General features: G+C 71.8%; 49 protein-coding genes, 1 pseudogene and 1 riboswitch (1 of these 51 cut by a window edge). Of the genes and pseudogenes, 18 read left to right on the top strand and 32 right to left on the bottom strand.

Annotated features, from left to right (window positions below; genetic code table 11):
* Positions 1–464: the 3' end of an N-acetylmuramoyl-L-alanine amidase gene (locus tag ACFYZ3_RS38035; RefSeq protein ID WP_388527876.1), read on the top strand. 1,456 nt of this gene lie to the left of the window's left edge; 464 of the gene's 1,920 nt are visible here — the last part of the coding sequence; the start codon falls outside the window, past its left edge; the stop codon is at positions 462–464.
* Between the two features lie 21 nt (positions 465–485).
* Here the strand turns inward: ACFYZ3_RS38035 and ACFYZ3_RS38030 are convergent, their stop codons facing one another.
* The 6 genes from ACFYZ3_RS38030 to ACFYZ3_RS38005 all read right to left on the bottom strand — a co-directional run bounded on the left by ACFYZ3_RS38030 (position 486) and on the right by ACFYZ3_RS38005 (position 5,422).
* Positions 486–983 carry a hypothetical protein gene (locus tag ACFYZ3_RS38030; protein ID WP_003971896.1) on the bottom strand — a complete coding sequence of 166 codons (498 nt, stop codon included), beginning with the start codon at positions 981–983 and terminating at the stop codon, positions 486–488.
* A 58-nt stretch (positions 984–1,041) separates the two neighbouring features.
* Positions 1,042–1,644, bottom strand: coding sequence for a CGNR zinc finger domain-containing protein (locus tag ACFYZ3_RS38025; protein WP_388527873.1), 603 nt, complete (start codon positions 1,642–1,644; stop codon positions 1,042–1,044).
* A 36-nt stretch (positions 1,645–1,680) separates the two neighbouring features.
* On the bottom strand, positions 1,681–2,583 hold the full coding sequence (locus ACFYZ3_RS38020; RefSeq protein ID WP_388527870.1) for a universal stress protein: 903 nt from the start codon (positions 2,581–2,583) through the stop codon (positions 1,681–1,683).
* A gap of 85 nt (positions 2,584–2,668) precedes the next feature.
* Positions 2,669–2,911 (bottom strand): DUF397 domain-containing protein, encoded by a 243-nt coding sequence (locus ACFYZ3_RS38015; protein WP_030182473.1) that lies wholly within the window; start codon positions 2,909–2,911, stop codon positions 2,669–2,671.
* A 103-nt stretch (positions 2,912–3,014) separates the two neighbouring features.
* Positions 3,015–3,854 carry an alpha/beta fold hydrolase gene (locus tag ACFYZ3_RS38010; RefSeq protein ID WP_388527867.1) on the bottom strand — a complete coding sequence of 280 codons (840 nt, stop codon included), beginning with the start codon at positions 3,852–3,854 and terminating at the stop codon, positions 3,015–3,017.
* 50 nt (positions 3,855–3,904) lie between these two features.
* A complete protein-coding gene (locus ACFYZ3_RS38005) occupies positions 3,905–5,422 on the bottom strand; it encodes an acyl-CoA synthetase (protein ID WP_388527864.1) in 1,518 nt (505 codons plus the stop codon).
* Positions 5,423–5,595: 173 nt separating this feature from the next.
* On the opposite strand from ACFYZ3_RS38005, the gene ACFYZ3_RS38000 reads away from it, so the two are divergent.
* Positions 5,596–7,371 (top strand): serine hydrolase, encoded by a 1,776-nt coding sequence (locus ACFYZ3_RS38000; protein ID WP_388527862.1) that lies wholly within the window; start codon positions 5,596–5,598, stop codon positions 7,369–7,371.
* On the opposite strand, the gene ACFYZ3_RS37995 is transcribed toward ACFYZ3_RS38000, so the two are convergent.
* Genes ACFYZ3_RS37995 through ACFYZ3_RS37980 form a run of 4 tightly spaced genes read right to left on the bottom strand, consistent with a single transcriptional unit; the run spans position 7,368 to position 12,583 of the window.
* Entirely contained in the window at positions 7,368–8,945 is a 1,578-nt protein-coding gene (locus ACFYZ3_RS37995; RefSeq protein WP_388527859.1) for a phytoene desaturase family protein, read from the bottom strand. The two genes, ACFYZ3_RS38000 and ACFYZ3_RS37995, sit on opposite strands and share 4 nt — an antisense overlap.
* A gap of 58 nt (positions 8,946–9,003) precedes the next feature.
* Positions 9,004–11,241 (bottom strand): tetratricopeptide repeat protein, encoded by a 2,238-nt coding sequence (locus ACFYZ3_RS37990; protein WP_388527856.1) that lies wholly within the window; start codon positions 11,239–11,241, stop codon positions 9,004–9,006.
* A 21-nt stretch (positions 11,242–11,262) separates the two neighbouring features.
* Positions 11,263–12,165 (bottom strand): oxygenase MpaB family protein, encoded by a 903-nt coding sequence (locus ACFYZ3_RS37985; RefSeq protein ID WP_388527853.1) that lies wholly within the window; start codon positions 12,163–12,165, stop codon positions 11,263–11,265.
* A gap of 40 nt (positions 12,166–12,205) precedes the next feature.
* A complete protein-coding gene (locus ACFYZ3_RS37980) occupies positions 12,206–12,583 on the bottom strand; it encodes a four-helix bundle copper-binding protein (RefSeq protein WP_388527850.1) in 378 nt (125 codons plus the stop codon).
* Positions 12,584–12,742: 159 nt separating this feature from the next.
* On the opposite strand from ACFYZ3_RS37980, the gene ACFYZ3_RS37975 reads away from it, so the two are divergent.
* Together ACFYZ3_RS37975 and ACFYZ3_RS37970 are read left to right on the top strand one after the other, a co-directional pair.
* Positions 12,743–13,102, top strand: a complete 360-nt coding sequence (locus ACFYZ3_RS37975) for a DUF6479 family protein (RefSeq protein WP_356864642.1) — start codon at positions 12,743–12,745, stop codon at positions 13,100–13,102.
* Positions 13,103–13,180: 78 nt separating this feature from the next.
* Positions 13,181–14,845 carry a cytochrome bc complex cytochrome b subunit gene (locus ACFYZ3_RS37970; RefSeq protein WP_388527846.1) on the top strand — a complete coding sequence of 555 codons (1,665 nt, stop codon included), beginning with the start codon at positions 13,181–13,183 and terminating at the stop codon, positions 14,843–14,845.
* On the opposite strand, the gene ACFYZ3_RS37965 is transcribed toward ACFYZ3_RS37970, so the two are convergent.
* The 6 genes from ACFYZ3_RS37965 to ACFYZ3_RS37940 form a co-directional block, all read right to left on the bottom strand.
* Positions 14,821–15,231: a cytochrome c oxidase subunit 4 gene (locus tag ACFYZ3_RS37965; RefSeq protein ID WP_356864644.1), complete on the bottom strand. Its 411-nt coding sequence runs from the start codon at positions 15,229–15,231 to the stop codon at positions 14,821–14,823. The two genes, ACFYZ3_RS37970 and ACFYZ3_RS37965, sit on opposite strands and share 25 nt — an antisense overlap.
* The gene (gene ctaD / locus ACFYZ3_RS37960; protein WP_388527843.1) at positions 15,228–16,949 is read right to left on the bottom strand and encodes a cytochrome c oxidase subunit I; all 1,722 of its coding nucleotides are present in this window, start codon (positions 16,947–16,949) and stop codon (positions 15,228–15,230) included. Before ctaD ends, ACFYZ3_RS37965 begins: the two co-directional genes overlap by 4 nt.
* A 97-nt stretch (positions 16,950–17,046) precedes the next feature.
* On the bottom strand, positions 17,047–19,851 hold the full coding sequence (locus ACFYZ3_RS37955; RefSeq protein ID WP_388527840.1) for a hypothetical protein: 2,805 nt from the start codon (positions 19,849–19,851) through the stop codon (positions 17,047–17,049).
* A gap of 107 nt (positions 19,852–19,958) precedes the next feature.
* Entirely contained in the window at positions 19,959–20,603 is a 645-nt protein-coding gene (locus tag ACFYZ3_RS37950) for a hypothetical protein (RefSeq protein ID WP_388527837.1), read from the bottom strand.
* Complete coding sequence (locus tag ACFYZ3_RS37945; protein WP_388527878.1) at positions 20,600–22,081, bottom strand: ATP-binding protein; 1,482 nt, start codon at positions 22,079–22,081, stop codon at positions 20,600–20,602. The genes ACFYZ3_RS37950 and ACFYZ3_RS37945 overlap by 4 nt, the downstream gene beginning before the upstream one ends.
* Before the next feature lie 26 nt (positions 22,082–22,107).
* A complete protein-coding gene (locus tag ACFYZ3_RS37940) occupies positions 22,108–22,797 on the bottom strand; it encodes a response regulator transcription factor (protein ID WP_003971915.1) in 690 nt (229 codons plus the stop codon).
* 113 nt (positions 22,798–22,910) lie between these two features.
* Between ACFYZ3_RS37940 and ACFYZ3_RS37935 the strand changes: the two genes are divergently transcribed.
* Together ACFYZ3_RS37935 and ACFYZ3_RS37930 are read left to right on the top strand one after the other, a co-directional pair.
* Complete coding sequence (locus tag ACFYZ3_RS37935) at positions 22,911–23,843, top strand: DUF3152 domain-containing protein (protein ID WP_388527834.1); 933 nt, start codon at positions 22,911–22,913, stop codon at positions 23,841–23,843.
* 158 nt (positions 23,844–24,001) lie between these two features.
* Positions 24,002–25,582 carry a carbohydrate-binding protein gene (locus tag ACFYZ3_RS37930; protein ID WP_388527831.1) on the top strand — a complete coding sequence of 527 codons (1,581 nt, stop codon included), beginning with the start codon at positions 24,002–24,004 and terminating at the stop codon, positions 25,580–25,582.
* A gap of 3 nt (positions 25,583–25,585) precedes the next feature.
* Here ACFYZ3_RS37930 and ACFYZ3_RS37925 read toward each other — a convergent pair whose 3' ends face one another.
* From ACFYZ3_RS37925 to ACFYZ3_RS37915, 3 genes are all read right to left on the bottom strand, one after another.
* Positions 25,586–26,611, bottom strand: coding sequence for an SPFH domain-containing protein (locus ACFYZ3_RS37925; RefSeq protein WP_388527829.1), 1,026 nt, complete (start codon positions 26,609–26,611; stop codon positions 25,586–25,588).
* A 2-nt stretch (positions 26,612–26,613) separates the two neighbouring features.
* Complete coding sequence (locus ACFYZ3_RS37920) at positions 26,614–27,045, bottom strand: NfeD family protein (protein ID WP_388527826.1); 432 nt, start codon at positions 27,043–27,045, stop codon at positions 26,614–26,616.
* Positions 27,046–27,176: 131 nt separating this feature from the next.
* Positions 27,177–27,905: a lytic polysaccharide monooxygenase gene (locus tag ACFYZ3_RS37915; RefSeq protein ID WP_388527823.1), complete on the bottom strand. Its 729-nt coding sequence runs from the start codon at positions 27,903–27,905 to the stop codon at positions 27,177–27,179.
* Between the two features lie 310 nt (positions 27,906–28,215).
* Between ACFYZ3_RS37915 and ACFYZ3_RS37910 the strand changes: the two genes are divergently transcribed.
* Positions 28,216–28,671, top strand: a complete 456-nt coding sequence (locus tag ACFYZ3_RS37910) for a DoxX family protein (RefSeq protein WP_388527820.1) — start codon at positions 28,216–28,218, stop codon at positions 28,669–28,671.
* Between the two features lie 69 nt (positions 28,672–28,740).
* On the opposite strand, the gene ACFYZ3_RS37905 is transcribed toward ACFYZ3_RS37910, so the two are convergent.
* Entirely contained in the window at positions 28,741–29,862 is a 1,122-nt protein-coding gene (locus tag ACFYZ3_RS37905) for an FAD-dependent oxidoreductase (RefSeq protein ID WP_388527817.1), read from the bottom strand.
* A gap of 148 nt (positions 29,863–30,010) precedes the next feature.
* Between ACFYZ3_RS37905 and ACFYZ3_RS37900 the strand changes: the two genes are divergently transcribed.
* The 4 genes from ACFYZ3_RS37900 (at position 30,011) to ACFYZ3_RS37885 (ending at position 35,327) form a co-directional block, all read left to right on the top strand.
* Positions 30,011–30,721 (top strand): TetR/AcrR family transcriptional regulator, encoded by a 711-nt coding sequence (locus ACFYZ3_RS37900; protein ID WP_388527814.1) that lies wholly within the window; start codon positions 30,011–30,013, stop codon positions 30,719–30,721.
* Positions 30,722–31,065: 344 nt separating this feature from the next.
* Positions 31,066–32,235 carry a type III polyketide synthase gene (locus ACFYZ3_RS37895; protein ID WP_388527811.1) on the top strand — a complete coding sequence of 390 codons (1,170 nt, stop codon included), beginning with the start codon at positions 31,066–31,068 and terminating at the stop codon, positions 32,233–32,235.
* Positions 32,236–32,416: 181 nt separating this feature from the next.
* Positions 32,417–34,576, top strand: a complete 2,160-nt coding sequence (locus tag ACFYZ3_RS37890) for a SpoIIE family protein phosphatase (RefSeq protein ID WP_388527808.1) — start codon at positions 32,417–32,419, stop codon at positions 34,574–34,576.
* A 124-nt stretch (positions 34,577–34,700) separates the two neighbouring features.
* A complete protein-coding gene (locus ACFYZ3_RS37885; RefSeq protein ID WP_388527805.1) occupies positions 34,701–35,327 on the top strand; it encodes a histidine phosphatase family protein in 627 nt (208 codons plus the stop codon).
* A 48-nt stretch (positions 35,328–35,375) separates the two neighbouring features.
* On the opposite strand, the gene ACFYZ3_RS37880 is transcribed toward ACFYZ3_RS37885, so the two are convergent.
* The 3 genes from ACFYZ3_RS37880 to ACFYZ3_RS37870 all read right to left on the bottom strand — a co-directional run bounded on the left by ACFYZ3_RS37880 (position 35,376) and on the right by ACFYZ3_RS37870 (position 38,366).
* A complete protein-coding gene (locus tag ACFYZ3_RS37880) occupies positions 35,376–36,413 on the bottom strand; it encodes an ABC transporter substrate-binding protein (protein ID WP_388527801.1) in 1,038 nt (345 codons plus the stop codon).
* A gap of 73 nt (positions 36,414–36,486) precedes the next feature.
* Positions 36,487–37,260, bottom strand: a complete 774-nt coding sequence (locus ACFYZ3_RS37875; protein ID WP_388527798.1) for an ABC transporter ATP-binding protein — start codon at positions 37,258–37,260, stop codon at positions 36,487–36,489.
* On the bottom strand, positions 37,260–38,366 hold the full coding sequence (locus tag ACFYZ3_RS37870; protein ID WP_388527795.1) for a FecCD family ABC transporter permease: 1,107 nt from the start codon (positions 38,364–38,366) through the stop codon (positions 37,260–37,262). Before ACFYZ3_RS37870 ends, ACFYZ3_RS37875 begins: the two co-directional genes overlap by 1 nt.
* A 100-nt stretch (positions 38,367–38,466) precedes the next feature.
* Positions 38,467–38,608: riboswitch (cobalamin riboswitch) on the bottom strand.
* A gap of 123 nt (positions 38,609–38,731) precedes the next feature.
* Here ACFYZ3_RS37870 and ACFYZ3_RS37865 point away from each other — a divergent pair.
* A complete protein-coding gene (locus ACFYZ3_RS37865) occupies positions 38,732–39,343 on the top strand; it encodes a GrpB family protein (protein WP_388527792.1) in 612 nt (203 codons plus the stop codon).
* 154 nt (positions 39,344–39,497) lie between these two features.
* On the opposite strand, the gene ACFYZ3_RS37860 is transcribed toward ACFYZ3_RS37865, so the two are convergent.
* The 3 genes from ACFYZ3_RS37860 to ACFYZ3_RS37850 all read right to left on the bottom strand — a co-directional run bounded on the left by ACFYZ3_RS37860 (position 39,498) and on the right by ACFYZ3_RS37850 (position 41,859).
* Positions 39,498–39,950, bottom strand: a complete 453-nt coding sequence (locus ACFYZ3_RS37860) for a hypothetical protein (RefSeq protein WP_388527789.1) — start codon at positions 39,948–39,950, stop codon at positions 39,498–39,500.
* Between the two features lie 226 nt (positions 39,951–40,176).
* Complete coding sequence (locus tag ACFYZ3_RS37855; protein WP_388527786.1) at positions 40,177–41,127, bottom strand: Dyp-type peroxidase; 951 nt, start codon at positions 41,125–41,127, stop codon at positions 40,177–40,179.
* Between the two features lie 141 nt (positions 41,128–41,268).
* The gene (locus ACFYZ3_RS37850; RefSeq protein ID WP_388527782.1) at positions 41,269–41,859 is read right to left on the bottom strand and encodes a sigma factor-like helix-turn-helix DNA-binding protein; all 591 of its coding nucleotides are present in this window, start codon (positions 41,857–41,859) and stop codon (positions 41,269–41,271) included.
* Between the two features lie 382 nt (positions 41,860–42,241).
* Here ACFYZ3_RS37850 and ACFYZ3_RS37845 point away from each other — a divergent pair, with 382 nt between their 5' ends.
* Complete coding sequence (locus tag ACFYZ3_RS37845; RefSeq protein ID WP_388527779.1) at positions 42,242–42,988, top strand: SDR family oxidoreductase; 747 nt, start codon at positions 42,242–42,244, stop codon at positions 42,986–42,988.
* Between the two features lie 48 nt (positions 42,989–43,036).
* Here the strand turns inward: ACFYZ3_RS37845 and ACFYZ3_RS37840 are convergent, their stop codons facing one another.
* Positions 43,037–43,924, bottom strand: coding sequence for an aromatic prenyltransferase (locus ACFYZ3_RS37840; protein WP_388527776.1), 888 nt, complete (start codon positions 43,922–43,924; stop codon positions 43,037–43,039).
* Between the two features lie 602 nt (positions 43,925–44,526).
* Here ACFYZ3_RS37840 and ACFYZ3_RS37835 point away from each other — a divergent pair.
* Entirely contained in the window at positions 44,527–46,533 is a 2,007-nt protein-coding gene (locus ACFYZ3_RS37835; protein WP_388527773.1) for an NAD-binding lipoprotein, read from the top strand.
* A gap of 31 nt (positions 46,534–46,564) precedes the next feature.
* Here ACFYZ3_RS37835 and ACFYZ3_RS37830 read toward each other — a convergent pair whose 3' ends face one another.
* Positions 46,565–46,786 carry a hypothetical protein gene (locus ACFYZ3_RS37830; RefSeq protein WP_231909024.1) on the bottom strand — a complete coding sequence of 74 codons (222 nt, stop codon included), beginning with the start codon at positions 46,784–46,786 and terminating at the stop codon, positions 46,565–46,567.
* Between the two features lie 372 nt (positions 46,787–47,158).
* On the opposite strand from ACFYZ3_RS37830, the gene ACFYZ3_RS37825 reads away from it, so the two are divergent.
* Together ACFYZ3_RS37825 and ACFYZ3_RS37820 are read left to right on the top strand one after the other, a co-directional pair.
* Positions 47,159–47,512 (top strand): antibiotic biosynthesis monooxygenase family protein, encoded by a 354-nt coding sequence (locus ACFYZ3_RS37825; protein ID WP_388527769.1) that lies wholly within the window; start codon positions 47,159–47,161, stop codon positions 47,510–47,512.
* Positions 47,513–47,695: 183 nt separating this feature from the next.
* Entirely contained in the window at positions 47,696–49,624 is a 1,929-nt protein-coding gene (locus ACFYZ3_RS37820; RefSeq protein WP_388527766.1) for an N-acetylmuramoyl-L-alanine amidase, read from the top strand.
* On the opposite strand, the gene ACFYZ3_RS37815 is transcribed toward ACFYZ3_RS37820, so the two are convergent.
* From ACFYZ3_RS37815 to ACFYZ3_RS37805, 3 genes are all read right to left on the bottom strand, one after another.
* A complete protein-coding gene (locus ACFYZ3_RS37815) occupies positions 49,578–49,991 on the bottom strand; it encodes a hypothetical protein (RefSeq protein WP_388527763.1) in 414 nt (137 codons plus the stop codon). The two genes, ACFYZ3_RS37820 and ACFYZ3_RS37815, sit on opposite strands and share 47 nt — an antisense overlap.
* A complete protein-coding gene (locus ACFYZ3_RS37810) occupies positions 49,988–50,458 on the bottom strand; it encodes an SsgA family sporulation/cell division regulator (RefSeq protein WP_388527760.1) in 471 nt (156 codons plus the stop codon). The genes ACFYZ3_RS37815 and ACFYZ3_RS37810 overlap by 4 nt, the downstream gene beginning before the upstream one ends.
* 276 nt (positions 50,459–50,734) lie before the next feature.
* A complete protein-coding gene (locus tag ACFYZ3_RS37805; protein ID WP_388527757.1) occupies positions 50,735–53,458 on the bottom strand; it encodes an ATP-binding protein in 2,724 nt (907 codons plus the stop codon).
* A gap of 588 nt (positions 53,459–54,046) precedes the next feature.
* Between ACFYZ3_RS37805 and ACFYZ3_RS37800 the strand changes: the two genes are divergently transcribed.
* Complete coding sequence (locus ACFYZ3_RS37800) at positions 54,047–54,478, top strand: VOC family protein (protein WP_388527754.1); 432 nt, start codon at positions 54,047–54,049, stop codon at positions 54,476–54,478.
* A gap of 319 nt (positions 54,479–54,797) precedes the next feature.
* Here the strand turns inward: ACFYZ3_RS37800 and ACFYZ3_RS37795 are convergent, their stop codons facing one another.
* Entirely contained in the window at positions 54,798–55,865 is a 1,068-nt protein-coding gene (locus ACFYZ3_RS37795) for a ferritin-like protein (RefSeq protein WP_388527751.1), read from the bottom strand.
* Positions 55,866–56,209: 344 nt separating this feature from the next.
* Between ACFYZ3_RS37795 and ACFYZ3_RS37790 the strand changes: the two are divergent.
* Positions 56,210–56,314 (top strand): annotated as a pseudogene (locus ACFYZ3_RS37790) (ketol-acid reductoisomerase); the annotation flags it as partial.

Raw genomic sequence — 56,314 nt, 5'->3', positions numbered from 1 at the left:
CCCCCACGACCGGGGTGAACGACCTGTCCTCCCGGGTCTCCACGGGCCAGCAGTACGCGGTGGCCGACCGGTGGGGCGACTGGACGGCCATCTGGTACCTGGGGCAGAAGGCCTGGTTCCACGACCCCGCGAAGAGCCCGGCCGCGGTACCCGCGTCGGGACGCGTGATCACTCCGAAGAAGGGCCTCGCGAGCGTCCCGGTGTACGGGCGCGCGTATCCGGAGAAGGCCGCCTACCCGGCGGACGTGCCCGCCCAGGCGGTGTCGCCGCTGCCGTACACCCTGCCCGCGGGGCAGAAGTACGTGGTCGGTGAGAAGGTGCCCGGCGAGTACTACTACGCGGTCACCTTCGACGAGGCCTCCCACCGGGTGGTGACCGGAAAGGACCAGTACTACGAGATCCAGTACGGTCACCGGGTCGCGTACGTGCGCGCCGCCGACGTGACGGTCTCCACGGCCCGGTAGACCGCTGCCGGGAGCCGGGTCTCAGCCCTGCTGGAAAAGCTCCGCCGGGAGCGGCTTCAGCAGGGCGTACAGATCGTCGGTGATGGGGCGGTCCCAGGCGGCGATGGTCACCAGGACGCCGTCGCTGCGGTCGAACTGGACGCAGGAGATCCGGCTCTCGGAGAGCTTGAGGCGGCGCACGATGAGCAGGTTGTCGCCCTGCATCACGGGGACGTCCTCGGCGCCGACGACCGTGATCTCCTCGTCGTTCTCCAGCGCGAGCAGCAGCTGGGCCACCTCGAAGGGGATCTCTCCCTCGGGGACCTCGCGGGCCGGTGAGCCGTCCGGGAGATTGCCGATGATCATCGCGGGGCCGCGGCCGCCGAACAGGTCGTAGCGCAGGAAGACGCCCTGACAGCTGCCGTCGGGCGCGGGCAGCAGACCGGCGCCGAGATTGCCGGGCCAGTCGCCCGGGTCCATGGCCAGTACGTCGAAGTCGGGCCCGGCGGGCGTGGCGCTGCGGCGGCGGAGGAACGACATGCCGCCATGGTACGTGGCCGGGGGCCGGGAACGGCGTGCGGGCGGCGGCCCGGCCGGGCTACGCGGTGCGCCGCTGCCGGTCCTGGTGGCGGGCCACCCTGGCCCGGTTACCGCAGGAGGGCTTGCACCACTCCTGACGCGGGTGCTCCTTGAGGAAGTAGCGCACGCAGCGCGGCGCGTGGCAGGCCCGCAGCCGCTGCCGGTCGGGCCCCGCGAGGAAGCCGATCACGGCCTGTGCGAGGGCGGCGGCCAGGTCGGTCCGCACGCCCTGCGCGGGTGCGGCGCGTACGACGGGCCGGGTGTCGTCGTCCCACGCCAGGACGGGGACCGTGGGGGTGCGGGCGGCGGCCTCGTTCAGGCGCCGCAGGGCCTCGGGCACGGGCAGCAGCCGGGCGGCGTCGGCGGGGCTCGGCTCAGCGGGGCGCACGGCGCGGGCGAAGAGGGCGCGGGCGGCGGCCCGTACCTCGCGTACGGCGGCCAGGGTGGACGCGTCGGCCTCGAAGACCGCGGCGTCCGGCACCGCGCCGGGGTGTGCCCCGACCCAGGCGGTGAGTCCGGCCGGGTCGGCCAGTTCGTCGGCGACGCCGCCGTGCCCGTCGTGCCGGACGGTCAGCGCCAGGTCGAGCGCGATCCGGGTGTCCCTGCTGGGCGAGTCCTGCATGCGGCCGATGATAGGCACGCCGGGCACGGCGGGGTGTCACTCCTGCGGGGGAGCGGGCGGCACCACCGCGATCGGGGCAGCCGCGTGCAGCAGCACGGCGTGGGTGACCGAGCCCATCATCCGGGCGGGGACCAGCAGGCGCCGGCGGTGCCGGCCGACGACGACCAGGTCGGCGTCCCTGGAGGACGCGACCAGGTTTCCGGCGGCGTCGCCGGGGACGACGTGGGTGTCGGCCCGGACGTCGGGGTGGCGTCCCCGGTAGGGGGCGAGCAGGCCGTCGGTCAGGACCCGTGTCTCGCTCTCGACGGAGACCTCGTCGATCACCAGCGGCATCATCTGACCCGCGGCGGCCCAGGTCTGCACCGGCCAGGGGTAGGCCGCGACCACCTGGAGGCGGGCGCCGCGCAGCTCGGCCTCGGTGAAGGCGAAGGACAGGGTGGCCTCGTCGGCGCTGTCCACGTGCAGGCCGACCACGACCCGGGGGCCGGGTTCGGCCGGTGCCTCGCCGTGGACCTCGCGTCCGGGCCGGGGCACCACGACGACCGGGCACTCCGCGTCGCGGGCGGCGGCCATCCCGTTGGAGCCCAGCAGCAGGCCGGCGAAGCCGCCCCGGCCCCGGGAGCCGAGGACGAGCAGCTGGGCGTCCGTGCCCAGTTCCGGCAGCAGGGCGCCCGGGACGCCTTCCATGCCCACGTACTCCGTCGGCACGGCGAAGGCCCGTCCCTGAAGGTGCGCCCGTGCCTGGTCGAGCGCGGGGTCCTCGGCGGTGTCCGGCGGGCCCGCGACCAGGACGTCGGTCTGGGCCCAGGCGGCGTACTGGCGCACGTGCACCACCCGCAGGGGTGCCCCGCGCCGGTGGGCGGCGTCGAGCGCCCAGTCCAGGGCGCGCAGGCCGTCGTCCGAACCGTCGACCGCCGCGATGACCGGCAGGGTGCTCATGGGTCCTCACCTCCGGAGTACGGACTTCCCCCCCCGGCGGCGGACCGAACACCCCGGTTCGGCCGGTCGGCGCACCCGCGGTGCCCTACGTGAGGTCGAACTCCCCTTCCCGCGCTCCCGACACGAACGCACCCCATTCCGCCGGGGTGAAGATCAGGGAGGGGCTCTGCGGGCTGCCGCTGTTCCGCATGGCGATGAATCCCTCGACAAAGGCGATCTGGACATCCCCCAGGCCTCGGCTGCTGGACTGCCACTGCGCGTTGCTGAGATCCAGCTCCGGCTTGTCCCAGCCCATGAGCGGGCGCTGGTGGGTGGTGCTCTCGGCCACGTCCGTGCTCCTCCCGGTTTCGTCGTCCGCGGTCAGCCTAGCGACCGGGTCCGACCGCCGACAGGCCACGAGAGGGGCGCCTTGCGAAGAGAGGTGAAGGAGATCAGTTCGGGCCGAGGAACGCGGCGATCCGGTGGGTGAACCAGCGCGGATCGTCCAGCCACGGGTAGTGCCCCGCGCCGGGCTGGACGGCGACCTCGGCGTGCGGGAAGACGTCGGCGCAGCGGCGCGCCAGCTCCGGGCTGGGGCCGCCGTCGCGTTCACCGGCGAGGACGAGCACCGGGGCGGGGCAGCGGGCGAGCGCGGCCCTGGTGGCGGGCGGGTCGAAGGCGTCCGGGGAGAGGAAGACGTCGCCCGCCTCGTCGTTGCTCTCCCTGTCGGCGAGCGCGTCGTGTTCGCGGGCCGTGTCGTCCCAGCGGCCGAAGAAGAAGGGGACGAACACGGGATCGAACTCGCCGGTCCCGGCGAGCCAGGCGCGGAAGGGACCGATGGCCTGCTCGAACCAGGGCTCGTCCGCGCGCAGGAGCGCCGCGCGGAGCCGGTCCTCGGCCGTCGGCCGCATGTCCAGTGCCCAGGGGCTGGCGGTGACCAGGACGAGCCGGGACACCCGTTCCGGGTGGCGGGCGGCGTACAGCATCGCGAGGCTGCCCCCGGCCGAGTGCGCCAGGAGGTCCATCCGGTCGAGGCCGAGGTGCTCACGCAGTGCCTCGACGTCGTCCACGACCCGGTCGCAGCGGTACGTAGCCGGGTCTTGCGGAACGGCGGAGTCGCCGGTGCCGCGCAGGTCGAGGAGGATCAGCCGGCGGTGGGCCGCGAGGCCGCCGAGGTCGCCGAGGTAGGTGGAGGCGCGCATGGGTCCGCCCGGCAGGACGACCAGCGGGTCCCCCTCGCCCCGTACGTGGAAGGCGAGGCGGGTCCCGTCGTACGCGGTGAAGGTCTGCATGGCGCCGATCCTCACCGGTCGCCGCCGCGCCCCGCAACGCGGTTGCCGGGTCAGGAGTCGGCGAAGCGGTCCCGCAGTTCCCTCTTGAGGATCTTCCCGCTGGCGTTGCGCGGCAGGGCGTCCACGAACAGGACGCGTTTGGGTGCCTTGAACGCGGTGAGTCTTTCGCGCGTGTGGGCGATCAGCTCGTCCTCGGTGACCTCCGAGCGAGGGACGACGACGGCCGTGACGGCCTCGATCCACCGTTCGTCGGGCAGGGCGATCACGGCTGCCTCGGCGACGGCGTCGTGCGTGTAGAGGGCGTCCTCGACCTGGCGGGAGGCGACCAGCACGCCACCGGAGTTGATGACGTCCTTCACCCGGTCGACGATGGTGTAGTAGCCGTCCGCGTCCCGGACGGCGAGGTCGCCGGAGTGGAACCAGCCGTCGCGGAAGGCGGCCTCGGTCTCCTCGGGCCGGTCCCAGTAGCCGTCGCACAGTTGCGGGGAGCGGTAGACGACTTCGCCGGGCGTGCCGTCGGGGACGTCCTTGCCGTCCTCGTCGACCACACGGGCGTCGACGAAGAGGACGGGGCGGCCGCAGGAGTCCATGCGGCCCTCGTGCTCGTCCGGGCCGAGCACGGTGGCGAGGGGGCCGATCTCGCTCTGGCCGAAGCAGTTGTAGAAGGCCAGGTGCGGCAGGCGTGCGCGCAGTCGCTCCAGGACGGGCACCGGCATGATCGACGCGCCGTAGTAGGCCTTACGCAGGCCGGTCAGGTCGCGGGTGGCGAAGTCGGCGCGGTTCGCGAGGCCGATCCACACGGTGGGCGGTGCGAACAGGCTGTCCACGCGGCCCGCTTCGATCAGGTCGAAGAGCCGGTCGCCGTCGGGTGCGTCCAGGATGACGTTGGTCGCGCCGACGGCGAGGTAGGGCAGCAGGAAGACGTGCGTCTGGGCCGAGTGGTAGAGCGGGAGCGCGTGCACCGGGCGGTCTCCGGCGCCGAGGTCCAGCGCGGTGATGGCGCTCAGGTACTCGTGCACCAGCGCCCGGTGGGTCATCATCGCGCCCTTGGGCAGCGCGGTGGTGCCCGAGGTGTACAGGAGCTGCACCAGGTCCTCGGCGCCCGGTCCGGGGCCGTCGTACGGGGGTGTCGCCGCGAGGCGGGCCAGGAGCGAGTCGTCGGTGTCGCGCAGCGGCAGGGTGCGGACCCGGCCGGGGAGCCGGGCGGCGAGGCCGGGGTCGGTCAGGACCAGGGTGCTGCCGGACTGGCCGACGATGTGGGCGAGGTCGTCGCCGGTGAGGTTCTGGTTGGCCGGGACGTGCACCAGGCCCGCGCGGGCGCAGGCCAGGAACGCGATCAGGTAGGCGTCGGAGTTGTGGCCGTAGGCGGCGACCCGGTCGCCCGGGGACAGTCCCTCGCCCAGCAGGACGCCGGCCGCGCGGGAGACCGCGGTGTCGAGTTCGGCGTACGTCCAGGAACGGTCGCGGTACTCCACCGCGACGCGTGCCGGGGTGCGTCGGGCGCTGCGGCGCAGCACCCCGTCAACAGTGCTGCCGGTGCTGCCGGTGCTGCCGTGTCCGGGCGTCATGACCTGATCCTGGGCCGGTCTCGGGGACGGGTCAAGCGGTGTGCGCCGGTCCGCCGGCTCCTCGTGCCCGCTTGGTCCGCCCCATTGACACGGCCCGCCGCTGACAGGAAAGTTTCACTCCGCACGGTGATCCGGGAAAGATACTTTCAGCTTCGGTGGCGGGAGGCTCTTCGATGGCCGGTCGGGCGACGAACGGTTTCAGTCGGCGTCAACTGGGCGCCGGTGCCCTGGCCCTGGGGGGTGCCCTGGCCATCGCCCCGTTCGCGGCCGGGCCGGCCGAGGCCGCCTCCGACCGGGGCCGCCGGCCCACCCTGCGGCGTGGCTCCGCCGAACGCGCCGGGCTTCTCCCCGGCCATCTGCGCCAGCTCGTCACCGACGCCGAGGCGTTCCTCGGCCCGTCCCCCGAGCACCCGTGGTACGCGGGCGCCGTGCTGCTCGCCGGCCGGGGCGGCACGGTGGCGCTGCACGAACCGATCGGCATGGCGGTGCGCTACCGGGCCTACGACGAGGCGACGGACACCGGCGTCGAGTTCCCGCCGGGCGAGCGGATCCCGATGGCCCGGGACACGGTGTTCGACCTCGCGTCGATCTCCAAGCTGTTCACCTCGATCCTCGCCGTGCAGCAACTGGAGCGGGGCGCGCTGGAGCTGGCGGCGCCGGTCGCCTCGTACCTGCCGGACTTCGGCCGGGCGGGCAAGCAGGACATGACGATCCGTCATCTGCTGACCCACACGTCGGGCTTCCGGGCGTGGATCCCGCTGTACAGCGCGCCCACGTACGAGGAGAAGGTCCAACTCGTCTACGACGAGGCACCCGTCAGCGCACCCGGCACGGCGTACCTGTACTCGGACCTCAACATGATCTCGCTCCAGCTGGTACTGGAGGAGGTCACGGGCCGCACCCTGGACGTCCTGCTGCGCGAGGAGATCACGAAGCCGCTCGGTCTCACCCGCACCCGCTACAACCCGCCCGCCTCCTGGCGTCCCGGGATCGCGGCCACCGAGGACGCCCGCAAGCCCTGGTCCGGTCTGGACCGGGGGCTGGTGTGGGGCGAGGTGCACGACGAGAACGCCTTCAGCCTGGGCGGCGTCGCCGGTCACGCGGGGGTGTTCTCCTGCGCGTGGGACCTCGCGGTCCTCGGTCGCACCCTGCTCAACGGCGGGTCCTACGGGCGGGCGCGGATCCTGCGGCCGGAGTCCGTGGAGCTGATGTTCACGGACTTCAACACCGACTTCCCGGGCGACGAGCACGGCCTGGGCTTCGAGCTGTACCAGCACTGGTACATGGGCGCGATGGCCACGCCGCGCACGGCCGGGCACACCGGTTTCACGGGCACCTCGCTGGTGCTCGACCCGACGACCGACTCCTTCCTCGTAGTCCTCGGCAATTCAGTCCACCCGGTGCGCAGTTGGCGTTCCGGTTCGGCTCCCCGCGTGGCGGCGGGCACCAACTTGGCGCGGGCGGTGCCGGTCCGGCCGGCACACGGGCGCACGGCGTGGTTCTCGGGGACGGCCGGTTCCGCCACTTCCACGCTCACGCTGCCCGCCCTGGACACGTCGGCCGGGCGGGCCCGACTGCGCTGCGCGCTGTGGTGGGACATCGAGCCCGGCTCGGACGTGCTGGTCCTGGAGGCCTCGACCGACGGCGGCGCGGGATGGCGGCCGGTCCCCTTCACCACCACGCGCCGCGGCGAGGCGCCCCTGGACCATCCGGCGGGCTCGGCCACCGGCTGGTCGGGACGCGTCTGGCACCGGCTGAGCGCCGGCCTCCCGGCCGCCCGCGGGCTCACCCTGCGCTGGCGGTACACGACCGACCGGCTGTACGTGGGCCGCGGGGCGTACGTCGACGGGCTGCGCGTGGAGGGGGCCGGCGACGTCCTGTTCCACGACGCGCGCCCGGCGGACGCGGCGCGCGTCGTGGCCGAGGGATGGACGGCGTCGGCGGACTAGCCAGGGGTCCTGTCCCGTTCCAGCACCGCCATCGCCGCGTTGTGCCCCGGCACCCCGCTCACCCCTCCCCCGCGCACGGCGCCCGCGCCGCACAGCAGGACGCCTGCCCGGGCGGTCTCCACGCCCCAGTGGCCGGTGCCCTCCTGGGCGTGGGGCCAGGACAGCTCGCGGTGGAAGATGTTCCCGCCGGGCAGGCGCAGGTCGCGTTCCAGGTCGAGGGGCGACCTGGCCTCGATGCAGGGCCGGCCGTCGGCGTCGGTCGCCAGGCAGTCGGCGAGGGGCTCGGCCAGGTGGGCGTCGAGCTGGGCGAGGGTCGACTTGAGCAGTTCCTCGCGCACCGCGTCGTTGTCCCGGGCGAAGAGGCGGGCGGGCGTGTGCAGGCCGAACAGGGTGAGGGTGTGCATGCCCTTCGCGGCCGGGCCGGGTCCGAGGATGGTGGGGTCGGTCAGCGAGTGGCAGTAGATCTCGGAGGGCGGGGCGGCGGGCAGTTCGCCGGCGGCCGCCCGGGCGTGCGCGGCGGCCAGTTGCTCGTAGCCCTCGGCGATGTGGAAGGTCCCGGCGAAGGCCTCGCGCGGGTCGGTGTCCGGGTCGCGCAGCCGCGGCAGCCTGGTCAGCAGCATGTTCACCTTGAGCTGGGCGCCCTCGGCCGGTGCGGGCGGGGCGTCCCCCGTGAGCACCGCCAGTTCGTGCGGGGAGGCGTTCACCAGGACGTGGCGGGCGGCGGCGACGCCCTCGCCGTCGGCCGAGCGGAAGGTGACCTCGGCCGTGCGACCGTCCGCGTCGATCCGCACCGCCTCGTGGCCGGTGGCGAGCACGGCACCCGCGGCGCGCGCGGCGTCGGCCAGCGCGTCGGTGAGGGCGCCCATGCCGCCGACGGGTACGTCCCAGGCGCCGGTGCCGCCGCCGATGACGTGGTAGAGGAAGCATCGGTTCTGGGCCAGGGAGGGGTCGTGGGCGTCGGCGAAGGTGCCGATCAGCGCGTCGGTGAGGGCCACGCCCCGCACCAGGTCGTCGGCGAAGTGCTCCTCGATCGCGAGGCCGACCGGTTCCTCGAACAGGGCCCGCCAGGCCGTCTCGTCGTCGACCCGGCGGCGCAGTTCGTCCCGGGTGGGCAGCGGTTCGGTGAGGGTCGGAAAGACCCGCTGGGCCACGTGGCCGGTCATGGCGTAGAAGCGCTGCCAGGCGGCGTACTCCCGCTGCGAGCCGGTGAGCCGCGCGAACGACTCGCGGGTGCGGCGCTCGCCTCCGCCGACGAGGAGCCCGGTGGGCCGCCCGGCGCGCTCGACGGGCGTGTACGAGGAGACGGTGCGCGCACGCACCCGGAAGTCCAGGCCGAGGTCCCGCACGATCTTCTTGGGCAGCAGGCTGACCAGGTACGAGTAGCGCGACAGCCGTGCGTCGACCCCGGCGAACGGCTCCGTGGACACGGCCGCTCCGCCGGTGTGGTCCAGCCGTTCGAGGACCAGCACGGAGCGACCGGCCCGGGCCAGGTAGGCGGCGGCGACCAGGCCGTTGTGGCCGCCGCCGACGATGACGGCGTCGTAGGTGCGGGTGGTGCTGGGCGGGGGCGTCATGGCTCTTGGTAACACGGCCCGATCGGGGGCGGCCAGCCCGCCGCCGCGCCGTCCCCGGTCAGCGGGCGGCCACCGAGCGCAGCGCCGCGACCCGGCGGTACAGCTCCGCGGCCTCGGCCGCGCGGCCCAGCTGTTCCAGGCAGTGGGCCTCGTCGTCACGGGCGACGAGGGTGTCGGGCCGGTCGGGGCCCAGGACCCGTTCACGGGCGGCGGCGACCAGACGGTACTCGGTGAGGGCGGCGGCCCAGCGGCCCAGCCAGCCCAGGGCGACGGCGACCTCTCGATGGCTGACCAGGGTGTCGGGATGGTCGGGGCCCAGGACCCGTCCGCGGGCCGCGCACACCGCGCGGGCCTCGTCCAGCGCCTCCGCCCAGCGGCCCAGCCTGCCCAGGTTGACGCCCCGGCCGTGCCGGGCGCGCAGCGTCTCGGGGTGATCGGCGCCCTGGGCGCGGGCGCGGTCGGCGATCAGTTCCTCGTACGCGCTCAGCGCTTCGGCGCAGCGGCCGAGGCGGCCGAGGGCGACGCCGGTCTCGTACCGGGCGGCGAAGGTGTCGGGGTGGTCGGGGCCGAGGGCTCGCGCGCGGGCGGCGGCGACCTCGCGGTAGGTCGCCAGAGCCTCCTGCCAGCGGCCGAGCCGCCCGAGTTCGTAGGCCACCTCGTAGCGGGTGACGAGGGTGTCGGGGTGGCCGGGGCCGAGGACGCGGGCCCGGGCCGCGGCCACCTCGCGGGCCATCCGGTGGGCGTCCTCGGTGCGGCCGAGCCGGCCGAGGTTGAAGGCCAGGTTGTGCCGGCAGCGCAGGGTGTCGGGATGGTCGGCGCCCATGGTGCGCTCACGGGCGGTCAGTACCGACGTGTACACCTGGTGGGCGTCGGCGTGGCGGCCCAGCCGGCCCAGGGTGTAGGCCATCTCCTGGCGGACGGCGAGGGTGTCGGCGTGGTCGGCGCCCAGCGTTCTGATCCGGGCCTGGGCCACCCCCTTGTAGGCGCGCAGCGCGTCGGCGGCCCGGCCGGTGCGCCCGAGCGTGAAGGCGGCCTCGTAGCGGCTGGCGAGCGTGTCGGGGTGGTCGGGACCGAGCAGGCGCTCGCGTTCGGCGGCGACCGCGCGGTGCACCCGGCCCGCCTCCTCCCAGCGGCCGAGGCGGCCCAGGCCCAGCGCCGCGTTGTGGCGCTCGGCCAGCTCCGCGGCGGCCCCGGTCGCCGGGTCGGGCCACTCGTCCGGGGCGGGCCCGACGGTCCGTTCGCCGTCGGGCCCCTCGCCGGTGGGCCGCGGGATCCACTCGCCCGACAGGCCCGCCCCCGGGTCCGGAGGCGTGGCGCGCAGGCCGGTGCCGGTCGCCTTGTGACCGGTGGTCATGCCGCGGGTCCAGGAGGGCAGCCCGGCGCGGCCCGCGACCGGCCGCGACGTCCGCGGCCGGGGTGCCGCGAGGGCCGGCACCCGGGCCGGTGCGGTGCGTCCGGCGGCGATCCGGCGGCCCAGCTCACCGGCGTCCTCCGGGCGCTGCTCGGGCCGTTTGGCCAGCAGGTCCAGGATGATCCGGTCCAGGTATCGGGGCAGTTCGGCGCGGTGGGTGCGGGGCGGTTCCGGCTCGGTGTCGCGGTGGCCGACGAGGATCGCCCAGGCGTCGTCGAGGTCGAAGGGCGGGACGCCGGTGGCGATCTCGTAGAGCACGCAGCCCAGGGAGTACAGGTCGCTGCGCAGGTCGACCTCGTCTCCGCCGATCTGCTCCGGCGACATGTAGTGCGGGGTGCCCATCGCGATGCCGGTGCCGGTCAGCCGGGCGGTGAAGCCCGCGTCGTGACCGAGCCGGGCGATGCCGAAGTCGCAGATCTTCACGGTGCCGTCGGCGGTCCGCACGATGTTCGCGGGCTTGAGGTCGCGGTGCACGATGCCCTGCTCGTGGGTGTAGGCGAGCGCGGAGGCGACCTGTTCGGCGATGTCGACGACGTCCGCGACGGGCAGCGGATGGCCCTTGCTGTCCTCCAGGAGCCGGCTCAGGTCGTGTCCCTCCAGCAGCTCCATGACGAGGAAGAGCACGCCGTCCCACTCGCCGAAGTCGTGGACGACGGTCACCCCGCGGTGCTGGAGCGCGGCGGCCACCCGGGCCTCGCGCCGGAATCTCTCGCGCAGGACGCGGGTGAAGGAGTGGTCGTGCTGCGTGCCCAGTGGTTTGAGGCACTTGACGGCTATGCGGCGGCCCAGTGACTCGTCCCGCGCCCGCCACACCTCGCCCATGCCGCCGCGCCCGATCCTCTCGAGCAGCCGGTACCTGCCCTGGATCAGCGTGCTGTCCCCCATGACTTCGCCCGCCCCCGTGGTTCAGTCCGCCGCGCCCTCCCCTGGCCGGTCCAGTATGGCCGCTTGTCGTCCGATTTTGTATGGCGCCGGGCGCACCTCCGGGCCGAGCCGCGCCATGGCGCGCAGGATGTGTTTGGGCGGCAGCTGCCAGCGCAGACGTGCGGGGACGTGGCGCAGCAGGGTGCCCGTGGCGCGCAGCCGGCGGGTGACGGTGGCGGGCGGGGGTGCGGGTCTGCCGTAGAGCTCGTGCGCGTACGGCGGTAGGGAGTCGTACGCAAGACGGGCGACCCGCCGCCACAGCAGCTCGCGGGCCGGGACCAGGAGGGGGTGCGTGGGCGGGCGGAGCAGGAAGTCGTCCACCTCGTGCGCGTCCGCTCCCGCGGCCAGTTCGGGCCGTACCCGCGCGAAGTAGGCGGCCAGCTCGGCCCGGTTCGCGGGTACGGCGGCGGGGTCGAGGCCGACGAGACGGGCGCTGTGCCGGTGTTCGGCGAGGTAGCGGTCGGCGTGGGCGTCGGTGAGCGGGAATCCGGAGCGGCGCAGGACGTGCAGGTAGGAGCCGATCTCGGCGCAGTGCACCCACAGCAGCAGGGCGGGTTCGTCGACGCCGTAGCGCTCGCCCGTGTCGGGGTCGGTGGCGCCGAGCATGCTGTGGATCTTCCTGACCCGGGCCCCGGCCCGCTCGGCGGCCTCGGTGGTGCCGTACGTCGTGGTGCCGACGAAGCCCGCGGTGCGCATCAGCCGACCCCACGCGTCGCGCCGGAAGTCGCTGTTCTGCATCACGCCGCGCACCGCGCGCGGATGCAGGGCCTGGAGGTAGAGGGCGCGGATGCCGGCCACCCACATCATCGGGTCGCCGTGCGCCTGCCAGGTCACGGAGTCCGGGCCGAACAGTCCCGGGTCGCCGTCGGTCCGTGTCGCCGCCATACGGGCAGGCTAACGCGGCGCGGGACCCGTTCCCAGGGCCTCAGCGCAGGGTGGCCAGGAACTCTCCGCAGGCGCGGGCGCAGTCGCGGCAGGCCTGGGCGCTCTCCTCGGCGCCCTGGTGTTCGTCGAACACGTGCGCACTCTCCAGGCACACCTGGCGGCACCACTCCAGCTGGGCGCGGATGGCGGCCTCGTCCACCTGGTTCTGCTCGGAGAGCACCCGGCAGGTCGCGTCGCAGACCTCCGCGCACATGATGCCCCTGCGCCGCACGAGTTCCTGGTTCTCGGTCCCGTCCGGGTCCACGAGGCTCGCCCGCAGGGCGCAGGCCCGGGCGCACTCGGTGCACGCCTGTGCGCACGCGAAGCGGTCCTCGAGGAAGCGGAACAGTTCCTGCTGGGAAGTCGTCGTCGATGTCACACCGAGCGGGTTGCCGCCGGCCGCGGCGCCAAACGGCCGGACCCGGTGTTTCCAAGGGTTCCGGGCTGTTGCCGATCGGAAAGGCCCGCTCTTCGCGGACGCGGGCGTCGCGGTCGCGACCAGCAGGTTGGCCGCGCGGGCCGGGGGTACCCGCGCTCCATGACCAACGCATGGATGGACCTGGCCGCGGGCGGCTCCGGCGCGCTCGCCGTCTGGCTGATCGTCGCGGCCGTCGTGGTGGTGGCCGTGCTGATCGGCGCGTTCGCCTTCGGCAGTCGGCAAAAGCGCCGGGAGCCGCCGCCGCCTCGTCCCGAGGAGCAGCCCCGCATGCCCGACGACGGTCCCGTCCACGAGGAGCGGGAGCGCAGGGAGCCCGACGAGATGCCGCGGAGCGACGAACGCACGCTGCCGCACGAGATGGGGCACCAGGGCAGCCGTACCGCCTCCGACCAGAAGCGGCCCCGCTGGGACGAGGGCAGCAGCGGCTCCTTCGGCAGCGGCGGGCCCGGCGGACGCTGACTGACCCGTCAAGCCGAAGGGTGACCGTACCGGGCCGGTGCGTAGTTTCCGGCACGGGCGGTGGGGAACCCATGCGCCGTGCTGTTGCAGAGGAGAAGGGCCCGCGCCGGTGCGCGGGCCCGCCACGCGGCCGAACACACCGTCAACTGGGCCGACGGAAGGCTCCCCGTCTCCGAGGGCGGGGGGCTGCTGCGCAAGGCCTTCCCCGAGCACTGGTCGTTCCTGCTGGGCGAGATCGCCCTGTACAGCTTCGTCGTGCTGCTGCTGACCGGGGTGTGGCTGACGCTGTTCTTCAAGCCCTCGATGACGGAGGTCGTCTACGACGGCTCGTACCAGCCCCTGCTGGGGGTGAGCATGTCGGAGGCCTACCGCTCGACGGTGGACATCAGCTTCGACGTGCGCGGCGGGCTGCTGATCCGGCAGGTCCACCACTGGGCGGCGCTGGTGTTCCTTTCGGCCATCGGAGTGCACCTGCTGCGGATTTTCTTCACCGGGGCGTTCCGCCGACCGCGTGAGATCAACTGGCTGATCGGCGTCACGCTGTTCGTGCTGGCGCTCGCCGAGGGCTTCGCCGGCTACTCGCTCCCGGACGACCTGCTGTCCGGGACGGGGCTGCGCATCGCGCAGGGGATCATGCTGTCCATCCCGGTGGTGGGGACGTACGTCAGCATGTTCGTGTTCGGCGGCGAGTATCCCGGCGACGACATCGTCCCGCGGCTGTATTCGGTGCACATCCTGCTGCTCCCGGCGCTGCTGGTCGCGCTGGTCACCCTCCATCTGATCCTGGTGTTCTACCTGAAGCACACCCAGTGGTCGGGCCGCGGGCGCACCAACCGCAACGCGGTGGGCAAGCCGATGTTCCCGCAGTTCATGACGAACTCCACGGGCCTGTTCTTCATGGTCTTCGGCCTCCTGACGGTGCTCGCCGCGGTGGCCGAGGTCAACCCGATCTGGACGTACGGCCCCTACCGCCCCGACATCGTCTCCACGGGCTCGCAACCGGACTGGTACGTCGGCTTCCTGGAGGGCTCGCTGCGGCTGATGCCGCCGTTCGAGACGGCGGTGGCGGGCCACACCGTCATGTGGAACGTGCTGGTGCCGGCGGTCCTGCTGCCGGGCGCCCTGTTCGCGGTGCTGTACGCCTACCCGTTCTTCGAGCGCTGGGTGACGGGCGACCACGAGGAGCACCACCTGTGCGACCGGCCCCGGGACAAGCCGGTGCGCACCGGGCTGGGCGTCGCCGCGATCGTCTTCTACGCGGTGCTGCTCCTGGCGGGCGGCAACGACATCCTCGCCCACACGTTCCACATCTCGCTGAACCTGCTCACGTGGATCTTCCGCGTCAGTCTGGTGGTGGCGCCGCCACTGGCCTTCGCCGTGACCAAGCGCGTCTGCCTGGCGCTGCAGGAGCACGACCGCGAGCGGCTGACCGAGGGCGAGGAGACGGGCGAGGTGCACCAGACCCTGGCGGGCGGCTACGCCGAGAGCCACGGCCCCCTCGACGCCGAGGAGCGTTACGTGCTGCGGGCCCGCAGGCAGCCCGAGCCGCTCGCGCCGTCCGCGGCGGAGGGCGACGCTCCGCACGTGGGGCGGCTGCGGGCGACGCTCAGCGAGTGGTACTACGGCGACCGGGTCGACGTCGAGGACGCGGAGCCGGAGCGGGACTCGGTGGCCGAGGCGGAAACGGTGGCGTCGGCGGAAGCGGTGGAAGGGGACGCCTACTCGGGCGATCCGGAGCGCTGAACGCCCCGGTCGGCGTACTGGAAGACCAGTCCGCAGACCCCCATGGCGAGCAGACCGAAGCCGATCAGCGCCAGCCACAGGCCGAAGACGATGCCGAACGCGAGCACCACGGCGGCCAGCGCGATCGTGATCGGCCAGGCGCTGCGCGGCGGGAAGAAGTCGAGCGGCCCCGCGGTGTCCACGACCTCGCCCTCGCCGCGGTCCTGCGCCCGCAGCCCGCGCCTGCGGTACTGCACGCGCAGGAAGAACGCGACGAGCGAGGCCATGAGGAAGGCGATGACGAGGGCGGCGGTGCCGGCGGGCTCACGGGACCACCAGCCGTAGAGGGCCGCCTCGGCGCCGAAGAAGACCGCCACTCCGGTGAACAGACGGGATTCGGTCCTCACTGCACATGCCTCTGATCGTGTCGGGTGACGTCGGGGTGGTGGAGGTCGAACGCCGGGGACTCGGAGCGGATCCGGGGCAGGGACGTGAAGTTGTGGCGCGGCGGCGGGCTGCTGGTGGCCCATTCGAGGGAACGGCCGTAGCCCCAGGGGTCGTCCCGCTCGACCTTCTCGCCGTACTGGTGGGTGCGCCACACGTTGTAGAGGAACGGCAGTGTGGACAGCCCGAGCAGGAAGGCGCCGATGGAGCTGATGGTGTTCAGCGTGGTGAAGCCGTCCGCGGCCAGGTAGTCGGCGTAGCGGCGCGGCATGCCCTGCTCGCCGAGCCAGTGCTGGACGAGAAAGGTGGTCTGGAAGCCGACGAAGAGGGTCCAGAAGTGGATCTTGCCGAGACGTTCGTCGAGCAGTTTGCCGGTGAACTTCGGCCACCAGAAGTAGAAGCCGGCGAACATCGCGAAGACGACCGTTCCGAACAGCACGTAGTGCAGGTGGGCGACGATGAAGTACGAGTCCGTCAGATGGAAGTCGAGCGGCGGGGAGGCGATGAGGACGCCGCTCATGCCGCCGAGCAGGAACGTCACCAGGAAGCCGCACGCCCACAGCATGGGTGTCTCGAAGGAGAGCGAGCCGCGGATCATCGTGCCGATCCAGTTGAAGAACTTCACCCCGGTCGGCACCGCGATGAGGAACGACATGAGGGAGAAGAACGGGAGCAGCACGGCACCGGTGGCGAACATGTGGTGGGCCCACACCACCGCGGAGAGCATGGTGATGGCGATGGTGGCGCCGACCAGGCTGACGTAGCCGAAGATCGGCTTGCGGCTGAAGACCGGGATGATCTCGGTGACGATGCCGAAGAACGGCAGCGCGACGATGTACACCTCGGGATGCCCGAAGAACCAGAACAGGTGCTGCCACAGCAGCGCCCCGCCGCCCGCCGCGTCGAAGACGTGCGCGCCGAACTTGCGGTCGGCCTCGAGCATCAGCAGCGCGGCGGTGAGCACGGGGAAGGCGGGCAGCACCAGGATCGACGTGAACAGGATGTTCCAGGTGAAGATCGGCATCCGGAACATGGTCATGCCCGGGGCGCGCAGGCAGATGATGGTGGTGATGAAGTTGACGGCGCTGAGTGTGGTCGACACACCGCTCACCACCAGACCCATCGTCCACAGGTCACCGCCCGGGCCCGGACTGAAGGTGGCACTGTTCAGGGGGGCGTAGGCGAACCAGCCGAACGAGGCCGCTCCCCCGGGCGTCAGGAATCCCGCCACCACCATCAGTCCGCCGAACAGGTACATCCAGTACGACAGCGCGTTCAGCCGGGGGAAGGCCAGGTCGGGGGCGCCGACCTGCAAGGGCATGATGGCGTTGGTGAACCCGGCGAACAGCGGGGTCGCGAACAGCAGCATCATGATGGTGCCGTGCACGGTGAACAGCTGGTTGTACTGCTCGTTGCTGAACAACTGCAGCCCCGGCCGGGCGAGTTCACTGCGCATCAGCATGGCGAGGACGCCGCCGAGGAGGAAGAAGCCGAACGACGTCGCGAGGTAGAGATGACCGATCACCTTGTGATCGGTCGTCGTGGCCCACCGCACCAGCGCCCGGCCCAGCGTGCGGTTCGTCCGCTGCCGAGCCGGTGTCCGGCGCGGCGACTCCGTCCTTCTGTCCACCGCCATGCGGCGGAGAGTACCCAGGCGCCGTGGGCTCAGACCCACGACCACGCCGAGGCCGCCGCCGGGCGTCCGGCGGATGGGCCACCTGGCGCACGCGGGCGCGGACCGGACGGTGCCGGGTCCGCACCCGCGCGCGGCGATCGGGTTACGAGGCGTCGAGCACGGTGCCGGTCAGCACCGGACCCCGTGGTTCGCCCTCGTCGTCGGTGTTCTGGAAGCCGACGTACTCGGTGGGCTCCGCGACCTCGTCGCCGACGGTGGGCACGGTCACCTCGGTCTCCGTCTCACCGGGCGGGACGGAGATCCAGAGCGCGAAGTAGTCCAGCCGGGAGAGCGGGACCTCCCCGTCCGGGACCTCGCCCACCGTCTCGAGGAGCCAGTCCTGGTCGACGTCCTTGGTGGACAGCTCGGGACGGGTGTCGTCGGGGACCGGCACCAGCACGGTGTACAGGTCCACGTCGGCGGGTTCCGAGAGCGAGACCCGCCAGCGCAACGGCTGTCCCTCGGTGACCTTGTCGGCGACGGGCGTGACGTCGATCTCCGGCATCGGGTCGTCCTCCGCGACCGTCACGCCGCCGGCGTAGGAGCCGACGACCGAGCCGTGGACCGCCTTGACCAGCAGGTCGTGGCTCGAGTCGCCGCCGTAGCGCTTGTTGCCCGTCACCTTGACGGGCACGTCGACGAAGGGGCGGCCGGACCGTACGGTGACCAGGCGCTCCTCGACCGCCGTGCCGAACCCTTCCATGACGTACATCCGGACCGTGCCGGTGCCCTTGCCGGAGACCCGCACCGGGACGTGGTAGGTGCGCACGCCCGAGTCGCCCTCCTGGACCGTCGTCCGGCCGACGTCGACGCGGGCCAGCGGGGCCGGCCGCACCTGGGGCGTACCGGGGTGCCACGCGTAGGCGTCCATCAGCCAGGCCTTGCCGGCGCGGGAACGGGGCGTCAGTTCCAGTGCGGTGACGCGGCGCAGGTCGACTCCGGCGCGGGTGGCGGCGGTGAGCGGTACCCGCAGTTCCTGCGCCCAGTAGGACGCGGTGCGATCGCTGCCCGGCAGGCCGTCGGCGTGGACGCCGCCGAGGGTGGCACGCCGGCCGGCGGCGTCCGTGACGGCCACGTCGAGCCGGGTGCCGGTGCTGCCCGGCGGCACGATGACGCGCAGGGCGAGGCTCCGCGCGCCGTTCAGGGAGACGGGTGCGCCGGGACGGACCCGGGTCGCGGTGCCGGGCGCGGACCAGTCCAGGGCGATCGCGCCGCGGCCGGTCTCGCGTTCCGGCTGCCAGTACGCGAAGTGCGGTGAGGAGCCGTGCGCGTCCTCGCCGAGGCAGGCGACGCCCGGGTCGGGGTCGACCGCGGAGCACAGGCGTCCGCCGCCGGTCACCTGAACGCCGGTGTCCGGCAGGAATCCGGCGCCGCGGCCGGCGCCGACCGCGTGGGTCAGCACCCGGGCCGGGTCGGCCGAGGGGGCGCGGCGGCCGGTGCCGTCGACCAGTTCGCGCACCCGGTCGTCACCGGCGACGAACAGCCGGGCGGCGGCGGCGATGTAGGTCGCGCCGGCGCGGTGCTGCTGCCCGGCGGTGAGCCGGGTGGGACTGTCCGCCGAGCAGACCGGGTCGGGGTCCTCGGGGTCGTCCCAGAAGTCGTCGGACGCGGGTGCCTGGGCCTGGCCGGGCGTCCACTCGCTGTTGAAGTAGTTGTGGTTGGCGCCCGTGATGTGGACCGCGCTGTGCAGGGCGCGGCCCCGACTCACGCCGCGGGTGCCGTCGACGTACAACTGCCCCTGGAGGTCGGAGACGTCGCCGTCGCAGCCCGGCAGGACGGTCAGGGACGGCACGTCGGGCACCGGGTTCTGGCCGAAGGCGGTGGGACCGATGAGCACGGTGCCGCGGATGTTCCAGCGAGCCCGGCCCGGGTAGCCGTCCTGGGCCGCGGGCGGCGGGTACAGGCTGTCCATGGCCGCCCGGTCGACGCCTTCGCCGCCGCGGGAGTGGCCGACCAGCAGGACGCGGGAGAGGTCGGCCTTCGGGCCCCGGCGTACGGCGGCCGGAGCCGTGGAGGCCCTGGCGGCCCAGTCGGCCCAGCGGGCCAGGTGCGAGCGCACCAGTGACGAACGGGCCTGGGCGCCGCCGTCCTCGAGGTCGCCGTCCTGCCCGTTGATGCCGTTGGCGGAGATCGAGACGGTCACATAGCCCTGGGAGGCCAGCAGTTCCTGGTCCTGGAGGTAGCCGCGGTGGCTGGGGATGGGCCGGGCGCCGTCGGCGCAGGGCCAGTCGATGGTGACGGCCTCCTCACCCTGGCCGGGGACGTAGCAGGTGGCGTGGCGGCCGTGCAGGAAGAGCGCGAGGGGGCGTTTGCCGGTCGCTCCCTTCGGCGCGACGACCACGCCGCGCATTTCCACCGGGGCGGACAGGCCGGGCAGTCGTACCGGGTCGAGCGTGTACTCGCCGGTGGCGGTGGCGAACCGGCCGGGCCGGCCCGGGTCGACGGTGCCGGCGGGGAGCTGGGGCGGGAGTTTCGCCGGGGGCGCCTGTGAGGGGCGGCGCTGCCGGGCGGCGGCTCCCGGTTCCTGGTCCAGCCGGCGGCCCGCGGCGCGTACCTGGAGGTCGGTCAGCTCCTGCGGTGCGCCCGGCCGGGTCTCCTCCAGGGGTAAGCGGAAGGTCCTGCCGTCGCGGTCCGGTTCGGGTACGCCGAGGAGGCGGCCGGCGGTGTGGAACTCCACCCGTGCGTCGCCGGGCGGGACGACCCGCGGGGAGCGCCACTCCAGGGATCTCGCCTTGCCGGTGCCGGTGATCCGCCAGCCGGGCGGCAGGCCGGCGGTGCCGTTCGCCACCGCCCGTACGGATGCGGGGCCGCCGGGCGGTTCCGGCGCGGCCTGGGCCGCGGCGGGCGCGACGCCCACCAGGGTCAGGGCCGCTGTCGCGGCGGCCCACAGCGTTCGAGCACGTATCAAGAATCCGCTCCTCAACACCTCGGTGGTACCTCGGTCCGGGGCAACGCCCTTACGGGCGCCCCCGGTTGGAGGAGGGGAAGGAGATCCCTGGGGTTGCCTGCGAGCCGTCAGCCGCCGGTGCCGCCGGTTCCTCCGACGCTTCCGCCGGTGTCGGGGGTCGCCGTTCTCTCGGCGGTCCCGGGGCCCTCGGGGGTCTTGCGGGCGGCGCCGACCGGGCAGTCGTCGCTGGAGCGGCCGGCCAGCCGGCCGCCGGGCTGCTCCACGGTCACCTGCGCCCTGCCCAGCGCGGGGTCCTGCCGCAGCCGGGCGACGGCGACCGTGCAGGCCAGCTGGTCGACGGCCGTGTCGCTGAGGCTCCCGGCGCTCCGCGGCAGCTGGACGGTGACCCCCGTGCCGTCGGTGCGGATGGTGGGGGCCTCGGCCGCGGGCGGCAGCTCGGTCGTCAGCCCCCTCCCGCGCTCCTGGTCGTCCGGTCCCTCGAACAGCATGAGCACGCTGCTGCCGAGGTCGGTCGAGCCCGGCACCGTGCGGTCCACCGCGACCAGGGAACCGTCCCGGACGAAGTAGAGCGGGACCTTGACCAGGGGCACCGCCTCGGGCACGGACTCCGAGGGCGCGGACGTGACGCCCGGATCCAGGACGCCGGTGGCGGGTTCGCCCGCCTCGACCACTCCGGTCTCGGGTATCCCGCAGGCGGAGAGCGGGAGCAGCGCCGCGAGCAGCAGCGGGAAGGCGCGTGCGGACGGTTTCATGTGCGGTCCTCCTCCACCGGGGGCGGCGTCCGGTCCTCCGTGTCGTCCGGGCGCAGCGGCAGGACGACCGTGAAGACGGCGCCGCCCTCCGGGTGGTTGGCCGCCCGGACGGTTCCGCCGTGCAGGCGTACGTTCTCCGTGGCGATGGAGAGCCCGAGGCCGCTGCCCTCGCTCCGGGCACGGGCGTCGGCCGACTTGTAGAAGCGGTCGAAGACGTGGGGCAGGACGCTCTCGGGGATGCCGTCCCCGCCGTCGCGGACGGTGACGACCGCCTGTCTTCCGGCTCGGGGGTCGTCCTGGGCGCGCAGGTCCAGACGGACCGGGGGCGCGCCGTGCCGCAGGGCGTTGGCGACGAGGTTCGCCACGACGACATCGAGGCGGCGCGGGTCGACGCGGCCGCGCAGCTGTCCCGGCTCCGGCAGGCCGGTCTCCACGGTGTCCTGCCAGCCGCGGGTGGCGAGCGTGCGGCGCAGGGACTCGGCGAGATCGATCTCGTCCAGGTGCAGGGCGGCCGCGCCCGCGTCGAAGCGGGAGATCTCCATCAGGTCGTCCACGAGCGCGGCCAGCTTCGTGGTCTCCGCGCTGATCAGGCGTACGGCCGTCGCGGTGTCCTCGTCCAGCCCGGCCGCGTCCTCGTCCAGCACGTCGGTGACCGCCGACATCGCCGCCAGCGGGGTGCGCAGTTCGTGGGAGACGTCCGCGGCGAAACGACGGGCACCGGCCTCCATGCGCCGCAGTTCGGCCACCGAGCCCTCCAGCGCCGCGGCGGTCTCGTTGAAGGTGCGGGAGAGATCGGCGAGTTCGTCCGAGCCCTGCACCGCGAGCCGGGTGTCCAGCCGGCCCTCGGCGATGCTCCGGGTCGCCCGGCGCAGCGCCCGCACCGGCCGCAGGACGCCGCGGGCGGCCAGGAGGGCGATCAGGACGGCCAGCACCAGGGCGGGCACGGTGGCGCGTTCGATCGCGGTGACCAGCGCGTCGACGTAGCCCTGCTCCTCCTGCTGCGGCACGGTGAGGTAGACCTCGAGACCGGAGGCCCGCCGCTCGGTGCTGTACTGGCCGGAGAAGGTGACGGGCATGCCGACGACGAGCGCGGAGTGGCCGTCGTGCGAGACCCGCTGGAACACGGTGGCCCGGCGGGAGAGCACGGACTGGCGCATCGCCGGGGACAGTTCTGCGAAGGAGTCCCCGGGGACGGACGTGGCGCTCTTGTCCCGGTAGGCCACCAGGACCCGCCACTGCTGGGACCGCCCGCCCCTGGACACGTCGTTGGCGAACGAGTTCAGGCCGGCCGCGTCGGGCGGGAACCGGTAGTTGGGGACCAGGGTGTTGACGCGGTGCCGGAACTCCTCGATCACCGTGTCCTGGCTCTGCTGAAGGACCCCGGTCCGTGCCTCACGGAAGGTCAGTGCGCCGGTGGTCACCGTGGCCACGACGGCGACGAGGGTGAAGGTCACCACCAGCCGCAGGCGCAGCCCCATCAGTGCGCGCAGCACCCGCGGAGCTCTCACCGGGGTCCGAACCGGTAGCCGAAGCCGCGCACGGTGTGGACGTAGCGCGGGCTGCCCGGCGACTCACCGATCTTGGACCGCAGTCGCTTGACGCAGGCGTCCACGAGCCGCGCGTCCCCGTGGTAGTTGTGCTCCCACACGGCCTCCAGGAGCTGCTGGCGGCTGAACACCTGCCCCGCCGAGGCGGACAGGGTGAGCAGCAGCCGCAGTTCGGAGGGGCCGAGGGCGACGGGCCGGCCCTGGTGGGTGACGGTGAGCCCGGCCCGGTCGATGACCAGGTCGCCGTGGTGTTCGGTGCGGGGTGTGCCCTGGTCGTCCGCGGTGCCGCCCACGCGGCGCAGCACGGCGCGTATGCGGGCGTCCAGGATGCGGGCGCGGACCGGTTTGACGACGTAGTCGTCGGCTCCGGCCTCCAGTCCGACGACGATGTCGGTGTCGTCGCCGCGGGCGGTGGCCATGATGATCGGCACCTGGTCGTGGGCGCGTATGCGGCGGCACACCTCCAGGCCCGACATGCCCGGCAGCATCAGGTCGAGGACCACGGCGTCGGGCCGGAAGGACCGGAGCTGCTCCAGTCCGTCCTCCCCGGTCGCGGCGGCGGCGACCTCGTGCCCCTGTCGGCGCAGGGCCAGTCGCACGCCGTCCCGGACGGCGCGGTCGTCTTCGATGATCAGGACCCGTGGCATGGACCTCAGTATGCGTGTGCGCGGGTGGCGGACCAGGGGCGGGTGACGGCTGTTACACAGCGGTCCAAAAGCCGTCCACGGACGATCACACGCCCCGGGCAGGCTTTGTGATCATGAATGAGCGCCGCCGACCGTCTCCCCCACCGTCCTCCGCCGCGGGCCGCCGACGCCGCGGCGGCCGCTCCCGCCGCCGACGCAGTGCCCGGCCCCGTCTGCTGTGGCCGGGACTCGCGGCCGGGACCGTCCTGGTGCTCGCCGGCGGGCTGGCCCTCAGGGGGGCATCGGAACCCTCCGACGGCCCCACCGACACGGCCGGCGCGTCCTCCGTGACCGAGGGGCCCGAGTCGCACCGGGCCGGTGGGACGGGGGACGCGCCGACGGACGGGCCGACCGCCTCGCCGGCGAAGGAGAAGGGGAAGGAGAACGGGAAGGAGAAGGACGGGACGGACGAGGACGAGAAGCCGGACCCCGGCTCGATTCCGTCGTCCGGACCCGGGACGTTCGCCACCGCGGACGGAAGCGGCGACCGGGTCGGCGGGAGCGGGCGGACGCTGACGTACGTGGTGCAGGTAGAGGACGGCATCGGGATCTCGGCACCGGACGTCGCGGCCGAGGTCGAGCGCATCCTGGCCGACGAGCGAGGCTGGACGGCCGACGGGAAGGTGGGGTTCCGACGGGTGTCCGGCGGCGCGTCCGACTTCCGGGTACGGCTCGCCACGGCGGCGACGGTGGACGACATATGCGGCCAGTACGGCCTGGACACCGGCGGCGAGGTCAACTGCAACGTGGGCCAGGACGTCATGGTCAACCTCAAGCGGTGGCTGCTGGCCACGCAGTACTACGCGGACGACGTGACGTCGTACCGGGCGCTGATCATCAACCACGAGGTCGGGCACTTCCTGGGCCACGGGCATGAGGGCTGCCCCGGGGCGGGGCGCCCGGCGCCGGTGATGATGCAGCAGATCAAGGGGCTGCACGGCTGCCGGACCAATGTCTGGCCCTACGACGCCGACGGCCGACCCATCACGGGGCCAGCTCTCGGCTGAGCATCGCGGTATTCATGGTCGTGAACAGAAATCATATACCAGACCGTTGACGCGTCCACGGCAAGTCTCTAGTGTCCGACGGGAAGACCCGGGAAAGCGCTTTCTCCAGTCGATCCTCCCACCGAGTCCTGGTCGGACCCAACCCCCCTGGAGACACGATGCAAGTGAGACCCGTCATCGCGAGCGTCGCCCTGCTGGGCGGCACGCTCGTCGCTCTGTCCGGCACGTCCGCGCAGGCCGCGTCCGCCCGCTACGAGGCCGAAACCACGTCGGCGGTCTGCACCGGCACCATCGACTCCGACTGGTCCGGCTACTCCGGCAGCGGCTTCTGCAACGGCACCAACGCGGTCGGCGCCTTCGCCGAGTTCACGGTGACCGCGCCCGCCGCGGGCACCGCGACGCTTGAGGTGCGCTTCGCGAACGGCACCGACGGCGCACGGGCCGCGGACATCATGGTGAACGGTTCGCGCGTCGCCTCGGCCTCCTTCGAGACCACCGGCGCCTGGGACACGTGGGTGACCAAGACCGTCACGGTGCCCGTGCGGGCCGGGAACAACACCGTCAGGCTCACCCCCACCTCGTCCGCCGGACTGCCGAACGTGGACTACGTCGACGCCGAGGTGGCGGGCGACGACACCACGCCGCCGCCGTCCGGCTCCGCGCTGTACGTGTCGCCGGACGGCAGCGACGGCGCGTCCGGGACGGAGTCCGACCCGACCACCCTCACCTCGGCGATCGACCGGGTCTCCCCCGGCGGGACGATCTACCTGCGCGGCGGCACCTACCGGTACGCGCAGACGGTCACCGTCCCGCAGGGCAACGACGGCACCTCGGGCGACCGCACCGAGCTGACCGCCTACCCGGGCGAGACACCGGTGCTGAACTTCTCGGCCCAGTCGGAGAGTTCCTCGAACCGGGGCCTCGCGGTCAACGGGTCGTACTGGCACGTCAAGGGGATCGTCGTCGAACACGCCGGGGACAACGGCATCTTCGTCGGCGGCAGCAACAACGTGTTCGAGCGCACGGTGACGCGCTTCAACCGCGACACCGGGTTGCAGCTCTCGCGGACGACCTCGGACACCCCCCGCGACCAGTGGCCGTCCAACAACCTGATCCTGAGCGCGGAGTCGCACGACAACGCCGACTCCGACGGCGAGGACGCCGACGGCTTCGCCGCGAAGCTCACCGTCGGTCCCGGCAACGTCTTCCGCCACGCCGTGTCCCACAACAACATCGACGACGGCTGGGACCTCTACACCAAGTCCGAGACGGGCGCGATCGGCGCGGTCACCATCGAGGACTCCCTGGCCTACGAGAACGGCACCCTCTCCGACGGTACGCAGAACTCCAGCGGCGACCGCAACGGCTACAAGCTCGGCGGCGAGGACATCGAGGTCGACCACGTGGTGCGCCGCAGTATCGCGTACCACAACGGCAAGCACGGGTTCACCTACAACTCGAACCCGGGCACGATGACGATCTCGGACAATGTGAGCATCGACAACGCCGAGCGCAACTTCTCCTTCGACAAGGGCACTTCGGTGTTCCGGAACAACACCTCGTGCCGCGCCGACGACGGGTCGAACGACAAGACCGTGGGCGACGCCGACGGTTCGAACCAGTTCTGGACCGGCTCGAACGGCTCCCGGTGCGCCGCGTACGCGGGCGCCCTCGACTGGTCCTACGACTCGGACGGCACGCTCGTGGTGACCTTCGGCGGCAACCGCATCACCCCGTAGCCGTCACGCCGCGTGGCCCTCGGGAGGCACGCCGTTGGCCCTGGCCGCGTCGGCCAGGGCCTGCGCGGCGGCCTCCGCGGCCTGCGCCGTGTCGCTGGCCGCCTGGGCGGCACCGTCGTCCGACGGGCTCTCCCGGGTGGCCGGCGACTGCGGCAGCACTTCGGTGAAGGCGCGGGAGACCCCCTGGAGCGCGGAGGTGACCTCGCTGGGGATGACCCAGAACGTGCTGCCGGAGCCCTGCGCCAGCTGGGGCAGCACCTGGAGGTACTGGTAGGCCAGCAGCTTGGGGTCGGGGTCGTTGCGGTGCACGGCCTGGAAGACCTCGTCGATGGCCCGGGACTGGCCCTCCGCCTTGAGGATCTCGGCGGTGCGGTTGCCCTCGGCGCGCAGCACGGCGGCCTGCTTGTCGCCCTCGGCGGTGAGGATCTGCGACTGGCGCTGGCCCTCCGCACCGAGGATCGCGGCCCGCTTGTCCCGTTCGGCCCGCATCTGCTTCTGCATGGCGTCCTTGATGGACTGCGGCGGGTCGATCGCCTTGATCTCCACCCGGTTCACCCGCAGCCCCCATTTGCCGGTGGCCTCGTCGAGCACTCCGCGCAGTTGGCTGTTGATGGTGTCGCGCGAGGTGAGGGTCTTCTCCAGGTCCATGGAGCCCACGACGTTGCGCAGGGTGGTGACGGTGAGCTGCTCGACCGCCTGGAGGAAGTTCGCGATCTCGTAGAAGGCCGCGCGCGGGTCCGTGACCTGGAAGTACAGCACGGTGTCGATCTCGACGACCAGGTTGTCCTCGGTGATGACCGGTTGCGGCTTGAAGGAGACCACCTGTTCGCGCAGGTCGATCACCGGGTAGACCCGGTCGATGTACGGGATGACCACGCTGAGTCCGGGTTTCAGCGTGCGGTGGTAGCGGCCGAGCCGTTCGACGTTTCGGGCCCGGGCCTGCGGCACGATGCGCACCGCCCGCACCACGGTGAAAACGGCGAGAAGCGCGATGATCACACCGGCGATGAGGAACGCCGAGGCTTCCATGGTCACTCCCGGGGATAGACGAATGCGGTGGTGCCGCTGATCTCCAGGACGTCGACGGTCGCACCCCGGGGAATCACCAGCGTCTCGTCGTAGGAACGGGCCGTCCATTCCTCACCGCCGATACGGACCCGGCCTTCCCTTCCAGTCACATCGGAGACGACGTAGGCGGCCTGGCCGACCAGGGCGTCCACCCCGAATCGCTGCGTCTGGGGCTGGACGAGGTGGCGCAGTGCGACGGGGCGCAGGAAGAAGAGGGTGACCGCGGAGACGACCGTGAACACGAGGAATTGAAAAGGCGTGGAAGGGCCGGCCGCCGCGGATCCGGCGGTGATCAGCGCGGCCACTCCCAGCATTCCGAGTGCGGCGGTCAGCGTGAAGATCTCCGCCAGGATCAGGACCGCCGAAACGATCAGCCAGATCAGCCACGGATCCATCACGACCCCCTTTCCGCTGTGGAATTATTTTACCGGCTTTCCGGAAAAGCGGACCCGTTCGTCACCGGCCGGCGTCCGGGCTGCGACGGGGGCCGGCGCGCGCCGTGGCCGGTGCGCGCCGGCCCGTCGCTTCATGCGGCCGCGCAGGCTCCGAGGTCTTCCCAGACGCCCCATTCGCCGGTGGTTCCGGGCTCCTCGCCGGTCACCCACCACTTGGCGCGCCAGTTGTGGCCGCCGAAGGAGACGGTGTCGCCGCCGTTGTAGACGCTGCCGGCGCTCCACACCGGCCCGTCGCAGGCGCCCGGGTCGCCGTCGCCGTCGCCACCCCCGTCGCCCCCGCCGGTGCCGCCGATGTTGACGTCGATGCAGGAGTAGAAGGCGTTGCCCGTGTCCGCCACGTTCCAGACGGCCAGTACCCTGTGACGGCCGGTGAAGCCGCCGAAGTTCACCTGGTGGCTCACGTCCGGGGCGGGCTGCGCGCCGTGGCCGTCGAATTCGGCGATCTTCTGGCTGCCGATGAAGTACTGCCAGTTGGCCGTGGCGTGGCGTGCCGTGTGGTGCCAGGTGAAGGTGTGCGTGCTGCCGACCGGGGTGACGCGCCAGCCCTTGCTGTCGTCGTCGAGTTCGGCGAACTGGCTGTTTCCGCCGCTGCAGCTGCTCAGACCCTTGGGGCCCTCGACGCTCTGGGGCTCGTACTTGATCTGACCGCAGTCGACGATCCCCGCGGCGCACTGGTCCTGCCGGCTGCCGGGCGAGGTCACCCAGCCGTGCGCGCTTGCCGTGCTCGCCGGAAGGCTGACGGCGAGCAACGGAGCGACCAGCGCCCCGACCGCGATGGCCACCCGTCTCTTGGTGCGCATGTCGTGCCCCTTTCGGATACAGGTCTAGACCTGACGACTTCAGGTCTAGACCATAGCGACGGAGCCGGTCCGGTCAAGAGCTCGCGCAGCATCAACCGGCAAGGGGCGGTGCGTAATTGACGCGACGACCCTCCTGCGCAACTCGTTGCGCTATTGGTCTAGACAAGGGTCGTCGCGATGGTTAAAAGTCGAATGGGTTGCGCGTCTCCCCCTCCCTCGGGACGCCGTCGGCCCCGCCCCGTGCTGCGCACCATCCCCACCGGCCGCCCGGTTCCCCCGGCGGTCGTTGCGCAAGAGAGGAGCACCACCGTTGGAAGCGCTGGAAAAACGCAGGGAGCACGTGATCGCGCTCTTCCGCATCGTCGTAGGCCTGCTGTTCGCCTGCCACGGAGCCGCCACCCTGTTCGACGTCATGGGCGGTCCGCACGGGCCCGCTCCGGGCTTCGCCGCGTGGCCCGGCTGGTGGGCCGCCGTGGTGCAACTCGTCGGCGGCACGCTGGTTCTGTGCGGTCTCGCGACCCGCACGGCGGCCGTCCTGTGCTCCGGGTCCATGGCGTACGCCTACTTCGTCGAGCACCAGCCCGACGGGCTCTTCCCCATCGAGAACGGCGGGGAGTCGGCGGCCATGTTCTGCTGGTCGTTCCTCCTGGTCGCCGCTCTCGGTCCGGGCCGCTGGAGCCTGGCCTCCCGCATCCGCCCCCGGCGGGGTGACGGCGCCCGCCCGGCCCCCCGGACGCTGCCCTCGGACACGCCGACGTCCGCCTGAGCCGGCGGAACCGGAACCGGGCAGTGGTCGGCCCTTCACGAGCGGCCCGCACCGGGGGACGCCGAACCGCTACCGCTGTCCGGCGAACATCTCGATCAGACCGTGCGGCGCGTCGTCGCCGAACATCAGCGCGTGCAGCCGGGACGCGTCGGCGGCCTCCGCCGCGCTGCGCGGGAACAGGTCCCGCTCGTACGCGGTGAGCGCGGCCTCCACGTCACCGGGGTGCGCGGCGAGGGCGGTGCCGAGTTCCGCGCCGTCGTACATGGCCAGGTTGGCGCCTTCGCCGGACGGGGGCATGAGGTGGGCGGCGTCACCGAGCAGGGTCACTCCCGGCACGCGCTCCCACCGGTGGGCGGCGGGGAGGGTGTGCAGGGGGCGCAGCACCGGCGCGGTGTCGGCGTCGGTGATCAGCGCGGTCAGCTCCGGCGCCCATCCGGCGAACTCCCGCGCCAGCCGCGCGGCGCCCGCCGTCCCGGGGAGACCGATACCGTCGAACCACTCGCGCGGCCTGCGCAGGGCCACGTAGGCGTGCAGGGTCCCGCCGCTCTCCCGGTGGGCCTGGATCGCCTTCCCCGGCGCGAGCGCGAACATCGCACCCTCGCCGACCGCCTTCGCCGTGGCCGGGTGCCTGGTGTCGGCGTCGAGCAGGTAGGTCTCGACGAACGACATGCCGACGTACTCGGGTGCGGCACCGGAGAGCAGCGGCCGCACCCGGGACCACGCACCGTCGGCGCCGACCAGGAGGCTCGTGACGACGGAGGTGCCGTCGGCGAAGGCCACCTCGTGGCGGCCGTCGCCGAGGGGGCGCGCGGCACGGACCCTGCGGCCCCAGCGGACGGTGCCGGCCGGCAGTGAGTCGAGCAGCATCCGCCGCAGTTCGCCGCGCATCACCTCGGGGCGCCCGCCCGTGCCGTCGTCACCCTCCTCGAACAGGACCGTCCCGTCCGGGGCGAGGGCCCGCGAGGCCTGACGGCCCTCCAGGACGAGCCCCCGGAACTCCTCGGCCAGTCCCGCGGCCCGAAGAGCGGGTTGGCCGTTGCTGTCGTGGATGTCGAGCATCCCGCCCTGCGCGCGCGCCTCCGCGGAGGCCTCGGCCTCGTGGACGGTGACCGGGATGCCGTGGACGTGCAGGACGCGGGCGAGCGTGAGGCCGCCGAGTCCGGCGCCGACGATCGTGACGTGCGTGGTCATGGTGCTTCCCTCCTGATGGCGGTCCCGGGGCGGAGGCCCGGCAGGACCGCGACGTGCGCTGGAACGGCGTTCCACCACCGCCAGGGTGGAACGCCGTTCCAGTCCCTGTCAAGCTGGAACGACGTTCCAGGCGGTCTAGGATGGGCGCATGGCAACCAGGTCGCGCCGTCCGGAACGGCGGCAGGAACCCCTCTCGCGGGAGCGCATCGTCGGGGCCGCCGTCGAGCTCCTCGACACCGTGGGAGAGCGCGGCCTCACCTTTCGCGCCCTGGCCGAGCACCTCGCGACCGGTCCCGGGGCGATCTACTGGCGCATCACCGGGAAGGCCGAGCTGCTCGGCGCCGCCACGGAAGCGGTCGTCACCGCCGCCGTGACCGTCGGATTCACCGGTGCCGCCGAGTCGCCCCAGGACGCGGTCCGCACCGTCGCGCTGGGCCTGTGGGACGCGACCGAAGCACACCCGTGGCTGGCCGCGCAGCTGGCGACGCAGCTGTCCCGCACGCCCTGGGGGACGGTGGCGCCGCGGATCTTCGAGAGCCTCGGCCGCCAGGTCCAGGCGATGGGCGTGCCCGAGTCCGACTGGTTCACGGCGTCCTCGGCACTCATGCACTACATCCTCGGCGCCGCCGGCCAGAACGCCGCGAACTCCGCGAGCGCCGGCCCGGCGGCGGCCGGGGTGGACCGGGGCGAGTTCCTGGACACCGTGTCGACGGCATGGGAGGGGCTCGACCCGGACGCGTACCCGTTCACCCGGGCCGTGGCGGACCAGGTCCGCGGCCATGACGACCGCGAGCAGTTCCTCGCCGGGATCACCCTCGTACTGACCGGCATCACGGCACTTCACCGGCCCGGCCGGTAGAACCGGGCCCGGCCGGCCGCCCTTCGGGGCGGCCTTCGGCGTGTGTGCCGTCTCACGCATCCCATGGCTGCCCAAGTTGCGTGGGTCACTGCGCAAATGCCCTTTTCACGGCCATGCTCGAAGTGAACGGTGCCGGGCGAAGTGGCGCGTGCCGCCGCCGACTTGGCCACGCGTACTGACGTGAGCCGTGCCACAGCACGCGTGGCTCTTCCCCCTCCCGCGTCCCTCTCCCCACCCCCGTTCCTCTCCCCCACCCCCGTTCCTCTCCCCCACCCCCGTTCCCTTCCTCAGCCGTTCCCCCTTCCTCACTGCTCCGCAGCAGACCCCGTAGAAAGGTGCCGATCGTGGCCGCATACCTGTGCGCTCCCGCCGTGATACACGGCGAGCACTCCGTCGAGACCCGAGAGATCGTCGAGGAAGTACGCGACCGGCACCCGCATGCGCCGTGGGCACCGCGGATCGACGGCATCGCGGCCAGTACGGGCATCGAGCGCCGCGGCTGGATGCTCCCCCTGGAGGCCGCCGTCGCTCCCGGCGCCGGTGGCGACCTCGCGTCCGCCCGGGAGGCGCTGGTCCGCGACGGGTTCACCGAGCAGGACGCGGACCGCGTGATCGCCGCCCTGCAGGCGGTGCCCGCGCCGCAGACCGTCCAGGAGCGCACCGCCCCGGCCTGGGAAGCCGTGCAGTCCTACGGGGAGCGCGCGGCGCGCGGCGCCCTGCAGATCGCCGGGCTGGACGTCGCGGACGTCGACTGCCTGATCACCAGCAACTCCACCACCCCGGCCCTGCCCGGACTGGACGTCGCCCTGGCCAACCGGCTCCCGCTGCGCGGCGACACCATGCTCCTGCCCGCCACTCAGTGGGCCTGCGTGGCCGGGACCCGTTCCCTGGCGCTGGCGGCCGACCTCGTGGCGGCGGACCCGGACCGGGTGGTCCTGGTCGTGATCTCCGAGGCGCTGAGTACCACCTACCAGCCCGCGGACGACACCCTGGAGTCGCTGATCGTCCGGCTGCTGTTCGCGGACACCGCGGTCGCCGCGGTGGTCACCGGCCGCCCGAGGCCCGAGTCGGTGCTCCGGCTGGACGCCGCCTGGCACCACACCCTGCCGGGCACGCGGGACCTGCACCGCCTGGAGACGCGGGCGGACGGCACCCACTTCGTGATGGACCGGCGCGGGCCGCGGGCGGTGCAGGAGACGGTCACCGCGATGTGGGAGTGGCTCCGCGTCCGGTACGAGGACGACCCCTCCTCCTGGCACCCCGACGTCCTGCTCGCGCACCCCGGCGGGACCCGGGTGCTGGAGTACATGGAGCAGACGATGCCCGACGAGTGGCCCTCGGGGCTCCTGGAGTACAGCCGGGACAGCTACACCAGCGGCAACCGCGGAGGCGCCGCCGTGTTCGACATCCTGCGCCGGGCGCACGACGCCGGGCAGAAGGCGGGCAGCCGTGCCGTCCTGTACGCGGCCGCCCCGGGCCTGACGGCCACCGCTCTGGAAGGGGAGTGGCTGTAGGGGGCACTCCGGGGCCCCCTGCTACGTTCCGTGGTCACCGCGCGGCCCGCTGATGTGGGCGAAGCGTCCGCGCGTGTTATTGAATGGGGTGTGCGGTCGGGATCCTCGGGGGCTCTTCCGCACGGGTTCGGGTACGGCCCCGGCACTGTGCCGGGGTTGGCGAGCGAGCTGAGGGAGCCGCATGGACTCCACACCCTCCCCTTCGTCCTCGTCGCCGTTCGACCTGGTCAGCAGCGCCCTGGGGCGGTACATCCCGCGTGGCGGAGCCGCGGCGGCCGGTCCTGCCGAGCCGCGGGACGACTCCGGCGGACCCCGGCCGGAGCACGACCGTCCGCCGGTGGGCCGGCAGGAGCAGATCCTCGGTGCGGTCAATCTGGACCGGGAGCTGAGAGTCACCCACCGCAATCTCGAGGCCCCCGTCTTCGCGGGACTGGACGCCGCGGTCGGCAGCCCGTTCGTCGATCTCCTGCCGCCCGGGGACGTGCCGACGGTCACCCGGCGGCTGCGGCAGGTCCTGGACACCGGTGAGGCACACGTCGCCCGGGTCCAGCGGCTGCGGCGCGGCGACGGGTCGGAGCTGGTGGTCTCGATGAGCATCCTGCCCGCGGCCGCGCCCCGGGAGGGCCTGACCGTCTCCGTGATCGCGATGGCCAGGAGGCTGCACCTGTACGCCGCCGAGACCGCTATCGGCACCTCGCTGGACATCGGCGAAACGGCGCAGTCGCTGGCGGAGTCCCTGCTGGCCTGGGGAGACGTGGCCGCAGTCGACCTCGACTTCGCCGTGTGGACGGGCGAGGGGGTCACCGAGCGGGCGCAGGGCCGCATCCGGCTGCGCCGGGCGGCCCTGGTGCCGGACCGGGCCTGGCCCGAGGGGTACGTGACCCTGGGCGAGGACCTGCCCAGCGACGCGAGTCGTCTGCTGTCGCAGGCGATACGGCGCGCCGACGCCCCGCAGTCCATCGTCATCCCCGACCGGGAGGCGATCGAGCGGGTGCTCGGCAGCCCGCGGCTGGTACGTGCTCTGGTGCCCGGAGACCGGTCGGCGGGAGTGGCGTGCGTACCGCTGGTCCTGGAAGGCGACCCGCCCGTCGTCCTGGGCGTGGCGGAGGTGTGGCGGCGGGCGGACCGCCCCTTCGCCGACAGCGAGCTGTTCGACCTCCAGGAGCTGGTGGCCAGGACCTCCCACCACGTGGACCTGGCCCGCCAGCACCAGCGCGAGCACACGCAGGTGCTGGCCCTGCAACGGCGGCTGCTGCCGCGCTCCGCCGGTGGCACCGTCCAGACCGCCAGCGTCTACCAGCCCGCCACCCCCGACAGCGCGGGCGTCGGGGGAGACTGGGTGAACAGTTTCCCGCTGCCGGACGGCCGTACCGCGCTGGTCGTCGGCGACGTCGTCGGGCACGGCCTGGGCGCCGCGGCCACCATGGGTCAGCTGAGCATGGAGGCCCGCGCGCTGCTGTCCGCGGGGCTGGCCCCCGACGAGGTGCTCGAGCACCTGGACGAGACCGTGACGCTGCTGGACGACGCGGAGTCCGGGCTGGCGGCCGGTTACAGCGCGCTCGGGTCGACCTGCTGCATCGCCGTCTACGACCCCGTCAGCCACCGGGTGACGCTGTCCAGCGCCGGCCACCTCCCCCCGATCCTGGTGTCGCCGGACGGACGCGCCGGCCCCCTTCCGGACCGCCCGCACCCGGGCCTGGGTACCGAGTTCGCGCTGCGGGAGCCGTACGGCGTGCACACCTTCGTCGCACCCCCGGGGTCCCTGCTCGCCCTCTACACCGACGGTCTGGTCGAGGATCCGGCCGTGCCGATCGACGAGGGCATCGCCAGGCTGGCGGACGCCGTGTCCGGCGTGCATCCGTGGGACTCGTTGCAGCAGGCCGTGCGCCGGGTGGTGTCCGAGGTGATGCCGTCGCACCAGCGCGACGACGTGACCCTGCTCATCGCACGCACGATCGGCTACCGCAAGGGGGACACCGCGACCTGGCGGCTGCCCGCTCGCGACGACGCGGCCGCCCGGGCCCGCGCACTGGTCTCCGCACTGCTGCGGCAGTGGCGCACCAGGGACAGCACCCGGGACAGCGTGCTGCTCCTGGTCAGCGAGCTGGTCACCAACGCGGTCCGGTTCGCCGGCGGCCCCATCACGGTACGGCTGATCAGGGCCGGTCCCGGTCTGCTGTGCGAGGTCGGCGACACCGGCAACGGCAGACCGCGGCTGGGCCGGGGCGGGCTCCTCGACGACGGGGGCCGCGGCCTGCACGTGGTGCACCGGCTCACCACCCGGTGGGGCGTGCGGTGGACGGACACCGGCAAGGTGGTCTGGGCCGAGGTCGTGCGCTGACGCGGCCGCGGGAACGTACCTCCTTCCGCGGCTCAGCGGCTTTCACGGCGTGAGAGGAACCAACGCTCGGGGTACCGGCGTCCGTTGACGTACAAGATCGCCCGTCCGCCCCGAGGAGTCCGCGATGACCGGCACAGCCACCCGCTACCTCTACCTCGCCCGGCACGGTGAGGCCGCACCGGACGAGAGCGGGCTGACGGACGCCGGCCGGCGCCAGGCCACCCTGCTCGGTCAACGCCTGCGCGGCATTCCCCTCGCCGCCGTCCACCACGGCCCCCTGCCGCGAGCCGAACAGACCGCGCGCCTGGTCGCGGACGAACTGGAGGGCATCACGCCGCGCGTCTCGGAAGCCGCCGGTGACTACGTGCCCCACATGCCCGAACGGTCCGAGCTCCCGGCCGAGTCGGCGGACCTCTACCTCCGCTTCCTCGCCGGTGCCACCGACGAGGAACGCGAGCGCGGCCCGGAGCTCGCCCGTCAGGCGCTGCGTCTTTTCACGGGGGCGGTGACGGACGGCGCCCGGGACCGGCACGAACTGGTCGTCACCCACAACTTCCTCATCGCCTGGCTCGTCCGGGACGCCATGCACGCGCCGAGGTGGCGGTGGCTCGGCCTCAACCACTGCAACGCGGCGCTCACGGTCATCCGTTACGCGCCCGGGCGGGCGGCCTCCGTCCTGCTCGCCAACGACATGCGGCACCTGCCCGCCGAGCTGCGCTGGACGGGCTTTCCCGCCGAACTGCACGTCTGACGACCGGAATTCGCGCACGGGCCGGAGCGCCGTCGCACCGGCCGGTACTCAGGAGCCGAGGCCGCTCAGGTAGGCCGCCAGCGAGGTGATGGCGGCGGGGTTGCGCGGGCTCTCGACGAGGTCGACGTAGTCGAGGGTGAAGATCCGGTCGTTCTTGACGGCGGAGACGTTGGCGAGCGGCTTGTAGGACTTGAGGAAGCGGCGCTTCTGCTCGGCGGCGGTGTCCCCGTAGTCGTTGATCACGATCACCTCGGGGTCACGGGCGACGACCGTCTCCCAGCCCACGGTGGTCCAGCTGTCCTTCAGGTCCTTCATGACGTGGTCGCCGCCGGCCTTGGTGATGATGTCGTGGGGTCCGGCGTAGGCCCCGGAGGTGAGCGGCTTGTCCTCGCCGCTGTCGTAGAGGAACACCCGGGGCCGGTCGGCGCCCTTGGGGGCCTTCGCCTGCGCCTGGGCGACCTGGTCGCGGAACCGGGCGACGAGGGTCTCGGCCCGGTCCTCGACGTCGAACACCTTCCCCAGGTTGCGCAGGTCCGTGTAGAGCGCGTCGAGCGGGGGCATCACGCCGCGGGCCTTGCCCTGCCCGTTGCGGCACGACTCACTGAACAGGTACGAGTCGATGCCCAGGCGGCGCAGCGCCTGAGGGGTGAATCCGTCTCCCTCGCTGAAACCGTAGTTCCAGCCCGCGAAGACCAGGTCGGCACGGGCGTCCAGGACCAGTTCCTTGTTGATGCGCTCCTTCGACAGCCAGGTGGTCTTCCGGTAGCCGTCCTTCCACGGCACCTTCGTGAGGTCGCCCTTGTCGTCGGGCATGACGTATCCGGCCATGTGGTCCTCGAGTCCGAGGGCGAACATGATCTCGGTGATTCCCACGTCGTTGGTGACCACGCGTCGCGGGGCCTTCTCGAACGTCAGCTTCTCGCCGCAGTTCTCGACCGTCACCGGATAGTGGCCGTCGGAGGACGCCCGGGCGCCCTCCCCCTTCCCCGCCTCCGGCGAGACGTCCGCCCCGCAGCCGGAGACGGCGAGGGCGAGGACGGGGGCGAGGGCCAGGGCCAGGGCGGCGGGGCGTGCGCGGTTCGGCATGCTGGTGGTGACTCCTTCGAGGGCGGGCGGGGCGGGGCGGGGCGGACGAGGCAGGGCGGACGAGCCGGGCTCACTACTGAGCCGGCAGGCGGTCGAAGAGCAGTTGGAGTGCGCCGGTCTCCGGGTGGGCGACGCGGTGCGCCCGGACTCCGAAGACGTCGGCCAGCAGATCGGCCGTGAGAACGTCGTGCGGAGCTCCGGAGGCGACGATCCGTCCGCCGTCGACGACGTGCAGGCGGTCGCAGTGGAGCGCGGCGAGGTTGAGGTCGTGCAGGGCGGCCAGCACGGTCGGCCCACTGGCCCGCACCAGGGACAGGACTTCCAACTGCTGGGCGATGTCCAGGTGGTTGGTGGGCTCGTCCAGGACGAGGATCCGCGGCTGCTGGGCGAGTGCGCGAGCGATCAGGACCCGTTGCCTCTCCCCGCCGGAGAGGGTGAGGAAGCCGCGGTCGGTCAGGTGGCCCGCGCCGACTCCGTCCAGGGCGGCGGCGCAGACGTGCCGGTCCTCGTCGGAGGTCCGGGCCGCCGCCCCTTGGTGCGGCAGTCTGCCCATGGCCACGACCTCGGCCACCGTGAAGTCGAACTCCGCCCCCGCTTCCTGCGGCAGGGCGGCGAGCCGGCGCGCGCTCTCCCGCGGGCTCAGGGAGGGCAGGTCGTCACCGCCGAGCCGGACCACGCCGGCCGTGGGCCGCAGCGCCCGGTACACGCAGCGCAACAGGGTCGACTTGCCGCTGCCGTTGGGTCCGACGAGCCCGACGAACCGGCCGCTGTCCGCGCGCAGCGACACCTCGTCGAGCACCCGAACACCGGACATCTCCACCGTGAGTCCCTCGACCTCGACCTGCATCACACGCCTCCGAAGGTGTAGGTACGGCGGCGCATCAGCAGGACGAAGCAGGGCACGCCGATCGCCGCCGTCAGTACGCCCAGCGGCAGTTCGGCGGGCGCGAGCACGACCCGCGACAGGATGTCGACCCAGACCAGCAGTACGGCCCCGCCCAGGGGCGCCACGGCCAGCAGCCGCCGGTGGTCCGCGCCGACCAGCATCCGGGCCGCGTGCGGGACCATCAGGCCGACGAAGCCGATCGCCCCGCTGACCGCGACCACCGCACCCGTGACGGCCGCGGCGGTGAGGAACAGTTCCTTGCGCAGCCGCCCGGGGTCCACGCCCAGCGCGGCGGCGGTCTCGTCGCCCATCGCGAGGGCGTTCAGGCGCCGGGCCGACCAGCCGAGATGGACGAGGCCGCCGAGGACCGCGCCCGCGGCGATCGGTACGGAGGACCAGTTCGCCCCGCCCAGGCTGCCGAGCAGCCACATCATGGCGGACCGCGCCGCTTCGCCGTGCTCGGCGGCGAACACCATGAAGGTGGTGACGGCCGAGAAGCCGTAGTACATCGCGGTACCGGTCAGCACCAGCCGGAGCGGGGTCAGGCCCCGCGGGGTCCGGGCGATCGCGTACACCAGCACCATGGCCGCGAGCGCGGAGAGGAACGCCGCCGTGGACAGCGCCCAGAGACCGAGCGCTCCGAAGGCCCCGAAGATGAGCACGGCGTTGGCCCCCACGGCGGCACCGGAGGAGATGCCGAGGACGAAGGGGTCCGCCAGAGCGTTGCGGACCATGGCCTGGACGGCGACGCCGACGGACGCCAGGCCGGCGCCGACGACCGCCGCGAGCACGGCTCGTGGGAACCGGAGTTCCCAGACGATGGTGTAGGCGGCGACGTCGTCCGCGTCTATGGTCCCGCCGGTCAGGCCCGCCCAGAGGTAGTGCAGGGCCTCGCTCCAGGAGAGCCCCGCCGCGCCGATGCACGCCCCGCAGGCCAGCGAGACGGGAAGCGCGACGCACAGCCCTGCCACCAGCAGGGGAAGTGAGGCGCGCCTGGCCGGTGGTGGCCCGCTGTTCCTCGTACGGTCCGGTGGGGCGGCGGGTGTCCGGTCGCGGAGCGTGGCCACAGGCGTTTCGCTTTCGCCTCGGGCCGTGCGCCTGCGTGATCGAAGGAGCGGGCCCGGACGCTGGGCGCCCTGCACAGCACCTCTCGCAGTCCACGGCGATTGACAGGGGCTTCACCACCGCGGGTAATCGGGCTTACGGGACCCCTTGCGGGGCTCCGCCTACCGTTGCGGGTCAGCGCCGGACTTCGACCGGACTTCCCCCACGAGGCGCTTCGCAGCGTACCTCGTCACCTTCTGCGGGCAGGAAGCGCACCCGGACTCCGCGGCTTCCGTCGCACGGAATGCCCGGACTGCCGCCGACGGACGGCCGGACCGATGATGGAGAGCAGAGGCCGTGAACCGGCCCGAACGTGAGGAATGTATTGATGACGAACAGCAGTGGCCGACGTCGGCCGGACGTCACGACGGTTGAGATCATCGGTGGGCCGGAAGCACTCGAGGTCGGCCTCAGCGACTACGACGCCCGGTGGGCGGAGACCTACCTGCGTCACCGGCGTCGGATCCTTGACGCGTTGGCGGCGGACGTCGATGTCGAGCACATCGGCTCCACTTCGGTTCCGGGACTGGCCGCCAAGCCGATCGTGGACATCGTCGTCGCGGTGGCCGACATCACGGCGGAGGAGGACTACCTCGACGCGCTGTTGGCGGCCGGGTACGAACTGCGGGTTCGCGAGCCAGGACACCGACTCGTGCGCACACCCACTCGCGACGTGCATGTCCACGTCTACGAGAGAGGGGCCGCGGCGGTGCACGAGTACCTCCTCTTCCGTGACCACCTGCGCACCGACGCGGGCGATCGCGCCCTGTACGAGAACGTCAAACGAGCCCTGTTCGACCAGCCGTGGAGCGACATGAACGACTACTCCGACGCCAAGAGCGACGTCATCCTCGCGATCAAGTCCCGAGCCAAGGCCGGTGTCCGCCCGGACGGTGAGGGCATGACGACGCCCTCCGCCTCCGGACCAGGCGCACCGTGACGGCGTCTCGTACGGCTATGTCTCCGGCAGCGCGGGCCGACGCTCCGCGCGAGCGGTCGAGGTCTCGTCAGCGTCGGCCTGGGTCATCAGTGCGGTGAAGACCCGTTCCACGTGCCGTCAGCGGCCCACCGTCCGGCAGCCCGCCTCGGCGCCGTTACGCGTACGAGTCGACGTTGATCGAGTAACCGGCACCGGCGCTGAGGTCGGGGCGGCTTCCGTGGCCCTCTTCCGCGAGCAGTTCGGCGGTGAGGAAGATGATCCGCAGGTTCATCGTCTTCGTGACGAAGCTCAGGTCGTCGGGCGCGGCGTCGGGCGCCGGGATCCATCCGTCCTGTTGCGCTGCCGTCCGGTAATGCGCCGCCACATCGGCCCGTGTGCCGGGAAAGGCGTACGTCCGCTCGGCGTACACCGTGACCTCGCCGCTGTCGGACCAGCAGCCGGCGTCGACCTCCTCGAAGCCCCGGGCGACGGTGGCCTCGTCGGGTCGGGAGTCAAGGATGTGGAGCGCCGTCAGCTCCTCGACCCGGGCGTCGGTCCCCTCGCAGTCCTGGGCGAGGTCCATCAGCGTGCAGCCGGTGAGCGCCGAGGTCACGAGCAGGGTCGCCACGAGAAGCGATACGGGTCGGGTGCGAGTTGTTCGTATGGACAAAGCGAGCTCCAGAGGTGGTCCGGGCAGCGGACAGGCCGTGGTTCGGACGGGAAGTCTTCGAGCCTGCTCCGAGGAACCACCGCCCGGTTCTACCAGAAGCCGCCACCCCCGCAGCTGCCGCCGGCGTGAGGGTGCTCCCCTTGAGGGCCCCGTGAGGGTGTGCCCGGGTCGAGTCGCTCGGTGCTCAGGGCCGAGCGGGGAGGTTTTCCAAGAAGTCCGCCGCCGGTGTGAAGAACAGCGAGCCGGTGACGGCGGTGGAGAAGTCCAGGATGCGATCGTGCGGTGCCGACGCGGTGCCCAGGAACATCCGCTCCAGCATCGTCTCCGTCACCTCGGGGGTGCGGGCGTAGCCGATGAAGTACGTGCCGAACTCCTCGCGGCCCACCGACCCGAAGGGCATGTTGTCCCGAAGGATCTCCAGATCGCTGCCGTCCGGACCGGTGACACTGGTGAGGGCGACGTGCGAGTCGGCCGGCTTCACGTCGTCGGACAGCTCCACGTCGGTCATCTTGCGGCGGCCGATCACCCGCTCCTGGGCCTCGACGGAGAGCCCTTCCCACGCGTCGATGTCGTGCAGGTACTTCTGCACGACGACGTAGCTCCCGCCCGCGAAGGCCGGATCCTCGGCACCGACGAGGACGGCCCTGCGCGCGGCGGCTCCTGTCGGGTTCTCCGTGCCGTCGACGAAACCGAGCATGTCGCGCTCGTCGAAGTACTTGAAACCGTGCACCTCGTCCTGCGGGGTGACCGCTCCGCGCAGCCGGCCCGTGATCTCGGTGGCGAGTGCGAAGCACAGGTCCAGCCGCGCGGCCCTGATGTGGAAGAGCAGGTCACCCGGGGTGGCGACTGCCCGGTGCACCGGCCCGTCCAGCTCCCGGAAGGGATGCAGCCCGGCCGGACGCGCCCCTGAGAACAGGCGGTCCCACGCCTCGGAACCGATGCCGGTGACGCAGCTCAGCCTGCCGTCGGGCTGCGCGCGGAACCCGACGGCTCGCTCCAGCGAGGCGACATCCGACAGCAGGTCCCGGACGGTGTCCTCCCCGCCACTGTCGATCGTGACGACGAGGAAGATCGCCGCACTGGTCAGGGGGGACAGAACCATCTGGGGCTCCGGCTCCTCGACTTCTCCGCCCATGAACGAACATCCTCCCACGACCGACTCGCACCTCCACACACCATGTCACATCAGTGTGGGTGGGTGATGCCCGGCATCACGTAACAAATTGCGGTGCGCTTCGGGGCCCCGCGGTACCCGGGCCGGCGAGCGCCGGCCCGGTCATGCGGCCTCGTAGTCCTCGGCCCCGTCGCCCCCGCGCGTCTGACCGGCGGTGTCCTCGCGGCCTCGCCGGTCCGCGACGCGGTCCGTGGCGAGGTGCCGTCGCGCCCGGCGCACCAGGTGCCGGGCCTGGGCCTCGTCGACGCCGAGGACGGCAGCGATCTCGGAGTAGGGGGAGGCCAGCGTCTCCCGCAGCACGAAGGCCGCCCGTTCCGCGACGTCCAGCTGCTCGAGCATGAGCAGCACGTCGAACTCGACCGGCTTCGTGCCCTCGGCGCCGGTCGCGCCCCCGTTGCCGGTGTCCAGGGGTTCGGGCAGCCAGGGGCCGAGGTAAGACGCGCGCCGCATCCTGGCGGAGTGCGCGGTGTGGATCGACAATCGGGTCGTGGCCATGGTCAGGTAGGCCTGTGGATCAGCCACCACCGCACGGTCGGTGGCCTGCCAGTGCCGCCGGACGTCCCGCACGATGTCCTCAGCCTGCGTGGCGCTGCCGAGCATGCCGTACGCGATCCTGAACAGTCGTGGCCCTTGCCGGGTGAAGACGTCCTCCGTCCGACCGGTTGGTCCGGCGGGTGGCTCACCGTCTGACACCGAGGGCTGCACACGTCCCCGCCCGTCCCCACTGTCGTGTTGCCCAACTTTCTTGGCGCCCATCACTCCACGTTTCCTTCCCGAGACGAGTGGCCGAACAGGGGCCTCGTTCGGACATCGTGGTACTTCATGGACCGAACCTACGCCGCCGTCGGAGGCGAGCGGGACCATTGAGCGGGTCGGCAGTCATTCCGCAGTCGTTCTCCGTGAAGGGACCTTCATGTGGATTGCGGATGGAGGGTTGAAGGAGAGGTTGCGGAAAACAGATCCCTCGCTCCGCCGCCTGTCACAGGTGGCGCTCCCGCCCGGTCTTTGGTTACGTGAAGACCGCTCGGTCGCGGCATCGGTTGCCGCTCCGGGAGAACTAGCTGAAAGGCGTCCGATGAAGGTTGTAGTAATCGGCGGAACCGGGCTCATCGGCTCGCAGGTCGTCGCCAGGCTCGGCGAGCACGGGCACGAGGCGGTCCCGGCCTCCCCCAACACCGGCGTCAACACGATGACGGGCGAGGGCCTGGCAGAGGTGCTGCGAGGTGCCTCGGTCGTCGTCGACGTGTCGAACTCTCCGTCGTTCGCGGACGACGCGGTCAAGGAGTTCTTCCGCGTCTCGACGTCCAACCTCCTGAAGGCCGGGGCGGAGGCAGGTGTCGGCCACCACGTGGCGCTCTCCGTCGTGGGGACCGACCGTCTCCAGGGGAGCGGCTACTTCCAGGCCAAGCAGGCCCAGGAGGACATGATCAGGGACTCCGGGATTCCGTACTCGATCGTGCACGCCACGCAGTTCTTCGAGTTCGCGAAATCCCTGGCGGACTCGGCGACGGAGGGTGACACCGTGACCGTGGCCCCCATCAAGATCCAGCCCATCTTCTCGGGTGACGTGGCCGCGGCCGTGGGTCGTACGGCCGTCGGCGCGCCCGTCAACGGCACGGTCGAGGTCGCGGGTCCCGAAGTGTTCCGGCTGGAGGACTTCATCCGCAAGGGCCTCGCGGTGCGGGACGACACCCGAACGGTCGTGACGGACCCGAACGGTCTCTACTGGGGTGCCGCACTTCAGGAGTCGGATCTGCTCCCCGGCGCCGACGCCCGCATCGCGGAGACCCACTTCGACGAGTGGGCAGCAGGGCAGCGCTAGTCCCACGTCCCGGGGGCCGTGCCCGCGATGGAGGCGTTCGAGGGACGATCAGCGGCTCCAGTAGCCGAAGACCCGGGACGCCGCATCACCGGTGTAGTCCGCCTCCATCTTCAGGTAACTCCCGCGGGCGCCGAAGGTGGGGTTGAAGATCAGTTCCCTCCGCTCAGCCTGCACCGGAGCCTCGGCGGCGAAGCGGGCGGCGAGCGGGTGCAGGTGGGAGGGGAACTCGCCTTCCCTCGACGGGACGGCGAAGCACAGCCTGCGGGCCCGCGGGGAGTTCCAGTCGAACGTGTAGTAGACGTTGATCGCTCCCCGGCAGCGCTCGATCTCCTCGTTGTCCGGCGGGAGAGAACCCATGTCCCGGATCATCCCGGCTACTTCCTCCTGTTCGAAATAGCCGGGACTGACCATCTCGGAGTAGAGGTTCGTCGTGTTGTCGCGGAAATCGAAACCCATGATCGCGAACCTGTCGATACGAGCCTCGCCGAGACGTTCACGATGGTCACGCAGGGAACGGGGTATGTTTTCGAGCGAGGCGATCTCACCGAATTCCAGGGGCTGCTCGAAGAACGCCCAGACCTTCTGTACGCCGTGTCCCACCGAGGCGTCCAGCCCCCACCACAGCGGGATCTTCTCGGTGACCTCCGCGAGCAGCGACATGACGGCGGGATCGGCGTCGGGAAGAAGTCCGTGTGCTCGGGCGATCTGGACCGGATCATGGGGCGAATCCGGGTACATGTAACGGAAGTTCACACTGCGGTTGGACGCTTCCTGTGTCGTGGTGCGGACCGTGATGGTTCCCGTGGCGAACTGCTCCGCGAAGACGTCGACCACCTGCTCGACGGCTCGGTTGTCGAAGTCGACCTCGGCAAGCTTTGCGTACGCCTCCAGGTCGGAAAGGAACCGAGCCAGATCCGTAGTTCTACCAGTAGGCATTGCTCTCCAGCTTCTTCCGGATCACATAGAAGTGCTCGTGCACATGACTCGCTCGTGGTCCGTGAACGCGACAGTCACGCGTCCGGGGCCGTCTTGCCATCCACCAGTCTGACACAGTGTGACTTGAGCCTCGTCCGGGCCACTCGGCCACCACACCATACTGGACTTCTTCACACTGTCTGAGCCGCACCCTTCGGGTTCACGGCGGGAAGAATGTCAGCTCGTCGTCACCGGCGAGCGCAAGGCGCCGTTCACACCGTACTCGTCGGCGACGCGGACCCAGTGGGACTTCGTCTCCGCCGCCGTCGCAGACCCGGCGGCCAGGACCGTGCTGCCGCTCGTGCAGCTCAACTACCGCGGCGCCGTCGACGGCGCCGGCCGCGCCCAGCGGCACGCCCCGCTGACCGTGACGGCCGCACCTGGCACCGCGCCGCCCGCACCGGGGACGGCGGGTTCCGCCTCGACGCCCCGCGCAGGGCGGAGTTCGCCCTCGCCGTTCCCTAACGGGTGAATATCCCCGTGGCACGGTGTGTCGCGGCTCTCGCGTCAGCACTCTTCCGCTGATGGCTCACGCGGTGCGCGGGGCAGTAGGGGGTGGGCATATGGGGCGTCAGCGGCCGGATTCATGGCGACACCGAGCACGCTATGTCTTCGACCGGACACTGGCCCGAAGCACCGGGGCACTGCTCGGCTGGCTGGCCGCGTGCTGTCTGGCGATCGTCGTTCCCGTCAGCACGCTCCTGGTGTGGACCGACCCGCGGGCACCCCGCTCCCTGACGGAACGGCTCGTCGCGGTGTGGCGTACGAGCGCCGAGACCCTCCGCCTCGGCGGGGTGACCGGCGCGCCGCTCCGGATGCTCCTGTCGGTGTTTCTCGGACTGATCGCCCTGCTGTGCGTCTCCACCCTGGTGGGTGTGATCACGACCGGGCTGGGTGACCGCCTGGAAGAACTGCGCCGGGGTCGGTCCAGGGTGCTGGAGAAGGGGCACGCGGTGGTGCTCGGCTGGTCCGACCAGGTGTTCACCGTGGTCGGTGAGATGGTCATCAGCCAGGTCGGCAGGGCGCGGGGGGCCGTCGCGGTGCTCGCCGATCGCGACTCCGCCGTGATGGCCTCGGACCTGAACGCGGCGCTGGGGGTGACTCGCGGAGTACGCGTCATCTGCCGTACGGGCGCCCCGACCGACCCCGCTGCCCTCGCCCTGCTCACTCCTGCCGCGGCGCACTGCGTCCTGGTGCTGCCGGGCGACGACGCCGCCGACGCGGAAGTGGTCCGGGTGCTGTTGGCCCTGCAAGCCCTGCTCGGCGCCGGGGCGGGCCCGCCGGTGGTGGCCGCAGTGCGCGACGAGCGGTTCCTGACCGCGGCCCGGCTCGCCGCCGGAACGCGAGGCGTCGTCCTGGACGTCGAGTCCACCGCGGCGCGGCTGCTCGTCCAGGCCGCCCGGCACCCCGGCTTGGTACGGGCGTTGCGGGACCTTCTCGATCTCACGGGCGCCGAGTTCCACGTGGTCCACGCGCCGGACGCCCTGGGGCTGACGTTCGCCGAGATCTCGCCGCGGTACGAGGAAGCCTGTGCCGTCGGGTACCTGGCGGCCGACGGTCGGGCCCTGCTCACACCGGCGGCCAGCGCGCGGTGTGGCCCCGGGGACCGTTTGATCGTCGTCGCGCGGGACGATCGGCCGCCCGTTGCGAGGCAGGAGGGCACCGCTGTGGATCCCACCGTCATGGCGGGCCCGCACGACCGACAGCGGTACCCCTCGAAGACGCTGCTGCTGGGGTGGAACCGTCGCGCTCCACTGGTCATGGAGTCGCTCGGCCGCACCGCACGGCCGGGCTCACACCTGCACGTTGTCAGCGGTGCCGAGGACGGACCGGTGACCGTGGCGACCGCGGGCCCGACTGACGACGAAGGGGTCGCCGTGTCGTACCACGTCGGGGAGCCGACCCGACCCGGCACTCTGCGCGCGCTCGACCTGTTCGGCTACGACAGCGTGATCGCGCTCGCACCGGACGAGGGTCCACACCGGGCCCGGCCCGACGACCAGCTCCTGCTCACGCTGCTGAACCTGAGGGCCGTCGAGGAGGAGACGGGACACGTCCTGCCCGTCGTCGCCGAACTGACCGACCACCGCAGCCTGGCACTGGCCCCGCTGGGCCCGGAAGGGGACGCTGTCGTGCGCGGCGAGCTGACCTCCCTGGTCATGACCCGGATCGCGCAGAACACCGGCATGGCCGCCGTGTTCGAGGAGCTCTTCGCCGCACGGGGTGGCGCCCTGGCCCTGCGCCCGGCCTCGCACTACGTGCTTCCCGGACGGGTCGCGTCGTTCGCCACGGTGGTGGCGTCCGCCCTCAGGCGTGGGGAGTGCGCGATCGGGTACCGAGCGCACGACGCACGCACCCCGCGCCGGGAGGCCGACGTACGTCTCGCTCCCGGCAAAACGGAACGACGTGTCTGGACTTCCTCGGACGAGATCCTGGTCGTGACCCCGTCGGACGCGGGTGCCCGTTGCCCAGGTACCGCGTCCGACGAGCGACCGGCGCGTCCGGACATGCTCCCGGAAGCCAGGCGGGGCACGGAAGGCAGACCTGCGCGCGGCCCCGCTCCTGAATGAGGTCATGACGTGGACGTGCGCCGGGCAGCGGTCAGGCCGCTGTCCGGCGGGTGAGGGCCGGCAGCGTCCTGGTCCTGATCCGCCGGTAGGTCGCGAAACCGTGCACGGTCACCGCTGCCCAGATGACGGTACTGAGCAACGGCCACCACAGCTCGCGTCCCTGCGCGCCCTCGACCAGCTTCACGACCGAGTTCAGCGCCCAGCCGACGGCGAGGAAGAGAGCCGCCCACCTGGCCCACCGCCAGATCGCCATGGTTCCTCGCGCACGGGATTCCTGCCGAGTCCGTTCCCTGTGCCGAAGTTGTGTGTCCACCATGGCTCTTCGTCTGCCCGTCATCCGGTGTCGTCTCCTCGCCTTGGCAAGGAAGGCCGAAAACCACGGGTGCCCTCAGCCGCCCGTCAGTTCGCCGGATGCCAGTCGCCGTCACGTACCCCAAGTACGCCGGGCGACTTCCCGCAGCTCGGGTCCGTCCGTGCTCAACAAGGTTGTCTTCCCGGCACCGTTGGGGCCGATCGGTCCGATCACGCCATCGCTGGAGTGGGAGAGGGCGAAGTCTTCCACGGCCTTCACCCCGCCCTAACGCACCGTGAGTCACAGGGGCGAGCCGTCGCTTGTCGAATGGGCATGACCGACTCACTGAACTCGAAGACGCACACCGCCGATCCGGTCGTCCTCATCAAGACCTACACCGTGCCGTCGGAGGAGGCCGACTACTTCACCGAGGCGTACCAGGAGAACGCCCGGATCATGTCGACGCAGCCCGGATTCATCCGGTCCCGGCTGCACCGCCCCCTGGCCGACGCCCCGGAGACACGGTTCGTTCATGTCGCCGAGTGGTCCTCGGGCACCGAACTCGACAGGGCCACGGGCAATCAGGAGTGGCACGCCGCGCTCAAGCGCCTGTTCGACGACCCCGCACTCCACATCACGTCGGAGCCCGCCGGCTATCGCGTCGTCGTCGAGTTCCGTCCTTCCTGACGCGGACCCGACCGTCACGTCGCTTCACAACACACGGTGTTGAGCCGTGCGGATTCTCGTGGCACCTACAAGCAGCTTCGCCCTATAGTCATCCTCGCATCGAGTTGCCTTGCGCCGACGGCCTGTCACGGCCGCTGGTCGGCGTGCCTCGATGCCCGTTACTTCTTCATAAGGAGCATCACCTTGCACAAGTCACGAAGGGCAGCCGTCCTGCCCGTCGGTGTCACGGTGGGCGCACTCGTCGCGGGTGGCCTGTTGGCCATGTCGGGCGCGGCACAGGCCGACACGGCGAGTGACGCCTCGGGCAAGCGCCAGGAGGCCCTGCTCGCCGCGGCGGACGAATACCACATCCCGCCCGCCGTCCTGCTCGCCCTGTCCCATCAGGAATCGGCGTGGGACGGACACGGCGGCCTGCCGAGCACCGACGGCGGTTACGGGCCGATGAATCTCACCGACGTCACCCCCGCCATGCTGGCCGGCGGCGGTGCCGGTGCCGCGGGCCGGGCCGACGTCGCGACCCTTGCCGCCGACCCCGCCCTCCACACACTGCGCCGGGCCGCGGAGCTGACCGGTCTGTCGGCGCGGGACCTGCGCGAGGACGACGCCGCGAACATCCGTGGCGGCGCCGCACTGCTGGCCTCGTACGAGCGGGAACTGGTCGGCGCGACGCCCACGGACCCCGGCGAGTGGTACGGGGCCGTGGCCCGCTACAGCCAGGCCACGCAGGAGAAGGCAGCGGCGAGCTTCGCCGACCGCGTCTTCCGCACGATGCGGGGCGGTGCCTCGGCCACGACCCCGGACGGCCAGCGCCTGCGCCTGGCTGCCAGCCCCTCGGTCACCCCCGACCGGCAGCAGATCGACGCACTGCACCTGAAGAAGGCGTCCACGGCGGCCGCTGCCGAATGCCCCACGACGGTCGACTGCACCTTCGTCGCCGGCTCTCCGGTCGGCGGGCAGGTGGCCGACCGGCCCACGAACGGCATCCGCATCGACACGATCGTCATCCACGACCTGGAGTCCACCTACGACGCCGGTGTCGCGGGTCTGGCCAACCCCACGAACCCCGCCTCGACCCATTACGTCATGTCGTCGTCCGGTGCGGTCACCCAGATGGTCCCGACCAAGGACATCGCCTTCCACGCCGGAAACTACTCGACCAACCTGCACTCCATCGGGATCGAGCACGAAGGCTTCGCCGCTCACGGCGCCGCCTGGTACAGGGAGTCGCAGTACCAGGCCACGGCCGACCTGGTGAAATACCTGGCCGAGCGCTTCGGCGTACCGCTGGACCGGCAGCACGTCATCGGCCATGACAACGTTGCCGGGCCGAACTCCGCACTGGTCGCCGGCATGCACTGGGACCCCGGCTACGCGTGGGACTGGAACCACTTCATGAGCCTGCTCGGGGCGCCGGTCAGCGGTCTGCCCGAGGTGCCCCAGCCGGGCGAGGTCGTGGCGATCACGCCCTCGTTCACGGACAACGTGCAGACCTTCCAGGTGTGCCCCTCGGACGACCCCACGGGGCAGACGCCCACCTGCACCGAACGGCAGCAGCAGGCCAACTTCGTCTACCTGCGCACCGCCCCCGACGAGACCGCCCCGCTCTTCGGCGACCAGGCGATCCACGGCACCGCCGCGGGTACCAACCGGGTGAACGACTGGGGCAGCACGGCACAGGCCGGTCAGCAGTTCGTGGTGGCCGAGGTGCGGGAGGACTGGACCGCCGTCTGGTTCAGCGGGGCCAAGGTGTGGTTCCACAACCCGGGCGGCACCAACACCCGTGTCCGGTACGGTGTGAAGATCATCAAGCCCGCCGGGAGCACGCCGGTGCCACTCTACGGCTCCAGCTATCCCGACAAGGCCGAGTATCCGGCCGGTCTCGGCGCCTCCACGCAGGCCCCGCTGAGCATGTACTCCATCCCGGCCGGACAGGCGTACGTGGCCACCCAGGACGCCTCGGCCACCGACGACTACTTCCCGTCCAGCGGAGCGGTCGTCATCGGCGGGAAGAAGATGTACACCGTGCAGTACAACCACCGCGTCGCACTCGTCTACGCGAACGGTGTCACCGCGACCACGGCGACACACCACTGGGAGAACAGCGGCGTCTGACCGTCGGCACGTCGCCGTGCTCAGCGGCGACGTGACCTCCTTTCCCGGCGTCGTCCCGATCCGGGCAGATGGTGTAGCGCGCCTTGTCCGCGGGGGCGGTGAACTGCAGTCCGTCGGCCACCGGGTGGTCCGCGCTCCGCAGGGGTGTGCCGTGGACCTGGCGCAGCGTCAGGTCGTACACCTCGGCCTCGCGGACCACGGCACCCGCCGTACGTACGCGCTGTCCGTCGCCGAAGGCGACCGGTTCGGCGCTGCAGGCCCCGTGGAGGTCGCCGCCGAGGGTGATGTCGGCCAGACCCTGATACGCGCTTCGGCCTGCGCCGAGCGCCGGGTGGTGAACATCTCCGGTCACCTGTCCCGAGGTCATCGAGACGAGGCCTCGGGTTCGTCGAACAGCTTCGAGAGGAAGGCGTCGGTCCCGAGCCGCGACGACTCCGTACCGGCCGGGACGTGCAGGTACGTGCGGTCGAGCCACTCCTCCAGTTCCGGGACGGGCAAGCTGAAGATGGCTATGTCACCGGGTGCGTTGATCTGGAGCCACGCGGTCTCCCGGTCGGTGGTGGTGTCGGCCCACACCTGGACGTCCCCCAAGCCGCTCGTGGTGCGCAGGCCCTCGTGAAGCAGGTCACGGCCGACATGCCAGGTAACCGGTGGGGCGCCCTCGGGAGCGAAGCGGATCGTGACGAGGAGAGGGTGGTCGGGATCGTAACGGAACTCCGCTGGAACGTCCTCCCACTCGAGAGCACCCGTCATCTGGCTGAGGCACAAGGAGAGAGGGAGGAGAGCGTGTGCGGCCGAGTGTTGTGCCTTCACACTGTGGTGGTCACCACTCATGACGGCCATTCCTTCCAGTTGAGCGATAAGGGATCACAGTCACTGTGGTCCCGGACGGCCGGAAGTTCATCCGTCGGTTGACGGTCGGACACACAGGGAGACACACTGGAGAGGAGGGGCGCGGCACACCGGGCCGTGGCGCGGACAGATCACTGTCGGCAAGTACCACAACAGTGCCACTCAGAGTGGCAAGACAGTGGCACCAACGGCCGGTGGCGGTCCTCCGGCAGGAAAGTGGCGCCTTCGTGTGATGCCGTCCCTGTCGCGCGAGTCCGCTCAGCCCGAGGTCGGCTGGTCGTCTCGGAGCACGGCCAACGCTGCCGAGAGCTTGCCGCGGCTGGTGATGCCCAGGCGTGGATAGATCCGGTACAGGTGGGCTCCGACGGTCCGGTGCGAGATGAACAGGCGCTGCCCGATTTCCCGGTTGCTCAACCCCTGCGAGGCCAACTCGGCGATCTGACGTTCCTGGACCGTCAGACTCTCGCCCTTGCTCGGTCGCCGACGCCCGTCCGACTCCCCCGCGGCCCGCAGTTGCTCGCGTGCCATGTCGGCCCAGGGCTGCGCACCGACTCGGTCGAACTCGTCCCGTGCGAGCCGCAGGGGCTTGCGCGCATCCACGTTCCGACGCTGCCGGCGCAGCCGGCGGCCGTGCTGCAGATGAAGCCGGGCACGCGACAACGGCCACGTGTCCGGCAGCGCGGAGAGCGCGGAGTCGTAGTGTTCCTCGGCGGTGTCGTCCGGAGCGAGGACCGCCGCACTGTAGGCACGGGCGACGATCATCATTTCCGAGGGCAGCCGGTCCGCCAGCTCCGGCAGCTCGGCCAGCAGCTCTCGCGCCTGTTCACTCCGGCCCGCGGCCGCGGCCGCGTCCACCAGGTCCGGGACGAGCAGCCAACGACTGGTCGAGTGGTAGTGCGGATCGGTCTTGTCGAACGCACGGGCGAGAGCGTCGTACGCCTCCACGGCGCGGCTGTCGAACAGGGCGAGGAGACCGTCGACCTGCTGCGCCATGACGCTCGCGAAGGGCATGACGGGGAAGAGGCTGTGCGCTCTCAGCTCCCGGACGCTCCGAGCCGCGGCTTCGCGCTCTCCCCGCAGCACCGCCGCGAGCGCCGATGTGGCCTTGAGGCCGAGCCACACGATCCACTCTCCGGTCTCCTCGGCGAGCGCGATCCCTTCTGCCGACTCTTCGCGGGCCTGGGTCAACTGCCCGAGGTAGAGACGTGGCCAGGATCCGGCCAGGGATCGCGCGAGCAGCCCGAGACGGCCCTGCGACCGCCACACGGAAGCCGCCTGGGCCAGGTAGCGCGTGGCACGGCCCACGTCACCGATGACCATCGAACCACTGCCGAGGTAGTGGAGCAGCCGGCCGTCCTCTCGGTCCGGCCTGAGCTTCTCGAGCCGTGCGATCAGGTCGGTCCCACGGCGGTACGGCTCCGTGTAGGCCCGCACCGTCAGGACGTGGGGGGCGTCCGGGTCGGGCTTCCACCGGTCCAGTTCGGCGGCGGCCTGGGCACGCACACGTGCGTCGCCGTCCTGGAAGAAGCATCGGGCGGCCGCACGCCACAGCAGGTTCTCCGCGACGTTCGTACTGCCGACGTCGAACGCCCCCGCTGCCGCGTCGATCATGTCCTGAATGCGGCGTTGCGGCTCATCGGGCTCGAACGCGGCCTTGTCGGAGACCAGCATGAGGCGGGCCCGCTCCGTGGGGCCCAGCTCCGCCAGGTCGGCTCTGTCCAGCAGGATCTGGGCCTGGACCCGGTCGTTGATCTCGCTGGCCAACTCGGCCGCACGGACCAGGAAGCCGGTCTGGCGACGTGCGTCGTGCACCAGCTCGCCGGCCTGACGCAGGGCCGGTACGGCCGCGGCCAGTTGCCCCCGTTTCTGGGCGTCGTCCGCGAAGCGCTCCAGCTGGCCGGCCAGTTCGTCGTCCGGCCCGAGCGTGGCCGCGGCGAGGTGGACGAGCCGCCGCCCGGGTGATCCCTCCAGCGTCTCGGCCAGGGCCCGGTGGGTGGACAACCGGTCGGCGACGGTGGCCCGTCTGTAGATCGCGGAGCGCATCAGGGGATGCCGGAACTCGGGTGTGCGGCCGGTCAGAACCACCAGTCCGGCGTCGACGGCCTCCTGCAGGGCGTACACGGAGACTTCCGAACCCGCGAGACGGCCTGCCACGTCGAGGAGCTGGGTCAGGGGTGCGGTGGGCTCCGCCGCCAGGACCAGGAGGAACGTCCTGCACTCGCGGGTGAGCGAGTCGGTGCGGGAGCCGAACGCGGTCTCCAGCCGCTGGGTCAGGGGCAGATCGTCGAGTACGGGTGAGACGCCCTGAGCTGCCCTCGGTAGTTCGACGAGCGCGAGAGGGTTACCGGCGGCGCGCTCCAGGATGCGGGACCGCACCGCGTCAGCCAGGCCCGGGGCGTCGGCGTCGAGCAGTTCGGCCGCCGCCGCCGGGGAGAGGGGCTCCAGAACGAGTTCGGCGTCCGTGCCCAGGGTGTACGTGCCCGGTGACGAGGTTCTTGCCGCGCCGATCATGAGGATGGGGAGGTCCCGGGTACGCCGGGCCACGAATCCGAGCACGTCACGGCTCGAGGAGTCGACCCATTGGAGATCATCGACGAGCAGCAGGAGGGGCTGGCGGTCGGCGGCGTCGGCGAGCAGCTCGAGCACCGCCATCCCGACCCGGTAGATCTCGGGTTCCCCCTCACTGGCCCCGAAGGCGCCACCGAGGGCCTTCTGGTAGGGGGCCGGCAACGTCTCGGCTCCGCCGAGAACCGGTTGGAGCAGCAGGTGCAGTGCGGCGAACGGCAGCCACTGTTCGGTCTCGACGCCGGACGTGCGCAGGACTCTGACGCCCGTGTCCGAAGCATGAGAACCGAATGTGCGCAGCAGGGAGGACTTGCCGACACCGGCGTCTCCGCGGACGAGCAGCGCACCTCCGTTGCCTGCCACCGTGCTCGAAAGCAGGCCGTGCAGGACCTCCCGTTCCTCGTCCCGACCGATCATGCGCTGAGCACCGCTGCTCTCAGCGTCCGCTGCACACCTCTGATATCGACCACGCTTCCGGATTTTACCTGCCCCTGACCTCTTCCGTTGTGGCGGGTGCGACTGAGTCATCAGTCGAACGACTGCGTGATGACTCCCTACCCCACGGCCTTCGCGGACCACGTTCACCGCCGCGGTCGCCGAAACGTGACGAGTCGATGACACAAGGCGGCGCGAGAAGGGCGCACCTACACAGCCGGCCCACCGACTGGATCGGTGGACCGGCATGCGGGGACAGGGCGAACCGAAGCGCCTACCGCTTCCAGAGGTTCCAGCAGCCGGCCTCGAGGCCGTTGTCGCAGTAGTGGCTGTTGCCGGGACCGCCGCTCTGGTAGACGCCCTTCACTGCGAAATGTGCCACCGTGTCACATTGGTCAACGGGCGGCAGGCGTCAGCTCCTGTCCCGTGTGTCGTGTGACACGGTTCCGGGGCCGTATCCTCGACACAGGTGCGCTGGTGACCGATGCAGACCGCGCACTACGGAAAGAGCGGGCACGGGCCTGACTCGATGACACCGTTCTACGGCAAAACGTAAGAGAGTGACGACAAGTGGATTTCAAGCTGGAAGTCGTGGTGCTGCCCGTCTCCGACGTCGACCGGGCGAAGGCCTTCTACGAGGCGGCCGGGTTCCGCCTGGACGCCGACCACGTCACGGACGAGACCTACCGGGTCGTCCACATGACACCCCCGGGGTCGCCCTGCTCGGTGCTCTTCGGTACCGGAGTCACCCTGGCCGCCCCCGGGTCGTCCAAGGGCCTGCACCTCATCGTCTCGGACATCTTCGAGGCCCGGGACGAGCTGGTCGGCCGGGGTGTGGAGGTGGGCGAGATCTATCACGACTCCAGCGACGTCTTCCACCGCTGCACGGGCGAGAAGTGGCTCCGCGGACCCGACCCTCAGCGCCGCAACTACTGCACGTACGCGGACTTCTCCGACCCGGACGGCAATGGCTGGGTCCTTCAGGAGGTGCCCAACCCGTAGGGCCTCGTCGTGCGTCTCGTTCGTGGGCCCCGCGCTCAGCGCCCACTCGTCGGCGTGATCGTGAACGTCTGGTCCAGGTACGTGTCCCAGCCGCCCGTGTTCTCCACCCGCGGCCGCGTGGAAGGCTGACCTTCTGGTACTGGCACCGCACCACCGCGACATGTTCGGCGCGCGGGAACGATCCGGCCGAACTACCGGTGACAGACCGGTAGGCCCCGGCCCCAGCCGTCCTGCACCCGCATACGCCGACGCGCGACGGAGCAGTACCCGGTCGCGCGTCGGTCGGGGGACGAAGACCTCGTCCGGAGGGTCGGGTGGGCTAGGACCGGTCCTCGGGTGCCACGTACTCGAACGTCGGGCCCGCGGCCTGGCCGTCGTCGTCCTGGAGGGCCATCAGGCCCTGCGCCTGTGCCTTGAGTGCGTACATGGTGCCCACGGACATCCCCAGCATCGCCGGGTTGCCGTTGAACGCCTGCTCCAGCATCTCGAGTGTCTTGCAGTAGGTCTGGTTGAACACTTCCTGCGCGGCTCGGATCGCGCTGCCCTCGGGGTGGTCCGCCAACCGCGGGTTGGGCCGTACGGGGCGGATGCCTGCCTCGTCGACGGTCACCGCCTCGCCGGTGGGACCGGACTCGGGCGTGTCACCGGTCTGGTAACGCCGGCCCAGCGCGAGTTCCTGGAAACGGTAGTAGTGGGAGACCGCCCGGGTCCCGGGGTGGAACATGTCCTTGTCGCCGTCCCAGACCTCGGCACGGGCGGCGCCCTCACCCTGCTCGACGATCTCCTCCAGGGCGGCGAGCGCCGAGCTGAGGTCGGTGACCGGGGCGAGGTGCCCCGCCGTGTGGACGAACGGGCCGCCGGCGACCTGTCGGGCCGGGTCCCCGACGAAGACCTGGTCCTCGCCCAGTTCGGCGCACAGGTGCCGCAGGCCCCTCTCGATCGCGTCGTAGAACTGGCCGATCGTCTCGTAGTGATCGCCCTCGGCCGGGTCGCCGGGGTGGGCCGGCTGTTCCAGGCGCAGGAACAGCCTGAGCGCCTCCTGGCCGAACGGCAGGAGGGACAACTCGATGGACGGGTCGGCGTGCGGCATCGTCCGCGGGTGGGGCGGCAGCAGGTGGGGGGCGTCGAGGACGGGTCGGCCGCCGACCGCGTTGAGCAGGTTGGCCGCCAGCGCGAGGTGGATCATCTCCTCGACGAAGACGCTGCTGATGAGCTGTACGGCGTCCGCGTTCCGCTCCGCGTCCAGGGAGTAGAGGGCTGTCAGATAGGGAGGCAGCGTGGAGTGCTCGACCTCGATGGCCCACTGCAGGTGCCTGCGCAGATCGTCCAGCGTCGCGATGCCGGTCGCCGATGCGGTGTCGAGCGTGTCGGTCTGGTCCTGAGACATGGGGGGGCTCATTTCGGTGTCGTAGCGCAAGGGGGCCCCGGCCGGCGGGCATCGCGGAAGCCGACGGAACGGGCACGCCGTGGGGTCACCGCTCTGACCGGCGAAGCCGGACATCTGTGACACGGACCCGGGAACTCCGCCGGTCGTTCACACTGTTTTCGAGCACGTCATCTGCTCATTTCGACGCACTGTGCACGTGAGATAGTGTCAAGTGTCATGCTCGTCGGCCGGCGGGTGGCCGTGCCCCGGTTCCCGGCCTCGTGCCGCTGGTCAAATCTGTGGCCCGGGCCCTTCTGGGCCTGTTCCTCCGTCCCCGCTCGGGGAGTCTCCGAAAGGTGTGTCTCATGGCCGAGTTGTTCTACGACGCCGACGCCGACCTGTCCATCATCCAGGGCCGCAAGGTCGCGGTCATCGGGTACGGCAGCCAGGGCCACGCCCACGCCCTGTCG

This window comes from Streptomyces sp. NPDC001599, assembly GCF_042893535.1.
Taxonomy (GTDB): domain Bacteria; phylum Actinomycetota; class Actinomycetes; order Streptomycetales; family Streptomycetaceae; genus Streptomyces.
Note: the sequence above shows the minus strand (reverse complement) of the source record. Positions and strands in the feature narration are given on the sequence as shown.

Coding starts and splice junctions, on each gene's coding strand:
- ACFYZ3_RS38010 (WP_388527867.1), bottom strand. CDS start 3,854: ATGCAGACCTTCACCGCGTACGACGGGACCCGCCTCGCCTTCCACGTA.
- ACFYZ3_RS37920 (WP_388527826.1), bottom strand. CDS start 27,045: ATGGATCCGTGGCTGATCTGGCTGATCGTTTCGGCGGTCCTGATCCTG.
- ACFYZ3_RS37930 (WP_388527831.1), top strand. CDS start 24,002: ATGCAAGTGAGACCCGTCATCGCGAGCGTCGCCCTGCTGGGCGGCACG.
- ACFYZ3_RS37985 (WP_388527853.1), bottom strand. CDS start 12,165: ATGGCGGCGACACGGACCGACGGCGACCCGGGACTGTTCGGCCCGGAC.
- ACFYZ3_RS37840 (WP_388527776.1), bottom strand. CDS start 43,924: ATGCCTACTGGTAGAACTACGGATCTGGCTCGGTTCCTTTCCGACCTG.
- ACFYZ3_RS37950 (WP_388527837.1), bottom strand. CDS start 20,603: ATGAAACCGTCCGCACGCGCCTTCCCGCTGCTGCTCGCGGCGCTGCTC.
- ACFYZ3_RS38030 (WP_003971896.1), bottom strand. CDS start 983: ATGTCGTTCCTCCGCCGCCGCAGCGCCACGCCCGCCGGGCCCGACTTC.
- ACFYZ3_RS37995 (WP_388527859.1), bottom strand. CDS start 8,945: ATGACGCCCCCGCCCAGCACCACCCGCACCTACGACGCCGTCATCGTC.
- ACFYZ3_RS37915 (WP_388527823.1), bottom strand. CDS start 27,905: ATGCGCACCAAGAGACGGGTGGCCATCGCGGTCGGGGCGCTGGTCGCT.
- ACFYZ3_RS37795 (WP_388527751.1), bottom strand. CDS start 55,865: ATGTCTCAGGACCAGACCGACACGCTCGACACCGCATCGGCGACCGGC.
- ACFYZ3_RS37885 (WP_388527805.1), top strand. CDS start 34,701: ATGACCGGCACAGCCACCCGCTACCTCTACCTCGCCCGGCACGGTGAG.
- ACFYZ3_RS37975 (WP_356864642.1), top strand. CDS start 12,743: ATGACCAACGCATGGATGGACCTGGCCGCGGGCGGCTCCGGCGCGCTC.
- ACFYZ3_RS37905 (WP_388527817.1), bottom strand. CDS start 29,862: ATGACCACGCACGTCACGATCGTCGGCGCCGGACTCGGCGGCCTCACG.
- ACFYZ3_RS37935 (WP_388527834.1), top strand. CDS start 22,911: ATGAATGAGCGCCGCCGACCGTCTCCCCCACCGTCCTCCGCCGCGGGC.
- ACFYZ3_RS38000 (WP_388527862.1), top strand. CDS start 5,596: ATGGCCGGTCGGGCGACGAACGGTTTCAGTCGGCGTCAACTGGGCGCC.
- ACFYZ3_RS37925 (WP_388527829.1), bottom strand. CDS start 26,611: ATGGAAGCCTCGGCGTTCCTCATCGCCGGTGTGATCATCGCGCTTCTC.
- ACFYZ3_RS37990 (WP_388527856.1), bottom strand. CDS start 11,241: ATGGGGGACAGCACGCTGATCCAGGGCAGGTACCGGCTGCTCGAGAGG.
- ACFYZ3_RS37940 (WP_003971915.1), bottom strand. CDS start 22,797: ATGCCACGGGTCCTGATCATCGAAGACGACCGCGCCGTCCGGGACGGC.
- ACFYZ3_RS37805 (WP_388527757.1), bottom strand. CDS start 53,458: ATGATCGGTCGGGACGAGGAACGGGAGGTCCTGCACGGCCTGCTTTCG.
- ACFYZ3_RS37845 (WP_388527779.1), top strand. CDS start 42,242: ATGAAGGTTGTAGTAATCGGCGGAACCGGGCTCATCGGCTCGCAGGTC.
- ACFYZ3_RS38020 (WP_388527870.1), bottom strand. CDS start 2,583: ATGAGCACCCTGCCGGTCATCGCGGCGGTCGACGGTTCGGACGACGGC.
- ACFYZ3_RS37945 (WP_388527878.1), bottom strand. CDS start 22,081: ATGGGGCTGCGCCTGCGGCTGGTGGTGACCTTCACCCTCGTCGCCGTC.
- ACFYZ3_RS38025 (WP_388527873.1), bottom strand. CDS start 1,644: ATGCAGGACTCGCCCAGCAGGGACACCCGGATCGCGCTCGACCTGGCG.
- ACFYZ3_RS37880 (WP_388527801.1), bottom strand. CDS start 36,413: ATGCCGAACCGCGCACGCCCCGCCGCCCTGGCCCTGGCCCTCGCCCCC.
- ACFYZ3_RS38005 (WP_388527864.1), bottom strand. CDS start 5,422: ATGACGCCCGGACACGGCAGCACCGGCAGCACCGGCAGCACTGTTGAC.
- ACFYZ3_RS37855 (WP_388527786.1), bottom strand. CDS start 41,127: ATGGGCGGAGAAGTCGAGGAGCCGGAGCCCCAGATGGTTCTGTCCCCC.
- ACFYZ3_RS37830 (WP_231909024.1), bottom strand. CDS start 46,786: ATGGCGATCTGGCGGTGGGCCAGGTGGGCGGCTCTCTTCCTCGCCGTC.
- ACFYZ3_RS37835 (WP_388527773.1), top strand. CDS start 44,527: ATGGGGCGTCAGCGGCCGGATTCATGGCGACACCGAGCACGCTATGTC.
- ACFYZ3_RS37825 (WP_388527769.1), top strand. CDS start 47,159: ATGACCGACTCACTGAACTCGAAGACGCACACCGCCGATCCGGTCGTC.
- ACFYZ3_RS37865 (WP_388527792.1), top strand. CDS start 38,732: ATGACGAACAGCAGTGGCCGACGTCGGCCGGACGTCACGACGGTTGAG.
- ACFYZ3_RS37875 (WP_388527798.1), bottom strand. CDS start 37,260: ATGCAGGTCGAGGTCGAGGGACTCACGGTGGAGATGTCCGGTGTTCGG.
- ACFYZ3_RS37815 (WP_388527763.1), bottom strand. CDS start 49,991: ATGACCTCGGGACAGGTGACCGGAGATGTTCACCACCCGGCGCTCGGC.
- ACFYZ3_RS37900 (WP_388527814.1), top strand. CDS start 30,011: ATGGCAACCAGGTCGCGCCGTCCGGAACGGCGGCAGGAACCCCTCTCG.
- ACFYZ3_RS37810 (WP_388527760.1), bottom strand. CDS start 50,458: ATGAGTGGTGACCACCACAGTGTGAAGGCACAACACTCGGCCGCACAC.
- ACFYZ3_RS37890 (WP_388527808.1), top strand. CDS start 32,417: ATGGACTCCACACCCTCCCCTTCGTCCTCGTCGCCGTTCGACCTGGTC.